Here is a 55,873-nt window from a genome sequence, read left to right as displayed (position 1 = left end):
TGGTGGTCATCGCCGACCAGACCAAGCTGGTCGAGGCGCTTGGGCGCTTCCCGCTGCCGATCGAGGTCAATCCGTTCGGCCTCAAGGCCACCGAAATCGCCATCGCCAAGGCGGCGGCAAAACTCGGCCTTTCCGGCCCGCTGGTGCTGCGAAAGACAGGCGGGAAGACCTTCGTAACCGACGGTGGACATTTCATTATCGATGCATCTTTTGGCCGCATTCCCGATACAAGAGCGCTTTCTGATGCCCTGCACGCCATCCCCGGCGTCGTGGAGCATGGCCTCTTTCTCGGCCTGGCCACCGTTGCCGTCATCGCCGGCACAGACGGTGTCAAGACCGTCCATCCGACCCGCTAAACAGGAGTTCTATTCATCATGATTTTGACAAACCGGCTTCGCGGCTTCTCCGTCATGGTGGCGGCTTCGGCATTTGCGGCGATCGCGTTCTCGGCACAGGCCCAGGAGATCGGCGAATCCCATCTCAAGGCGGCTCATGCCGCGATTTCGGCGATCCACGCCACGGACTCCTTCGATTCGATCCTGCCGCAGGCGGCCGCAGCGCTGAAGCAGCAGCTGATCCAGCAGAACCCGGACATGCAGGAACTGATCACCCAGACGGTGGACGAGAACACGCTGGCGCTGGCGTCGCGCCGCGCCGACCTCGAAAAGGAATCGGCGCTTGCCTATGCCAAGGCCTTCTCCGAGCAGAACCTCAACGACATCGCCACCTTCTACAATTCCGAGGCCGGCAAGAAGCTGATCGAGAGCGGTCCGATCGCCTCGCGCGAATTGGTCAAGGCCGCCGAGATCTGGCAGAACGGCATTGCCCGCGATCTCGCCGAACAGGTTGGCGAAAAGCTCAAGGCCGTTGCCGGCACCAAGGCTCCGGCAGCCGAAGGCGCGGCGCCGGAAACGCCGAAGCCGTAATCTTCCGCGACCAACGGTCACGATCCAGAAGCCCGGCAGTCGCCGGGCTTTTCTTTTGGTGCCGCTGCCACTACCTGTGACGCACCCAATCGCGGCGACCGGCCGGCAATCGGAAACGGTTGCTGCGACCGGAATGCGCTGCTTCAAACGACATCGGAGCGGCTGCGCTCCGACCGCTGGAAGGACCACCATGGCTCAGTACGACTACGACCTCTTCGTCATCGGTGGCGGCTCCGGCGGGGTGCGTGCAGCACGGGTTGCGGCGGCACTTGGAAAACGTGTCGCGCTGGCCGAGGAGTTCCGCTTCGGCGGTACCTGCGTCATCCGCGGCTGCGTGCCCAAGAAGCTCTATGTCTATGCCTCGCAGTTTCCCGAGCATTTCGAGGATGCCGCAGGTTATGGCTGGACAGTGGGCGAAGCAAAGTTCGATTGGGCAACGCTTGTCGCCAACAAGGAGCGTGAGATTTCTCGGCTCGAGGCGATCTACAAGCGCAATGTCGAAGGCTCCGGCGGCGAGACGATCCATTCGCGCGCCGTGCTCGTCGACAGCCATACCATCAGGATTGAGGCGGAAAATCGTACCGTTACCGCCGATCAGATTCTGATTGCCACGGGCGGACGGGCGGCCGCGCATCCGGCGCTTCCCGGTCATGAGCACTGCATCTATTCGAACGAGGTTTTCGATCTTGCAGAATTGCCCAAGGCGATCCTGATCGAGGGCGGCGGCTACATCGCCGTTGAATTCGCCAACATCTTCCACGGCCTCGGCGTCGAGACGACGCTGGTCTATCGCGGCAAGGAAATCCTCAGCCGCTTCGACATGGACCTGCGGCGCACGTTGCACGACACGATGGTTGCCAAGGGCATTCGCATCCTGTGCCCGGCGGTCTCGGAAGAGGTGGTCAAGCGGGCCGACGGGCGTCTCGACGCGCGTCTCAACACCGGCGAGGTGCTGACCGTCGATCAGGTCATGCTGGCCATCGGCCGCACGCCCAACACCGAAAACCTCGGCCTTGAAGCCGCGGGCGTCGTCATGGACAGGCAGGGCGCCATCGTCGTCGACCGTTTCTCGCGCACCAACGTGCAGAACGTCTGGGCTGTCGGCGACGTCACCAATCGCGTCCAGCTTACGCCTGTCGCGATCCACGAGGCGATGTGCTTCATCGAGACGGCGTTCAAGAACAACCCGACCGAGCCTGATCACGATTGCGTGGCAACGGCGGTGTTTTCGCAGCCCGAGATCGGCACCGTCGGTCTCTCCGAGGACGAGGCGGCCAAGCGGTTCAAGCACCTCGAAATCTACCGCACCAGCTTCCGGCCGATGCGCCATACGCTGTCTGGCAGGCAGGAAAAGATGCTGATGAAGCTGGTCGTCGATGGCGACACGCGCCTTGTGCTGGGCGCCCACGTGCTGGGCCCCGATGCCGGCGAGATGGCGCAGCTGCTCGGCATCACGCTGAAGGCGGGTCTCACCAAGGACAATTTCGACCGCACCATGGCTGTGCATCCGACCGCGGCGGAAGAACTTGTGACCATGTACAAGCCTACCTATCTCGTGAAGGAGGGTGTTCGCATCGACGGTTGATTGTACGTTCAGGCGACGTGCAATCCTGGGTTCGGGCGTACACCTAATACGGGGTAGTATAGCGGCTCCTCATCGTGTAAGGAGCCGCGTTCCCGTATTGGCGGGTCATAGCGCGGGTGAGGTGCCCGCTGGCAAAACTTTTAGGTGCGAACATGACGAAATGGTCACCGAATTCCTGGAGAAGCATGCCGATCCAGCAGGTCCCGGCTTATCCGGATGCTGCGGCGCTCACGGAAACGGAAGCTCGTCTCGCCACCTTTCCCCCCTTGGTTTTTGCGGGTGAAGCGCGAAAACTGAAGAAGCAGCTCGCCGCCGTCGCCAATGGCGAAGCCTTCCTGCTCCAGGGCGGCGATTGCGCCGAGAGCTTCGCCGAACATGGCGCGGACAACATCCGCGACTTTTTCCGCGTCTTCCTGCAGATGTCGGTCGTGCTGACCTTCGCCGGCGCGCAGCCGGTGGTGAAGGTCGGCCGCATTGCCGGCCAGTTCGCCAAGCCGCGCTCGTCCGACAACGAGACCAAGGGCGACGTCACGCTGCCGAGCTATCGCGGCGACATCATCAACGGCCCGGCATTCGACGAAAAGTCGCGTGTGCCCGATCCGGCGCGCCAGGAAATGGCCTACCGTCAGTCGGCGGCGACGCTGAACCTGCTGCGCGCTTTCGCGCAGGGCGGCTATGCCAGCCTCGAGAATGTTCAGCGCTGGATGCTCGGCTTCGTGTCGAACAGCCCGCAGGGCGAGCGTTACGAGGCCCTGGCCAATCGCATCACCGAGACGATGGACTTCATGCGTGCCGTCGGCATCACGTCGGAGACCAACTACGCGCTGCGCGAGACCGACTTCTACACCAGCCATGAGGCGCTGCTGCTCGGTTACGAGCAGGCGCTGACCCGCGTCGATTCGACCTCGGGCGACTGGTACGCGACGTCGGGCCACATGATCTGGATCGGTGACCGCACGCGCCAGGTCGATCACGCCCACGTCGAATACTGCCGTGGCGTGAAGAACCCGCTCGGGCTCAAGTGCGGCCCGTCGATCGCGCCCGACAACCTGCTCAAGCTGATCGACGTGCTGAACCCGGAGAACGAGGCTGGCCGCCTGACCCTGATCGCGCGCTTCGGCCACGACAAGGTCGGCGACCACCTGCCGAAGCTGATCCGCGCCGTCGAGAAGGAAGGCCGCAAGGTCGTCTGGTCATGCGATCCGATGCATGGCAACACGATCACCGCCGCCGGCTACAAGACGCGTCCGTTCGACCGCATCCTGAGCGAAGTGCAGAGCTTCTTCGACATCCACCGCTCCGAGGGTACTCACCCGGGCGGCATTCATGTCGAGATGACCGGCAACAACGTGACCGAATGCACAGGTGGCGCCCGCGCCATCACCGCCGAAGAGCTGCAGGATCGCTACCACACGCATTGCGATCCGCGCCTCAATGCCGACCAGGCGATCGAACTCGCCTTCCTGGTGTCGGAACTGCTCAGGAAGAGCGCGCCGGCCGCCGAGAAGAAGGCAGTCAACGCCTGATCCGCAGTAGGCAAGTTCAAGTCAAAGGCGCCGGTTTCGACCGGCGCCTTTTTCATGTCCTGATCCAGCGCATGTCTTGAAGGCGAGGATCGCCGGCAAAGCTGGTGCGGTCGAAGCCGATGCGGATCTCGGGGAATTCGCAGATGGCCTGGACCCCGGAAGGGCCAAGGCGGATACGCCAGGTCTGCCGCTCGACGGGCGCAGGCTTGGCAAAGACCGTGCAGGATAGAAGCGCCAGGTTGGCACCGCCCCGGGGATCGCGCACCGAGCGATAGCGGATCGCCTGCAAATTGGCCTCGCGCGCGTCGTCGGTCACCTGCTGGCAGGCAGCGTAGTCGGTCGGATGCATCCAGCTTGCAGCATCCTCCGACAATGGCGGCGCGGTCAGGTCGATGGCGCGGGTCGTCTTGAAGGCAGCGGCGAAGGCCGTGTATTCGGCCGCGTCGCTGGGCCAGGGCGTGTCGGGAGATTCGGAAAAGAACAGCAGCCGGTAGAAAGCCATCTCGGCGACGGCGGTCTGCACTTTCTCGGCGGCGTAGTAGACGCCAAGCGATTTGCCGGCGCGGCGGAAGCGCGAACCGGTTGGATAGTTCGAGCCGTAGCGGAACGGCGTCGCCAGCAGATAGTGCAGCTTGCGGCATTCGACCGGCACGACCGGCTTGGTTGCCTCGACCAATTCCTCCAGCAATGCCTGCTCGTCGAGGTCGTCGACGAGCTTCAGGGTGGACACGCGATGCTGGGCCTCGACCAGCCGCCAGCAACGGCCTTCGAGCGCACGCGCCTCAGACGAGAGCGCGGCGGGCGTCCAGGTAGGCAATGACATCGACGAGCCCGGAAATGGTGACGATCTTCTCGATTGGCGTGGCGCCGAGCGCTGTGTTGTCGTTGCGCAGCCAGGACCGGGCGACCGACTCGTCGCCGCCGACTATGGCGTCGAGCGAGCGGAACAGGCGGACGAACAACACGGCGAGCTCGAATGGCTTGCTGCCGGCTTCCAGGGCGAATTCCTGCTTGCGCATCCTGGATACCGTGGCTTCGGAGACGCCGATGACGGAGGCGAGGGCCTTGGCGGTGATGCCGAGCATGTCGGCGGCGCGCAGGGTCGCCTTGGTGATGACGGTGCCCTGGCTGGCTGCTGGTGTTGGATCGAGGTGGTTCCGCATCGGTCTTTCCATTTCTATGGAAAATATAGTCCATACAAATTCATATGGAAAGAGGTTCTGCCGAAACGCCGTCGCCGATCAGTCCTTCTTGTAGAGCATCCAGTTCTTGCCCTGGCGCTCCGCAATCGTCGAATAGCGGGTGACGCGATTGCGGCCGATGAGCTTGGAACGGTAAAGCGCGCGGTCCGCCTTGGCGTAGAGGTCTTCGGGGCTTTCGGCGTCGGATGCCATGCAGACGCCCATTGAAACCGTCACCTGGCCGTAGTTCACGCCGGGCTGGATATCCTTGAGTTGTGTCTGCGCAACCAGCAGGCGAACCCGATCGGCGATCTCGAAGGTGGCTTCCTCGGTGGTGCCTTCGACGATCAGCGCAAACTCCTCGCCGCCGGTGCGGGCGACGAACATGTCGCGATGGACGCTCGACTGGAAGATGTCAGCGATGATCCGCAGGATTTTGTCGCCGACGGGATGGCCGTGCCGGTCATTGATGTCCTTGAACCGGTCGATGTCGGCCAAGATCAGGGCGCTGAACAGGATTCCCTTGTTGTCGTTGTAGATCCTGGCGATCCTTCGGTCGAAGGCGCGCCGATTCCAGATGTGGGTCAGCGGGTCGGTGTCGGCGAGCTTCTTGTACTCTTCGAGCTTCGACTTAACGCTTTCGAGTTCGCTCGACTTATCGCCGAGCGTGCTCGCCACCTGCTTGCCGTGATCGATGGTCGAGGCAGTGGCCACCGCCATGACGCCGACGATCTTCTGCAGCAGTTCCTGTGACATTGCCGTGCGGCTGTTCAGGCCGCTCGACGTTTCGTCGAGCACCTTGCCGTAGCGCTCCAGATGGCTGCGCTCGTTGCGCAGCAGGCTGGCAACGCCCTCGAGTTCGCGTGCCAGGATCTCGCGTGCCTGTTCGACGATGCCCTGGCCGTGGTTCACGGCAAAGAACTTCTGGCCGACAAGGTCCAGCTGGTCCTGGGTCGGGCGATTGCCGAGCGCGATGACTTCGAGGCTGAGCGCCGGGTTGGTGCCGGTCAGCGCCTCATAGAAGATCTCGTAGTTGCGCGGCAGTCCGATGACTCCCATCTGGGCCATCGTCGCCACGACAGTGCTCGCAATATCATTGCCTCGGTCTGTCGGGGCGGCTGCAGAATGCATGTATGTCCCGTTTCAGTTGGCCAAACGATCGCTTCCATGCCGGCAAAATTCTGGCGGGCGACCGGTCGGGAGCGAGCGGCGAGATGAGAGTGCTTTGCAACGACGCAGGTCCCCTCTGCGCTCATCACTTGTATCGACGTCTAATTTAGGCTGGCTAAGGTTTCCTTAATTTGCAGCGATGTCGCGTTCATTTTTCTACCACAGGGTGTATTTTCCTGGGCCCTGACGTCGCCGAGGCTCCGGCAGCGTGCCGGATGTGGCAAACTCTTGCGCATCGCATCTCGCGCAGGCTCAGTCTGGGCGTGGCCATGGAGGAAAAAATGGACGAGTCGAACAAAGGGTCGTGCCTGTGCGGGGCCGTACGGCTCACTGTAACCGGACCGCTGCGCGGCGTAGTTTATTGCCATTGCACGCAATGCCGGAAGCAGAGCGGGCATTTTTATGCAGCGACCAGCGTTGCCGATGGCGAACTGGAGATCGAGGGCAGCGAGCATATCACCTGGTATGCGGCCTCGGATTTTGCACGTCGTGGCTTTTGCAGCCGGTGTGGCTCGCTGCTGTTCTGGAAGGCGCACAGCGAGCCGGACATCTCGATCATGGCGGGCTTGTTCGACGATCCTGACGCGCTTGCCGGTTCCTGCCACATCTTCGTCGGCCAGAAGCCCGGCCACTACGAGATCAATGACGGCCTGCCGCAATATGAGCGGTCGTCTCCGGGTGTCGCAGTGGCGGAAGACTGAACGACAGACGCGAAGCGTTCACGTTCGGTGAACGCTTCGTCGCTTGGCACCGGTCTGCTCGAAACGACCCGCAGGGCGTATATTCAGGGCAAGGAGAAAGAAAATGACTTCGTTGCCCACACTTTTCATCTCGCATGGCGGTCCCGACATCGTTTTGGCCGACACGCCGGCGCGCCATTACCTCGAAACGGTCTCGGAGTTGATGCCGAAACCGAAGGCGATCGTCGTCGTTTCCGCCCATTTCGAGACCGACGGTGTGGCGGTGGTGACCGATCCCAAGCCTGGCATGATCTATGACTTCGGCGGCTTTGCCCCGGAACTCTACAAGATGGTTTACCCAGCCCCGGGCGAACCGGCGCTCGCGACGAAAGTTTTCGGCATGCTCGAGGCAGCCGGGCTCAATCCTCACACCTATGAGAAGCGCGGCTATGACCACGGCACCTGGACGCCGATGAAGCTTGCCTTCCCGGATGCCAACATACCGATCGTGCAGGTATCGATCGATCCGAACCGCGACGCAGCGTGGCACTATTCCATCGGCAAGGCGCTGGCGCCGTTGCGCGACGAGGGCGTCCTTTTGATCGGTTCGGGTCACGTCACCCACAATCTGCGCGCCTATTTCTCGACGTTGAGGCACGGCGCGGAGGCTGACCCGGTTCTGGCCGGCAAGGTGTACGCCTTCACCGAATGGTTCGCCGGCAAGCTGGTTTCGGGTGACACCGATGCGATCCTCCACTGGAAGGACGAGGCACCGTATCCGTCGGAGAACCACCCGACCGACGAGCATCTGATGCCGATCTTCTTTGCCTATGGGGCGGCAGGCGAGGGTGCAAAAGGGCGCCGCGTGCACGATTCGGTCGACCACGGCTTCTTTGCCAACGATTCCTATCTGTTCGACTGATCGCCGAGCAGCTAAATGATGCCCCTTCGATTGAGCTGAAAGGGCATTTCATGGATCGGCTGGTCAAGGCTTTCCAGAATTCGGTGCGGGCGTTCTCGCGGTTGATCCGCACCGAAGCGGCGTTCCAGCAGGAGATCATGCTGCTGGTCGCTGCACTCCCGATCGGCTGGTTCCTGGCCGAGACCTGGAGCGGCTATGCGCTGCTGATCGGCTCGATCCTCTTCCTCGTCACCGTCGAAGTTCTCAACACCGGCATCGAGGCGGCATGCGATGCTGTGAGCCGTGAGTTCAACATCGACATCCAACTCGCCAAGGACTGCGGCTCGCTTGCCGTGCTGATCTCGATCGTGATCGTGCTCGGCGTCTGGGGCTTCGCCATCGCCGAGCGCCTCCTCGGCCTTTCGATCTGACGGAGCCGTACCTACATGTCGGTCACCAAAGGAGACCGACATGGCTGATCAAGCCGATATCCACCATCTCGAATCCAGGGCAGGCCTGCCCGAGGATCTGCGCTGGCTGGTCGACAAATACCCGCGCGAGGACTGGTTCGACCATGACAACGTTCATGGCATGGCGTCGATGTGGCTGCAGCGGCATGACATGTTCCGCGAACTGGGCGCCATGCTCACCACGGGCATCGGCGACTATCGCGAGGGCCGCATGGATGCGCAGCAGTTCGCCCGCTGGTTTGCGCCGCGCCTCAACCACTTCCTCGGCAATCTCGACGGGCACCACAATGTCGAGGACCACCACTACTTTCCTGTCTTCGCCAACGCCGAAACGCGGCTAAGGCCAGGATTCGAGATCCTCGATGCCGACCATCACCTGATCCATGAGGCGCTGGAACGCAATGCCGAGACGGCAAGCGCCTTTCTCCGTGCGCTCAAGGAAAGCGAAGACAGCCAGCGCTTCGCCGCCGACGCCTATGCCGACGAGAACGCGCGGCTGGTGGCGATGCTGACCAGGCATCTCGACGACGAGGAAGACCTGATCATCCCGCTGATCCTGGATCGCGGCGACCGCGAACTCATCGGCTGAAGCTACTCGCGCGGCTCTTTCTTCACGACATGACGGGCGAGAAGCCAGCCTGCGACGGCCACCACCACGCCGATGCCGAGCCCGATCAGCAGGCGCTGATGTCCTTTCAGCGCGTCGCCGACAATGTGCTCGGCACCGAGGCCGAAAACGTAGCCAAGACTGACGAACAGCGCCGCCCAGGCCAGCGCGGACAATGCATTCAACGCAAGGAAGGCGACAACGGGAATGCGCGAAAGCCCGGCGGCGATGCCGCCCGCCAGGCGCATGCCGTAGATATAGCGGTTGGCCAGAACGAACAGATACGGATGCGACTGCACCATCCGGTAAGCGTGGCTGAATCCCGGCCGGCGCCGCAGCAAGCGCACCCATTTGTGGTTCGAAAACCGGCGGCCCAGCACGAAGAACAGCGTGTCGCCGAGAAAGGCGCCGGACGCCGCCGTGGCAAAGGCCTGCCAGGGTGCAAACACCTGCTGATGGGCAAAGAAACCGCCGAGGATAGCCACGCTTTCGCCTTCGGCCATGCAGCCGACGAACACCGCCAAAAGCCCGAAGCGCTCGACGAGGCTGTGGATCGTGTCGATCATTGGGCCGGAGACTGCCCGGCGGCGGGAGGGGCGATGCGGCCGACCTGCTCGGCGAGCTCGCGGAGCTGTTGGCGCAGCAGGATGATCTCCTGGAAGCGGATTTCGTCGAGCTTCTCGTGTAGTGCCATGATCTCGATCTCGGCCTTGAGGTTCACCGCATAGTCATGTGCGGCATCGATGCGGTCGCGCTCGGCCTGCCGGTTCTGCGACATCATGATGATCGGCGCCTGCACTGCCGCGAGCATCGACAAGATGAGGTTGAGGAAGATGAATGGATAGGGATCGAAAGATTCGCGGCCAAGCATCCAGGCGTTGAGCCCGGTCCATGCTACGAGGAAAGCCAGGAAGGTGAGGATGAAGCTCCAGGAGCCGCCGATACGGGCTATCGCATCGGCAAGGCGGTCGCCGGTGCCTTCCTGTCGTTCCACGCTTTCGTTGACGTTGCGCGAGACTGCCTTCCTGTCGATCGCGCTTTGCAGCACCTTGTGCTCGACCTCGCTCAGGTTCTCGGATTTCCGGGCCAGCCAGCGGCCTGCAAGGTCAGCTACGGTCTTGTTCATGTTCCGCTCCGCACTGGTGAAGGCGCTGCTTGGCAGCGGCAAATCCATATAAGAAGATATTCGCGTGCGGCGCCAGAATGCGGGCGAGGAGGGACCAGGATGGATTTTGCGAAGATCAGGGCGCGGGCTGCCGACCGCAAGGGCGGCGAGGCGGTGCTGAAGTCGCTGCTCGGACCGGTGTCCGGTAATGCAGCACTTGCCAAGGTCAGCGACGACCGCATCCTCTCCACCATGGCCGAGCGGGTCTTTGCGGCCGGTTTTGTCTGGCGGGTCATCGAGCAGAAGTGGCCGGGCTTCGAGGAAGCCTTTCTGGGGTTCGAGCCGAAGCGGCTGTTGTTCCAGCCCGACGATTTCTGGCACGACCTGGCATCGGACAAGCGCATCGTGCGCAATCCGCAGAAAATCCGGTCGGTGCGCGACAATGCCGCCTTCGTCGAGCACGTATCGAAGGAGCATGGCGGCTTCGGCAAATTCTTGGCCGACTGGCCGGCCGACGACCAGGTCGGGCTCACCGCCTATCTCGGCAAGCACGGCAGCCGCCTTGGTGGCAACACCGGGCAGTACCTGCTGCGCTGGCTCGGCTGGGACACCTTCATCCTGTCGCAGGACATGATCCTGGCGTTGCGCGATGCCGGGCTCGACATCGGCGAAGCGGCCACGTCGAAGAAGGACCTCGCCAAGGTGCAGGCACAGATCAACGAATGGGCGGTGGCGACCGGGCTGCCGCGAGCGCATATCTCGCGCATCCTGTCGATGTCGATCGGCGTCAACCACCCGGCCGACGAACTCCGCGCCTACATGGGCGAATGATGGTCCAATCGATCGCCATTGCCCCCCACAAAGACGCAGGCTAAACCGCTGGCATGACGAAAAAATCCATCCCCGATATCCTCCGTGTTGCTGTCGCCCAGTTGAACCCGACTGTCGGCGACATCCAGGGCAATCTTGCCAAGGCGCGTGAGGCAAGGGCGGATGCGGCACGCCAGGGTGCCGACCTCGTGCTGTTCACCGAACTGTTCCTGGCCGGCTATCCGCCGGAAGATCTCGTGCTCAAGCCGGCCTTCCTGGCAGCGTGCGAGCGGGCAGCAGAGGATTTTGCCAAGGACACCGCCGACAACGGCCCCGGCGTCATCATCGGGGTGCCGCTCAAGCGCAAGAGCGGCGTGCACAATGCGATCATCGTCGCCGATGGCGGCAAGGTCATTGCCGAACGCTTCAAGGTCGACCTGCCCAACTACGGCGAATTCGACGAGAAGCGCGTCTTCCAGGCCGGTCCCGACATGCCCGGGCCGGTCAATTTCCGCGGCGTGCGCCTCGGCATCCCGATCTGCGAGGATATCTGGGGCGAACTCGGCGTCTGCGAGACACTGGCCGAGAGCGGTGCCGAAATCCTGCTGGTTCCGAACGGCTCGCCCTACTATCGCGCCAAGATGGATGTGCGCCACCAGGTGGCGATCCGCCAGGTGATCGAGAGCGGCCTGCCGCTGCTCTATGCCAACCAGCTTGGCGGGCAGGACGAGCTGGTGTTCGACGGCGCCTCGTTTGCGATCAATGCCGACCATTCGCTGGCGTTCCAGATGAGCCAGTTCGAGGAAACGGTGGCGATGACGCTGTGGCGGCGCGGCGACGAAGGCTGGGCCTGCGTCGAGGGGCCGATGTCGAAGATACCCGAGCGGGAAGAGGCCGATTATCGCGCCTGCATGCTGGGCCTGCGCGATTACGTCAACAAGAATGGCTTCAAGAACGTCGTGCTCGGCCTGTCGGGCGGCATCGATTCGGCGATCTGCGCGGCGCTCGCCGTCGATGCGCTGGGCGAGGAGCGGCTGCGGGCGATCATGATGCCTTACCGCTACACCTCGTCCGACTCGCTGAAAGATGCCGAGGACTGCGCCCGCGCGCTCGGCTGCCGCTATGACATCGTGCCGATCCACGAGCCTGTCGATGGGTTTTCGCATGCGTTGACGCAGCTGTTCGAAGGCACCAAGGAAGGCATCACCGAGGAAAACCTGCAGTCGCGCGCCCGCGGCACGATCCTGATGGCCGTGTCCAACAAGTTCGGCTCGATGGTGGTGACGACGGGCAACAAGAGCGAGATGTCGGTCGGTTATGCCACGCTCTACGGCGACATGAATGGCGGCTTCAATCCGATCAAGGACCTCTACAAGATGCAGGTCTATGCGCTGTCGCGCTGGCGCAATACCCAGGTACCGCCCGGCGCACTCGGCCCCTCGGGCGAGGTGATCCCCAAGAACATCATCGACAAGGCGCCTTCCGCCGAACTGCGTCCCAACCAGACCGACCAGGATTCGTTGCCGCCATATCCTGATCTCGACGACATCCTGGAGTGCCTGGTCGAGAACGAGATGGGGGTCGACGAGATCGTGGCGCGCGGCCATGACCGCGACACCGTCCACCGCATCGAGCACCTGCTTTACATCGCCGAATACAAGCGGCGGCAGGCGGCGCCGGGCGTGAAGATCACCAAGAAAAACTTTGGCCGCGACCGGCGCTACCCGATTACAAATCGATTCAGGGATCGCGGATAAAAGCCTGAAATCAATAGCATATCATGCGGCGGGTTTCCGCCGGAAGGAATGACCCATGGCTGTGGTCGAGATCAGCTTTGACCTGTCGCGCATCGATTTCGGCAAGACGTCGGAAGTCATCAAGGCGAGCTATTGGGGCGCGGAGCGAAGCGACGAGATCAACCGGCGCGCCTTCGACAACTCACTCTGCGTGGGCGCCTATCTCGACCGGCGGCAGGTCGGTTTCGCCAGGGTGGTCACCGACAATGCCTGCTTCGCCTATGTCTGCGATGTGATCGTCTGGCCCGAACATCGTGGCCTCGGAATCGGCACGGGCCTCGTGCAGGCGCTGCTCGACCATCCGGACCTTGCCAGCGTGACCGGCTGGAGCCTGCGCACCAGCGACGCGCATGGCCTCTACAACAAGTTTGGCTTCGAGGTTTCGAACGACGGCATGTACATGCGCCTGGCGCGGCAGCCAGCCGCTCACGCATAGACCGGGCCGGTGTCTTACATCGCCTTCGTCCGAGACAATCCGCGCTGGCTTGCCGGCGGGTTCCTGCTCACCTTCTTCTCGACCTTCGGCATGACATCGTTCGTCGCTTTGTCGGCCGGCGACATCCGCCGCGACTATGGTCTGTCGCATGGCGAGTTCGGCACGATCTACATGTTTGCGACACTGGCCAGCGCCTTGAGCCTGCCGTATCTCGGCCAGATCGTCGACCGCCGCAGCGTGCGCAACGTGGCGCTGTTCATCGTGCCGATGCTGGCGCTGGCAAGCGCCTCGATGGCGCTGTCGCAGCACCTCGCGCTGTTATTCGTGACGATCTATCTGCTGCGCCTGTTCGGCCAGGGCATGATGGTGCATGCCGCCTACACAGCGACCGCGCGCTGGTTTTCGGCGCAAAGGGGGCGCGCGCTTTCGACCGTCATCCTCGGCCACAATGCCGGCGACGGCATCCTGCCGATGGCATTCGTGCTGATCTCCGCCGCGGTCGGCTGGCGCAACAGCTGGCTGCTGTCGGCAGCCGTGCTGGCGTTTGTCGCGGTGCCGGCAATTGCCGTTCTGGTGGCCAGGGACCGGAAGCCGCGCCCGTCGGACCCTGCGGCTCGCCGGGTCGATGCGCGCGACTGGACGCGGGCCGAGGTCGTCCGCGATCCGATCTTCTATGTCTTGCTGCTAGGCGTGATGGCGCCGGGCCTGATCGTGACGACCCTGTTTTTCCACCAGGTCTATCTGGTGGAGTTGCGAGGCTGGTCGCTCGAGGTCTTCGCCTCGTCCTACCTGGTGACCGCGCTGGTCAATGCCGCCTTCACGCTGGTGGTCGGCCAACTCATCGACCGCTTTTCCGGCTTGTCGCTGCTGCCTTTCGTGTTGCTGCCGCTGGGGCTCGCCTGCCTGTTGCTGGGCCTCGTCGACGCGCAGTGGAGTGCCTTCGGCTTCATGGCGCTGCTCGGCGTCTCGAACGGTTTGTCGACGATGCTGTTCGGCGCCGTCTGGCCCGAAGTCTACGGCTTGAAGCACCTTGGCTCGATCAGGGCACTGATCGTGGCCGCCGGGGTACTCGCCTCTGCAATCGGACCGGGCCTGACCGGGTTCCTGATCGATGGCGGCGTGAGTTATCCCGGCCAGATTTTGGCAATGGGCTTCTACTGCTTTGCCGTTTCATTCATCCTGCTGCTGGCGTCGCGCCGGGTACGAGCGCGGAGCCATGTCGAGGCTGCGCCTGTCGCAGCCTGAGCGAGGCCGGTCACTTTCCGGAAATGCCTTCGACGGTTTCGCGCCGGTCGTAGACGTGGTCGACGATGCCCCAGTTCCTGGCTTCCTCCGCCGTGAAGAAGAAGTCGCGGTCGAGAACGCGTGAAACCTCCTCTTCGGTTCGTCCACAGTGCTCGGCATAGAGGCGCGTCATGCGGCGCTTGAGCTTGAGGATGTCCTCGGCATGGCGCTCGATGTCGGAAGCCTGGCCGCGGAAGCCGCCGGAGGGCTGGTGCAGGATCACGCTGGCATTGGGCAGGGCAATGCGCCGGCCAGGCTCGCCGGCCATCAGCAGGAACGAGCCCATCGAGCCCGCCGTGCCCATGCACAGGGTCGAGACAGGGCAGCGGATGAACTGCATGGTGTCGTAGATGGCGAAGCCGCTGGTCACCACGCCGCCGGGCGAGTTGATGTAGAACGAGATTTCGCGATTGGGGTTTTCCGACTCGAGGAACAGCAGCTGCGCGCAGATCAGCGACGCCGAATTGTCGTCGACCTCGCCGTTGAGGAAGACGATCCGCTCGCGCAGCAGCCGCGAGAAGATGTCGAAGGAGCGTTCGCCGCGGGGCGACTGTTCGACGACCATGGGGACGAGTTGCATCGTGTCGCGCATGCGCGAGTTCCTTCCATCGTTGGGAGTGGTTTGGGTTAGGCGGCGCGCGCCATGATCGGCGGGCTGTTCGAGTTGGCCGCGCCACCGATCCGTCGGCCGCTTTCGGCGCTGTGGGTCAGGCGGAACCATGTGCCGCCGCCCGGCTGCGCTTCGAGGTCGAAGGTCACGAAACTCTCCGGCTCGCTCGCCGAGGCGTCGTTCCAGGCATAGCGAACACGTGAAAAGGGCAGGGCCTCGACGATCCGGTAGGCAGGTCCGCTCGTATCTGCGGACACCTCGTCCGCTGCGGGCACGTCGAGCCAGGCCGAGATCAGTTCAGGCACGGTCAGCGCACGCCAGACCTTCTCCGGGTCTGCCTCAAGTTCGCATTCGACGACGATCGCCTCGCTCCGGTCGTCGGTTTCGGCCATGTCCGTCATTGGTCCATCTCCTTGAGCAAGGTCTTCAGTCGCTCGACGCGGTCCGGCCAGAAGGCACGATAGCGGGCCAGCCAGTCGAACAGCGGCTTCAGCCCGTCGGGGTTGACGCTGTAGTTGGTGTGCCGGCCGGCCCGTTCTTCACTGATCAGCCCGGCGCCGCGCAGCACCGCGATATGCTGCGAGACGGCGGGCTGCGAGATTTCGAGGCCTTCGCGCAGTTCGGTCGCGTTCTTCCCGCCGGACAGCAGCCTGTCGAACACGGCACGTCGCGTCGGGTCGGAAAGGGCGCGGAATACGTCAGATTCGTTCATGGATTTCAGATAAGCATACACTTATCTATTGCGCAAGCGGTACTCGTCGGCATGCTTGTTCTGGCACAATTGGCTTCGGTCCAGACCGGGACTTGGCGAAGCAAAGTTGCTCGGTTATAAGCAACTCCTTCGCGGCCACTAACAGGGAGGTCTGAATGCCAGAATATGACATGTCCTCCCGAGGTTCGAACCGAGGCCATTGACCTCGCGAACCGCCTTCGGTGTCTTTTGTTCCCGACGCCGCCGTACCGCGACTTCCTGATTCCATAAGAATTATTCGTCGCGCCCTTGAACATCTTTTTTCTCTGAGGATGGCGTCGGTTTCGACGCCTCGATGACATCATGGCTCGTTTTCGTATCGACCTGCGCGGCGGCGCCTTCCGCAGCGTTCTGGGATTCACTTTCAGGCACTGGAAGCACCAGCCGGTGCGGCTCGTCGTCATTTCGGCGGCCGTTCTCGTCTCGACCATGGCCGACGTGATGACGCCGCTCTACTCGGGTCGGCTGATCGACGCCGTCGCCAGTGGCGCTGCGACCGATGAGGTGGCGTGGAACGCTGCCCTGGCGGCGTTCTTCACGCTGCTGGCGCTGGCGACCGGTTCGCTGGTGTTCCGTCACATCGCGTTTGCCGGCATCATCGAGCTGACGCTCAAGATGATGTCCGACATTGCCCAAGACGCGTTCCATCGCGTCCAGCGCTTTTCGACCGACTGGCATGCCAACAGCTTCGCCGGTTCGACGGTGCGCAAGGTGACGCGCGGCATGTGGGCGCTCGACCTGCTCAACGACACGCTGCTGGTGGCGCTGTTGCCGTCGATCGTGATGCTGGTGGGCTCGACACTCCTGCTGGGCTGGCACTGGCCGATGATGGGCCTGATCATTGCAGCGGGCTCGCTCATCTTCATCGCGCAGACGGTGGTGATGTCGCTCGGCTTCGTCGCGCCGGCGGCAAGCCTTGCCAACCGCTGGGACACGCGGCTGGGTGGTTCGCTCGCCGATGCCGTCAGCTGCAACTCCGTGGTCAAGGCGTTCGGCGCCGAAGAGCGTGAGGAAGGCCGGCTTGCCAAGGTGATCGCCAAGTGGCGCCACCGCACGGCGAGAACCTGGATGCGCGGGACGATCAACGGCACGTCGCAGAACGTCACCCTGGTTCTGCTGCGCGCCGCGATCATCGGCTTTGCGTTGACGCTCTGGGCGGGCGGACAGGCGAGCGCGGGCGATATCGCCTTCGTGCTGACGTCGTTCTTCCTGCTGCAGGGCTATCTGCGCGATGTTGGCATGCACATCCGCAACCTGCAGCGCTCGGTCAACGACATGGAGGAACTGGTCGACATCCAGGGCCAGCCGCTCGGCGTCGCCGACCGGCCGGGCGCCAAGCCGATCCAGATCCGCGATGGCGGCATCGAGTTCGACAATGTGACCTTCCACTATGGCACTCACGCGTTGCCGCTCTACCGGGATTTCTCCGTGTCGATCAGGCCGGGCGAGCGTGTCGGCCTTGTCGGTCACTCGGGTTCGGGCAAGACGACATTCGTCAAGCTAATCCAGCGGCTGTACGACGTCGGCGGCGGCCGGATCACCATCGATGGGCAGGATATCGCCAGGACGACGCAGTCGTCGCTGCGTTCGCAGGTGGCGATCGTCCAGCAGGAGCCGATCCTGTTCCACCGGTCGCTTGCCGAGAACATCGCCTATGCCCGCCCGGGCGCGACGCAGGCCGAGATCGAACACGCGGCGAAACTCGCCAGCGCGCATGATTTCATCCAGCGCCTGCCCAAGGGCTACGGCACGCTTGTCGGTGAACGCGGCGTCAAGCTGTCGGGCGGCGAACGCCAGCGCGTGGCCATCGCGCGGGCATTCCTGGCCGATGCGCCGATCCTGATCCTCGACGAGGCGACTTCCAGCCTCGATTCGGAATCGGAGGTGCTGATCCAGGAGGCCATGGAGCGGTTGATGGTCGGACGCACGACACTGGTCATCGCGCACCGGCTGTCGACGGTGCGGGCGCTCGACCGGCTGCTCGTCTTCGATCGGGGCGAGATCGTCGAAGAGGGCCGGCACGAGGCACTGGTCCGCCTCGACGGCGGTATTTACCGCCGGCTGTTCGAGCGCCAGGCACTGGAGCTTACGAAAGGTCTGGTCTGATCTTGAAAGGGCCGCGAGTGATCGCGGCCCTTACTTCGTCTCATAGGCGGAAGTAGTCCTATTGGTCGGCTTCCATTTGAAGCAAGCTTGCATTATTTCTGGAAAGGAGGTGCGGGGGCGCCGTCTTGTCAACGCAAAAGCCTTCCGCTACGCCCCGATCATGACAGTTACAGTTCGCTTCGCACCTTCACCCACCGGACGCATCCACATCGGCAATGCGCGCACGGCCCTGTTCAACTGGCTGTTTGCGCTCAAGCACAAGGGGCGTTTCGTCCAGCGCTTCGACGACACCGATGTCGAGCGCTCGCGCCAGGAATTCGCCGATTCGATCCTCTACGACCTGCACTGGCTCGGCATCTTCCCCGACCAGACCGAATACCAGTCGCGCCGCTTTGCCAGCTATGACGCGGCCGTCGACAGGCTCAAGGCGGCCGGTGTGCTCTATCCCTGCTACGAAACGACGGAAGAGCTCGACTTGCGCCGCAAGGTGCGCCGTACCCGCGGCCTGCCGCCGGTCTACGGGCGCGAGGCGCTGAAGCTCACCGATGCCGAACGCGCGTCCTACGAACATGACGGGCGCAAGCCGCACTGGCGCTTCCTGCTGCCCAATTTCACGTCGGACCCGTTCGAGACCGAGCGCACCGAAATCCACTGGAACGATGTCGTGCGTGGGGAGGAGACCGTCGATCTGGCCTCCCTGTCCGATCCGGTTCTTGTGCGCGAGGACGGAACCTATCTCTACACGCTGCCGTCGGTGGTCGACGACATCGAGATGGGGATCACCCACGTCATCCGCGGCGACGATCACGTCACCAACACCGGCGTCCAGATTGCGATCTTCCGCGCGCTCGGTGCCGAACCGCCGGCATTCGGCCACCACAACCTGCTGACCACGGCGTCGGGCGAGGGGCTGTCCAAGCGCACCGGTGCGCTGTCGATCGAAAGCCTGCGCGACAGCGGCATCGAGCCGTTGTCGGTCGCTTCGCTTGCCGTGCTTGTCGGGACATCGGAGAATGTCAGGGCGGTGCCGAGCCTTGCCGAACTGGCCGAGAAATTCGATCCGGCGGCGACTTCGAAGTCGGCGTCGAAATTCGATCCCGACGAGCTCATCGTGCTCAATCGCTCGCTCCTGCACCACACGTCCTTCGACGAAGTGCGTGACCGCCTGATGGTGCTCGGCGTCAGTGGCCCGCATGCGGAGGCGTTCTGGATGGCCGTGCGCGGCAATCTCGACCGGCTTTCGGACGCGGTTTCGTGGTGGAAGATCCTGCGCGAGGGGCCGCAGGCGGCGACCGAGATCGCCGACGAGGATCGCGAGTTCCTCGGCCAGGCCTTCGATCTTCTGCCCGACGAGCCATGGGACGGCAATGTCTGGAAGGACTGGACGGCCAAGGTGAAAAAGGCGACCGGCCGCAAGGGCAAGGCGCTGTTCATGCCGCTGCGGCTCGCCCTTACCGGGCTGGAGTCGGGCCCGGAGCTCGCAGATCTGTTGCCGCTCGTGGGTCGGGAAGGAACGCTGGCCCGACGGCCCTGACCTTTCGGTCCGGGTCGGGTGCTGCCTTGGGGACGACCGGCATCGGCGCCTCGTCCTCCTGGGCCGGGCTGGCTGCCTCGCGCACGGCACGTCCTTCGCCGCCGACAATGGAAAAATTGCTGTTCTGGCTGATGTTGCAGCCGCAGGCCGGCACGCGTGGCAAATCCACCCGCTTGTAGCGGTAGGCGGTCGGCAGGTTGCCGTAGGGTTGGCCGGAGCGGGCGGAAACCATGCTTTCCTGCGGCTGACCGCCATTGAGGTGATAGAACAGCTCGATGTCCGTGCCTGGGCAACTCGCTGCGCAGTTCTTCTCGTCGCGCTGGAAATCCGAGACGTCGGCAGCATTCGACATCGGAAAGAAATAGCCGTCGCAGGTCCGCACGCAGAGCGTGCGGTATTCGCCCGTTCCCTGTTGCTGGTCGCGGCCGATCACGATGCGCTGCGGGTAGCGCTCGTCGGCATCGAGGGTTTCGGAACTGCCGCCGCGAATGATCGTGACCCCGGCCTGGTTCTCGGCTGGCTCAGCGCTGAAGGACTCGTCGTCCTCTTCCTCAGGCTGATCGTAGCAACCAGCCCGTTCGAGTGCGTCGAGGATACGGATCCGTTCGGCGCGGGCATTCCGGTTGGGGCGCATCGCCGGCCTGCTTTCCAATTGGCCGAGATTGTCCTCCATCCTGGCGATCCGGGCATTGAGGTCGGCGCAGGCGGCAACCATGCCGGGCGCAATGGCCCGGCCGCAGCCGAGGTCGGCCGCCCTGATACGGGCCAGGTCGATCTGGTCGCGCTGGGTGTTTGCGGCAGCGGTGAATTCGTCCGGCTGGACGAAGCTGCCGCGTGGCTGTGCGGGCAAGCCGGCCAGTTCCGCCTCGAGTTGAAGGCATTGCGGCGAGGCGGCCAGGGCGGTTGATGCGACGTACACCGACAGGACGGCGGCCAGCGCATGCGCCGGCCACCTCATCGTCCTTGTCGTTGTGCCGCGCCCGAACATGCCGCTCCCTGGCAGGATCGACTCAACCTAGTACCAGCGAGGTTAACCGTTTGTTTGGTAACGGCGAACCTTCAGCTGGCGGTATGAGCCCGCTGCGAGGCCTCGACCACCGCGAGCGCCGTCATGTTGACGATGCCGCGCGACGTGACCGATGGCGTCAGGATGTGGGCCGGCTGGGCCGTGCCGAGCAGGATCGGCCCGACATGCAGCGCGTCCATCATGGTCTTGACCGTCGTCAACGCGATGTTTGCGGCGTCGAGATTGGGGAAGACAAGAAGGTTGGCTTCACCCTTCAGCGTCGAGTGCGGATAGACGCGCTGGCGCAACACTTCCGACAGTGCGGAATCGCCGTGCATTTCACCGTCGCTGGCGAGCTCGGGCGCTATGCGCTTCAGGATCGCGGCTGCCTGCCGCATCTTCTGCGCGCTTTGCGAATCGCGCGAGCCGAAATTCGAATGCGACAGCAGGGCGGCCTTCGGCTCGATGCCGAAGCGTCGGATCTCGTCGGCCGCGAGCATTGTCATCTCGGCGATCTCTTCGGCGCTCGGGTCGACCGTCACATAGGTGTCGGTGAAAAACAGGACGCCGCGCTGCGAGATCAGCATCGAAAGCGCCGACAGGTCACGATCCTTGACGCCGTCGCGGGCGCCGACGATCAGCGTGACATTGCGCAGATGGCGCTCGAAGCGGCCTTCCAGCCCGCAGATCATGGCGTCGGCGTCGCCACGCTTCAGCGCAATGGATGCAATGACCGTATTGTTGGTCCGCACCATGGTGCGTGCCGCCTCCGGCGTGATGCCCTGGCGGCCACCGAGATCGATCAGGTGGTCGACATAGTGGCGATAGCGCGGATCGTCCTCGGGATTGATGACCTCGAAGTCGACGCCGGGACGAATGCGCAGGCCGTAGCGCTTGAGGCGGACCTCGATGACATGCGGACGGCCGATCAGGATCGGCTTGGCAAGGCCTTCCTCCAGCACCACCTGGGCAGCGCGGAGCACGCGCTCGTCCTCGCCGTCGGCGTAGATGACGCGATTGGCCGTCGCCTGCTTGGCATTGGAGAAGATCGGCTTCATCACCAGGCCGGAACGGAAGACGAAGCGGCTGAGCTTTTCGACATAGGCGGTGAAGTCGGTGATCGGGCGGGTGGCGACGCCGGTCTCGCAGGCGGCCTGGGCGACGGCAGGCGCGATGCGCAGGATCAGCCGGGGGTCGAAAGGCGACGGGATCAGGAAGTCGGGGCCGAAGGTCGGCGTCTCGCCCGAATAGGCGCGGGCAGCGACATCCGACGGCTCCTCGCGGGCAAGGGCGGCGATCGCGCGCACCGCAGCCATCTTCATCTCCTCATTGATCGCGCTGGCGCCGCAGTCGAGCGCGCCGCGGAAGATGTAAGGGAAGCACAGCACGTTGTTGACCTGGTTCGGGAAGTCCGAACGGCCGGTGCAGATCATGGCGTCCGGCCGAGCGGCCCGTGCCTCCTCGGGCATGATCTCGGGTTTGGGATTGGCGAGCGCGAGGATCAGCGGCTTTTCGGCCATCTGGGTGAGCAGTTCCGGCTTCAGAACGCCGGCGGCGGACAGGCCGAGAAACACGTCGGCACCGCCGATGACATCGGCCAGCACGCGGGCATTGGTGTCCTTGACGTAAGGGTCCTTCCAGCGGTCCATCTCCTCGGTGCGGCCCTTGTGGGCGACGCCGAAGCGGTCGGTGACCCAGATGTTTTCGACCAGGGCGCCGAGCGACACCAGCAGGTTGAGGCAGGCAAGCGCTGCGGCACCTGCACCCGAGGTGACGATCTTGACATCCTCGATCTTCTTGCCGGCGAGTTCCAGTCCGTTGAGCACCGCGGCTGCGACGATGATCGCGGTGCCGTGCTGGTCGTCGTGGAAGACGGGAATGCGCATCTTCGCCTTCAGGCGTTCCTCGACGTCGAAGCACTCGGGTGCCTTGATGTCCTCGAGGTTGATGCCGCCGAAGGTCGGCTCGAGTGCCGAGATGGTGTTGACCATCTGGTCGATCTCGGGGGCATCGATCTCGATGTCGAAGACGTCGATGCCGGCAAATTTCTTGAACAGGACGGCCTTGCCCTCCATCACCGGCTTGGATGCCAGCGGGCCGATATTGCCAAGGCCGAGCACGGCCGTGCCGTTGGAGATGACGGCCACCAGGTTGGCGCGGCCGGTGTAGTCGGCGGCGGTTTCGGGGTCTTCCTTGATGGCGATGCAGGGGGCGGCGACGCCGGGCGAATAAGCGAGTGCCAGGTCGCGCTGGTTGCCCAGTGGCTTGGTAGCCTGGATTTCCAGCTTTCCCGGGACGGGGTGCTTGTGGAAAAAGAGCGCTGCCTGATCGAGATCGGAGAGCGCTTCCTTCTTCTTGTTGTCCCCGGCCATCTCTAACTCCTTTAGAATCCGCATCAAAGGCCGTTCTTAGCACGACGGCCGCATATTTCGAGGTGTCAATGCCAAAACGGCGTTGAAGCACTTTCAAGCGCCGGAACGGAAATCATTCCAGCGGCTTGGCGCCAGATGTTGAGATGCTGAGTCAGCCTCTCGAGGGTCAGAACGAACTGACATACAGTCCGCCGTCGACGGGAATGTTCTGCCCGGTCATGTATCCGGCGTGAACCGAGCAGAGGAAGGCGCAAATCTGGCCGAATTCTTCCGGCGTTCCAAGCCTGCCGGCCGGCACTTCGGCGCTTAGCCGGGCGCGTCGGGCCGCCCCCTGGGCCGGATCCTCGATGCTGCCCGGCTCGTGGGGGCCGCGTAGGCGGTCGGTGTCGAGCTTGCCCGGCAGCATGTTGTTGATGGTGACGTTGCGGTTGGCGACGGTGCGCGCCACGCCCGCCAGGAATGCCGTGAGCCCGGCGCGCGCGCCCGACGAAAGGTCGAGGCCCGGAATCGGCGTGTAGACCGACAGCGACGTGATGTTGACGATGCGGCCGAAGCCGCGTTCGGCCATGCCGTCGATCACCGCTTTGATCAGTTCGATCGGGGTGACCATGTTGTTGGTCACGCCTTCGAGGATCTTTGCCCGGTCGAGCTCGCGAAAATCGCGATAGGGCGGGCCGCCATTGTTGTTGACCAGAATATCGGGAGACGGGCAGGCGGCGAGAAGCGCCTTCTGCACCTGGGGATCGGAGACGTCGCCGGCGATTTCGGTGACGGCCACGCCGAAGCGCTGGCGGATTTCCGTCGCCGTGCGGCTGAGCGCGCCGGCATCGCGGCCGTTGAGGAAAAGTTCGCATCCCGCTTCGGCCAATGCGATGGCGCAACCCTTGCCCAGTCCGCGGCTTGACGCGCAGACGATTGCCTTTTTGCCCCGGATGCCGAGATCCATGATGTGCGTCTCCTGTCGGTGATGGCCCACCCTAGGTCCAAGGCGCGGCCGCCGCAATCGTCATACGCCTGTTGCATGAATCTGGGCATAGCCACCGCGACAGCAACGGGTGAAATGCCATGTCCGGCACCAGCACACGCAGTTTCCGAACGCTCTTCATCTCCGATGTCCATCTGGGCTCGAAGGGTGCCAAGGCCGACTTTCTGATCGATTTCCTGCGCCATCACGAGGCGGAGGCTATCTATCTCGTCGGCGACATCATCGATGGCTGGCGCTTGCGCCGCTCCTGGCATTGGCCGCAGACCCACAACGACGTCGTCCAGAAGCTGCTGCGCCAGGCCCGCAAGGGTACTGCCATCACCTACATCGCCGGCAATCACGACGAGTTCGCCCGCATGTTCCAGGGCGTGCATTTCGGCGGCATCGTCGTCGCCGACCGTGCCATCCACGAAGCGGCCGACGGCAAGCGTTTCCTGGTCATCCATGGCGATCAGTTCGACGCCGTGGTGCAGAATGCCCGCTGGCTCGCCTATCTCGGCGACTTCGCCTACGACGCGGCGATGGCGACGAACCGGATCGTGGCGCGTTTCCGCCGCACCTTCGGCATGCCCTACTGGTCGTTCTCGTCCTGGGCCAAGGTCAAGGTCAAGAAGGCGGTGAACTTCATCGGCGCCTTCCAGGACGTTTTGACCGAAGAGGCCAGGCGTTCCGAGGTCGATGGCGTCATCTGCGGCCACATCCATCATCCGGCGATCGAGAGCTTCGAAGGCATCCAGTACATCAACACCGGCGATTGGGTGGAAAACTGCACGGCCGTGGCCGAGAATTTCGACGGTAGCTTCGTCATCCTGCGCTGGCCGCATGTGTTGGCAGGGCAATTGGTGAACGAGCCCTTCGTGCCGATGGTCGTCGACCAGCGCGTCGACAAGGCGGCCTGAACGGACAACCCGGATGTGCCGTTCAAGACATGCTTCCCGCCACAGGCGGGAAGGGCCGGGCCATGCGCCCGTCAGCGAGCCAGACAAGACGCTGCCAGTGCACGAGCGGGCGTTGCGCCTCGGCGTGCATGATCATCCTGGCGACCCGAGCGGCGACGCGGCTTGGCCGACCAGGACCGGCAGGCGTGGCCTAACCCCTCGGCGGCTTGGCGATCCGGGCCGCTTTCGCCGCCCCGACAGCCATGGTATTGGAACAGCAAATCGGTGAGGCTTGCTAGGATCGGGTCTGCACCCGGACCGCATACCTGCCATGAAACTTCCGCCTCTCACGCCAGAACAGCAGGTCAAGCCGCAGCGCTTCGAGCTGCGCATATCGCTGCTGTTCGCCGCATTGTTCGTACCGATGGGCGTGCACCTGCCGTATTTCCCGCTCTGGCTCGAAGCCAAGGGGTTCGATCCCGAACAGATCGCCATCATCCTTTCGGCACCGATGTTTCTGCGCGTCATCACCACGCCGTTGATCGCGGCGATGGCCGACCGCGCCAGGGACCGCGCCAACGTCTTCATCTTCCTTGCCGCCTCGGCGCTGTTGCTTTCGCTCGGCTATTTCCTGGAACCTGCCTATCTCATCGTGCTGGCCGTCTCGCTGGCGCTTGCGGTGGTCTGGACGCCGCACTCGCCGATCGCCGATTCGCTGGCTCTGTCTGGCGTTCGCCGCTACGGTTCCGATTATGCGGCGATGCGCATTTGGGGCTCGATCGCCTTTCTCGGCGGCAGCCTGGGCGCAGGGTTCATCCTGTCATGGACAGGCGCGGATGCGGTGCCCGTCATCATCTCGATCGGGCTTCTGGGCTGCTTCCTGATGTCGTTCATCACGCCTCGCCTGGGCAGGCCGAGACAGGCTTCGCCGTTGTCGGCGGCCGACATGCAGCAGGCGCCGAAGCTGTTCAACCGCTACTTCCTGCTGATGGCCGGTGGCACCGGGGTGATCATCGGCAGCCACGGTTTCCTCTACGGTTTCGTGTCGATCTACTGGAAGTCTCTCGGCATCGACGAAACCATTGTCGGGCTGCTGTGGAGCTGGGGGGTGGCGGCGGAAATCGTCATGTTCATGTTTTTCACCCGGCTGTTCGGTTCCAGGTCGACGGCGCTGGTGCTCGTCCTGGCTGGCGCCGGTGCGATCGTCCGCTGGATCGCGTATCCGCTGATCTGGCCCCTGGGACTGGGCGTGCCGGGCTTCTTCGCGGTGCAAAGCCTGCACGCGCTGTCGACGGCCCTGGTGCTGATCGGTGTGCAGAAGCTGATTGCCGAGTCCATCCCCGAAGAGCGCACCGGCGCCGCACAAGGCGTCGCCTATTTCACCAACGGCATGTCGATGGCGATCGTGACGCTGGTTTCGGGCCCGCTCTACGAGCGCTTCGGCGTCAACGGCTTCTTTTTCATGGCCGGTGTCGCGGCTTGCGCCATCGTCCTCGTGGTGCTGGCCTCGCGCTCAACCCCAGAGCGCGGACAGGGGCGGAGACACCATTGAGCCGTTGTAGATGAGCCCCGGCGAGCGGTCGCGGGCCAAGAGCAAGGGGCCATCGAGATCGACGAAATCGGCATCCTGGGCGAGCAGCACCGCTGGCGCCATGGCGAGCGAGGTGCCGACCATACAGCCGACCATCACCTGGAAGCCGAGCATACGGGCGCGGTCGCGCAGTTCGAGCGCCGCCGTCAGGCCGCCCGACTTGTCGAGCTTGATGTTGACGGCGTCGTAGAGGCCCTTGAGCCCGTCAAGGTCTGCGGCGCTGTGGACGCTTTCGTCGGCACAGATCGGCACCGGGTGCGGAATGCGCCCCAGGATCTGGTCGGCCCCTGCCGGCAGCGGCTGTTCGATCAGCGCGACCCGCAGCTCCGCGGCTGCAGCCAGGTTTTCGGCGACGTTGGTGTCGGTCCAGCCTTCGTTGGCGTCGAGGATGATGCGGCTGTGCGGTGCCGCTTCGGTCACCGCGCGGATGCGGGCAATATCGTTGTCGCCGCCGATCTTGACCTTGAGCAACGGACGCATGGCGTTGGCGCGCGCCTGTGCTGCCATCGCCTCGGGTTCGCCCAGGGACAGCGTGTAGGCGGTCTCGATCGCGCGAGGCGAGGTCAGGCCGAGCCTTGAGGCAACTGCGGTGTTGGTCGTCCTTGCCTCGAGGTCCCACAAGGCGCAGTCGACGGCGTTGCGGGCCGCGCCTGCAGGCATGAGAGAGAGCAGGTCCGTCCGATTGGCGCCATCTTCGACTGCACGCCGCGCCTGCTCGATTGCCTCGCGGACGCTGGCCATGGTCTCGCCGTAGCGTTTGTAGGGCACGCATTCGCCGCGTCCGGTGAAGCCTGATTCGGTGATCGTGCAGGTGATGACCTCGGCTTCGGTCTTGGAACCGCGCGAGATCGTGAACGTTCCGGCGATGGGAAAGCGCTCATCTTCGACCGAAAGGACACGCACCATGAAAATCTTCTCCGTTCAACTGCTTGGCGGGGTTGCGAAAATCGACAGGCAGCAGCCGACACGTTAAGTAGGGTGCCATGTTGACCATCGGCAAACGGGAAGCAAGCGGCGGGGCAGCCGACGGTCGAGATCACCGACCTCAGGTTGCTGTGGCGGAGCGTGGGGGCGTGCTTGCCTGCGTCTTCACCGGCATCTGGACCACGCGCACCGTAGCCCTTGTCGATGCTGAAATGCGCACGCTCGAAGCCCGCAAGGGCTTTGCGGCACTGGCGCTCGACCTGTCCGGCATCGAGAAGATGGACACTGCGGGCGCCTGGGTCATCGACAGGCTGGTCTGCGCCAATGAAAAGAGGGGCGTCGAGGTCAAGATGGAAGGCCGCAGCGAAGCGGCCAACGTCCTGCTCGGTGCCGTTGGCGAGGCCGTGCGACGCGAGGGCGATTCGGCTGCCGTGGTCCAGCCGAACATCGTCATCCGCATGCTGGAGGCAGTGGGCCGGCGTGTCTATGAGATGCGCGACGACTTCCTGTCTTCGATGAACATTCTGGGCGCGACCATCCGTGGCGCCCAGATGAAGCTCGGGCGCGGCCATGCGGTCAACCCGGCGGCCATCTTCGCCCAGATCGACCGCATGGGCGTCGGCGCGATTCCCGTGGTCTTGTTGATGTCCGGCATCGTCGGCGCCATCGTCGCCCAGCAGGGGGCGTTCCAGCTCAGCTATTTCGGGGCCGACATCTTCGTCGTCGACCTGATCGGCGTGCTGGTGCTGCGCGAACTCGGCGTGCTGATGACGGCGATCATGATCGCCGGCCGCTCGGGCAGCGCGATCACCGCGGAAATCGGCTCGATGAAGATGCGCGAGGAGGTCGACGCGCTGACGGTCATCGGCCTCAACCCGATCGGCGTGCTGGTGTTTCCGCGGCTGGTGGCGCTGGTCATTGCGCTGCCCTGCCTTTCGATCCTGGCCAATTTCGCCGCCCTTGGCGGCGGCATGGCCACGGCCTGGTTCTACTCCGACATTCCGCCGGCGGCTTTCATCGACCGCCTGCGCGTTGCGATCGATCTCAGCACCATCTTTGCCGGGCTGATCAAGGCGCCGTTCATGGCCATCATCATCGGCACCATCGCGTCCGTCGAAGGCCTCAAGGTCGGCGGCAGCGCGGAATCGCTGGGCCGTCACGTCACCGCGTCGGTGGTCAAGGCCATCTTCGTCGTCATCATTCTCGATGGCCTGTTCGCCATGTTCTACGCAGCGATCAATTTCTGACATGGCGAGCCGGACAAAGACCATTCAATCGGAAGGCCAGAGCCTGAATGGCAAGGGCGACGTGCTGCTTTCGGTTCGAGACCTGACGGTTGCCTTCGAAGAAAAGGTCATCCTGGAAAAGCTCGATCTGGACATCAAGCGGGGCGAGATTCTCGGTTTCGTCGGCGCCTCCGGTTCCGGCAAATCGGTGCTGCTGCGCACCATCCTTGGGCTGATCCGCAAGTGCTCAGGCACGATCAAGCTTTTTGGCGTCGATCTGGAGAGCGCAAGCGAGGAAGAACGGCTCAGGATCGACATGCGGCTTGGCGTGTTGTTCCAGCACGGCGCGCTGTTTTCGGCGCTGACGGTGCTCGAGAACGTCCAGGTGCCGATGCGCGAATATCTCGACCTGCCGCGGAAGCTGATGAACGAGCTTGCGATGCTGAAGATCGAGCTGGTCGGCCTGCCGCCGGATGCGGCCGGCAAATATCCATCCGAGCTGTCCGGCGGCATGATCAAGCGCGCTGCGCTGGCGCGGGCGCTGGCGCTCGACCCCGACATCGTCTTTCTCGACGAGCCGACTTCCGGTCTCGATCCGATCGGTGCTGCCGAGTTCGACGAACTGGTCGCCAAGATGCGCGATACGATGGGCCTGACCGTCTACATGGTGACGCACGATCTCGACAGCCTGTTTTCGGTCTGCGACCGGGTCGCCGTGCTCGGCAAGAAGAAGGTGCTGGTCGAAGGCACGATCGCCGACATGCTGAAGAGCGAAGAACCATGGGTGAGGTCGTATTTCCGCGGAAAACGCGCGCGGCAACTTGATCTTGCCGCAAGGGCATAGAATGGAATGATGTGATGGAGACCAGGGCCAACTACGTCGTCGTCGGTATCTTCACGCTGTTTGCGATTCTGGCCGCGTTTGCTTTCGTCTATTGGACGGCGGCGATCGGCGAGAGAGGCGAAACAGCGACGCTGCGTGTGCGCATTCCAGGCTCGGCCTCGGGGCTGGCCAGGGGCAGCTTCGTGCTGTTCAACGGCGTCAAGGTCGGCGACGTCCGTCGCGTCTATCTCGACGTCAGCAATCCCCAGGTGGCGATCGCCGACGCGGAGATCGACAGGCTGACGCCGATCACGCAGTCGACGCAGGCCGACATCGGCCTTGCCGGCCTGACCGGACAGGCCAACATCGAGCTCAAGGGTGCCAACATCAAGGAACCGAACCTGCTCGACAAGGCCGAGGCTGACGGCACCGTTGCCGAGATCGTCGCCAATCCGTCCGCAGTCACCAACCTGCTGCAGACGGCGCAGGACATTTTCAAGCGCGCCGACACGGTGCTGAACAATCTCGAAGGCTTCACCAACGACGTCCGCGGCCCGCTGACGGCAACCGTCGGCAATGCCCAGAAATTCTCGGAATCCCTGGCACGCAATGCCGATGGCGTGGACAAGTTCCTGGCCAGCGTGAGCGCGCTTTCGGAGCAGCTATCCACCGTGTCGGGCAAGCTCGACGGCACCATCGAGGCGGCGGAAGGGCTGCTCAAATCGGTCGACCGCGACAAGGTGAAGAACATTGTCGCCAGTGTCGACACCTTCACCAAGAACCTGAGCGCGCAGAGCGACCAGATCGACGACATCGTCAAGGGCGTCAACACCACCGTCGCCTCGATCAACGACTTCGCCCAGAAGACGCAACAGACCCTGACCAAGGTCGACGGCGTGCTGGAAGGGGTGGATGCGGCGAGCGTCAAGGAGTCCCTCGACAACATCCGCAAGGCCAGCGAAAACGCCAACAAGGCGGCCGCCGACGTCGCCAAGGTGACCGAGAAGTTCGGTGACCGCGCCGACGACATCGACCAGATCGTCTCCGACGCCAAGCAACTGGCGTCGCGTCTCAACCAGGCTTCCGTCCGCGTCGACGGCGTGTTGGCCAAGGTCGACAAGCTGCTGGGCTCGGGCGAGGCGGAAGGCGTGATGTCCGATGCCAGCGAGACGCTGAAGGCGTTCAAGCAGGTCGCCGACACGCTGAATGCGCGCCTGGGCACGATCACCGACGGATTGGCACGCTTTTCGGGGCAGGGCCTGCGCGACGTCGAATCGCTCGTCCAGGACAGCCGCCGCTCGATCACCCGCATCGAGCAGGCGATCTCCGACCTGGAGCGCAATCCGCAGCGCATCATCACCGGCGGCGAGGGCACCGTGCGTGAATTCGACGGGCGGGTGCGTCGTTGACATCGTTTGCCTGCCGCACCATGAAGTTGCTTGAGGGTGGTTCGCGCAAGGTGCGAGTGAGTCGTATCCGGGGACAGCATGTGAAGTCTGCTAGATCTACATTGCTGCTTGCTGCAGTGGCGCTGACGCTGTCCGGCTGCACCTCGCTGTTCGTCAGCACGCCGCCGCCACTCGATACCTACGAATTGACTGCGCCTTCGGTGACTGGCCGCAGCGGTTCGAGCCGCCGCCAGATCCTGATCGCTGAACCTTCGGCGCTGAAGTCGCTCGATGGCCAGAGCATCGTCATCAAGCCGTCGCCCGGCTCGATCCAGTTCCTCAAGGGCGCGCAGTGGTCCGACCGGCTGCCGCGCATCCTGCAGGCGCGGCTTGCCGAGACCTTCCAGCGCGCGGGCGGCTATGTCGGCATAGGCAAGCCGGGCGAGGGGCTGGCGATCGACTACCAGGTCATCGTGGAGGTCCGCAGCTTCGAGATCAAGGTCGGCGGCAGCGCCCAGGCCGAGGTCGAGCTGTTCGTCAGGTTGCTGAACGACCGCAACGGCCAGGTTCGCGCCTCGCGCGTGTTCAACGCCACGGCGCCGGTTTCCGGCACCGGCAACGACGCCTACGTCGCTGCCCTCGACGCTGCCTTCGGCCAGGCTGCGTCCGACATCGTCCAGTGGACTGAAGGACTGATCTGACAACTCGGGCAGTCGGGTAGGCCAGCAGGGCAACGGGGGCCCGGCTGACGCGTTTCCGCCTACCTTCTCTCCCCGATCGTTGGTCCGATTGCGCGATTGCTGTTTCGTCTGCCTGTCGGCCGGAATTGGACCCCTTGCACGTTCCAGTCATCCAAGACGTGAGGCCCGGATGGCAAAAAGGGCAGCAGGTGGTACCTGCTGCCCTTTTGATTCGTGCCATGCGTCCTTTCGGACAGCCTTACTTCAGGCGTCCCGCCGCGTGGGCCAGCATGGTGTAGACCTTGCCGGTATCCGAGGTCAGGTAGGTCTTGGTCATGATGCTGTCGCGGTCGCTGCGCGAGACATCCTTGAGCAGCTTCTCGAAGTCGTCGCAGTAGCGGTCGACGGCCGTGCGGAATTCGCCGTCGGACTGATACTTGCGGCGGATCTCGTCGAAGGTCTGCTGGCCCTTCAGCGTGTAGAGCCGGCGGGTGAAGACGTCGCGCTCGCCGCGGCGATAGCGGTCCCAAAGCTCGATCGAGGCTTCGTGGTCGATGGCGCGGGCGATGTCGACCGACAGCGAGTTGAGCGATTCCACCACATGCATCGGCGAACGCTGTGCGGGCACGGCGCGCGGCTCGGGCTGGGCCGCCTGGCGGGCAGGCTGCTCCTCGCGCGAGGCACCGGTCAACAGGTCGCGCACCCATCCACCCTGCTGGCCGCGGCTGGCAGGCTCGCGGACCGGCGGCTGCGGCTGGGCTGCCGGGCGCTCGATGTCGAGCGTGCCGCGCAGGCCGGCGTTACCGCCCAACGGTGCTGCCGGCGGCTCGCGACGCTGCTCGGGCTGCGGGGCCGGGCGGCGCGGCTGCTGCGCCGGCGGCTGCGTGTTGCGCAGCGAGGCGTCGGAGACGTCCACGGTGCGGCCCGACTTGGCGACGATCGCCGACAGTTCCTTGAGCGCGTTGATCTGCTCGGAGACGGCGCGACGGATGGCCGTGGTCGATTCCTTGGCCTCCTCCGGCATGTCGAGCACGCCCTTCTTGAGCTCGGCGCGAGTGCTTTCGAGCTCGGTCTTGATCGAGCCGGCCGTGCGGCGCATGTCCTCGGTGGCGTCAGCGAAGCGCTTTGTCGCGGTTTCGACGACATCGGAGATAGCGGCGCGGATCTTCTCGGCCGATTCCATGGTCTTGCCTTCGGCGCTTTCCAGCGTCTGGCCGACCAGGCGCTCGAACGACTGCATGACGCGCTCGAGGTCTTCCGATTTCTTGACGAGACCGACGGCCAGGTCCTCCAGCGACGACTGGCGTTCGAGTGTGTGCTCGAGATTGCTCTGCGCCGAGGACAGCAGGTTGGACGCGCTCGACAGCAGGCGGCTGTGCTCGTCGAACTTGGTGGCGATGGAGGCCACTTCGCGCAGCGTGCTCGACGACAGGTCGGTCAGCCGGTTGGTGTTCGAGTCGACCAGGCGCGCGGCGCTGGCGAAGGTCTGCGCTGCCTTCTCGGTGGTGGCCGAGAAGTTCGTCGTGCTGCCGGTGAGGCGATCGTCGACGGTGGCGAGGTTCTGCGCCGCGCGTTCGATCAGTTCGCCGAGCTGCGAGCTCGACGTTGTCATCCGGCCGATGAGATCGGCCACGCTGTCGGCAAGCGTCGAGCGTGCGCCCTCGACGGCAGACAGCGTCTCGGCGGTGCGGCTGGCAAGCGCGTCGGCGAGGATTGCGTTTTCGCTGCGCAGCTTTTCGGTGGCGCGGGCGGTCGCCTCTTCCATCGAGCGGTGCAGGTCGTTGCCGCTTTCGGCGAAGCGGTCGACCAGGGGACGCGCCGTCTCGTCGAGGATCTTGGCGATCTCGTTCGAGCGTTCGGCCAGCATGGCGTTGAGTTCACGCGTGTTGGTGCCGATGGTGCGCGCGGCCTCATTGGTGCTCTGGCCGATGTGCTGGCCGACGGCGGTGAAGGTCTCGGCAATCACGTTGGCGCGGGCGACCAGCTGGGCTTCGGCCTGGGCAACCTGATCGTTGAGCTTCTGGCCCATCGACTCGGCACCATGGGCGAGGCGGTTTTCCGCGCTCGACAGGTGCTCGCCGATGCGGGTCGCGACGCCTTCGGCGCCAGCGGCCAGGCGCTCGTCGACATTGGCCAGCGTTTCCTCGATGGCGCGGGCGCGGGCATCAAGATCCGCCGCCGTGCGCTGGGCGCGGGCAACGACGCGCTGCTCGGTCTCGGTGAAGGCGTTGGCGATCAATGCCGCATGCTCGCCGATGCCCGAGGTACTCTCGGTCACGCGGGCCGCCAATTGCTGGCCGGCTTCGTCGAAGGCCTGGCCGATTTCCGAAGCGCGGCCGAGCAGCGATTGCGAGGTGAGATCGACGCGAGCGGCGATCCTGCCGTCGGCTTCGTCGAAGGCGCGGCTGATTTCGGCGGCACGGCCAAGCAGCGATTCCGCCGTCTGGTCGACGCGAGCCGCAATCCGGCTGTCGGCTTCCTCGAAGGCACGGCCGATGTCGGCGGCGCGACCGGACAGGGTGTCGGCCGTCTGCGCGGCGCGCGCCGCAAGACGCTCGTCGGCTTCCTCGAAGTTGCGGACGATTTCGCCGGCGCGGCTGCCGAGCGTCGCTGAACTGTCGGCGACGCGGGCGGCAATGCGCTCGTCGGCCGCGTCGAAGATGCGGCTGAGTTCGCCGGCACGGTCGCCGAGCGAGTCGGCGCCTTCGGCAATGCGCGCCGCGAGCTTTTCGTCGGCAGTGTCGAAGATACGGCCGAGTTCGGCGGCACGGGCAGCCAATGCATCGGCAGATTCACCGATGCGCAGGCCGAGGCGCTCGTCGGCGTTGTCGAAGTTGCGCAGGATGTCGCCGGCACGGGCCGACAGCGATTCCGCGGTCTCGATGGCGCGCGCGATCAGCGAGCGGTCGGCTGCGTCGAAGGTCTGGGCGATCTCGCCCGCCTTGGCCGACAGCGTATCGGCGGTTTCTTCGGCGCGGGCCAGCAGCGAGTTCGACGTCTCGTGTGCCCTGGCCGCGAGACGGCCGTCGGCCTCCTCGAACGCACGGGCGATGTCTTCGGCCCGGGCAAGCAGGGCATTCGACGTCTGTTCGGCCCGCTCGGCGATGACACGGTCGGCGTCGCTGAAGGCCTGGCCGGCTTGCTCGTGCAGGGCGGATGTCACTTCCATGACCTTGTCGCGCAGGGCGCCGGCGACAAAGACGGCACTCTTTTCGAGCACGCCGCGGACGTTGTCGACGCCGAGCGACAGCGCGCGTTCCATCGTTCCGGTGCGCTCTTCGATGACGCCGGTCTGGCGGCGGAAGGCTTCCTCGATCTTTTCGACATCACTGGCGATCGCGTCGGAAATGTCGACGCGGCGTGCGGCGATCTGGTCGATATGACCGGCGATAGCAAGGTCGATCTCGCGGCGGGCGTCGCCCAGCTTGCCGAGATCCGCATCGAGGGCGCGGACAAAGGTGTCGCGGCCTTCGGCGAGCTTGCCGACGTGCCCGACCACCATGCCGTCGATGTTGGTACGGCTGTCGTTCAGCAAGGCGAGGTCGGCTTCGAGCGCCCGGGTCAGGGCGTCGCGGCCAGCGGCCAGCTTGTCGACCTGGCCGGCGACGATGCTGTCGATGCTGGAGCGGCTGTCGTTCAGCATGGCAAGGTCGGCTTCGAGCGCCTTGGTCAGCGCGTCGCGGCCGGCAGCCAGCTTGTCGACCTGGCCGAGCATCATGCCGTCGATCTTGGCGAGGTCGGCTTCCAGGGCGCGGCGCAGGATGTCGCGGCCTTCGGCCAGCTTTTCGACCTGGCCGGCAACGAGGCCGTCGATGCCGGAGCGGCCTTCCGCCAGTTTGGCGAGGTCGTCTTCAAGCGCCTTGGACAGGGTGCCGCGTTCGGCGACCAGGCGCTCGGCATGGCTCGACACAAGGCCCTTGACGCTGTCGAGGTCGGCTTCGAGCGAGCGGGCCAGCATGGCGCGGTCCTCGGCCAGCTTCTCCGACTGCGAGGCGACGGTGCTGCGGATGGTGTTCAGATCCGACTCGAGCGCGCGCTTGAGGATGTCGCGGCCTTCGGCGAGCTTCTCGACCTGGCCCGCAACCAGGCCGTCGATGCCGGAGCGGCTTTCCGCCAGCTTGGCAAGATCGTCTTCCAGCGCCTTGGACAACGCGCCGCGTTCGGCGACGAGTCGTTCGGCGTGGTTGGAGACCAGGCTCTTGACGTTGTCGAGATCGGCCTCGAGCGAGCGGGACAGCAGCGAACGGTCTTCGGCGAGCTTCTCCGACTGTGCAGCGATGGTGCTGCGGATGGCGTTGAGATCGGTTTCGAGCGCACGCTTGAGGATGTCGCGGCCCTCGGCGAGCTTCTCGACCTGGCCCGCGACCAGGCCGTCGATGCCGGCGCGGCTGTCGGCCAGCTTGGCAAGGTCGGATTCCAGCGTCTTGGAGAGCAGGGTGCGCTCTTCCGCGAGCTTGTCGGCATGGCCTTCCATCAGGCCGTGGATGTTCGAGATGTCGGCTTCCAGGCTGCGCGACAGCTCGGCGCGGTCGGTCGCAATCTTCGACGCATGGCCGTCGACCAGTGCCTTGATGCCGTCGAGATCGGTTTCGAGTGCCTTGGCAAGGCCGGCACGGTCTGTGGCGATCTTCGAGGAGTGGCCGTCGACGAGCGCCTTGATGCCATCGAGGTCGCGTTCCAGGGCAGATGCCAGGATGGCGCGGCCTTCGGCGATCTTTTCGACCTGACCGGCGACCAGGCCGTCGATGCTGCTGCGGCTGTCGGCCAGCTTGGTCAGGTCGGCTTCGAGTGCACGCGTCAGGATCGAGCGGCCCTCGGCCAGCTTGCCGACATGACCGGCGACCATTTCGTCAATGTTCGTACGGGCTTGGACGAGTCTCTCGGAGTCTTCCACGAGCGCCTGGGCGAGTTGTTCGCGGCCCTGGGCCAACTGGCGGAACTGGCCGGTGAGGGTTTCGTCGATGGCCTGGCGCGACTGGTCCAGCTTGCGCATGTCGTCGTCGAGGGCGCGCGTGATCAGGCTGCGGCCTTCGGCGAGCTTCTGGACCTGGAAGCCAACGGCGGCTTCGATGCTGGCGCGGCCTTCGGCGAACTTGCTGAGATCGTCCTTGAGTGCCGCTGCCATCCGGTCGCGGGCGTCCGACAGCTTGCGGGTGTGATCTTCGACCGCCTGCTCGATGCCGACGCGGGCGTCGGAAAGGCGCTGGATGTCGCCGTCGAAGGCGCGAGACACCTGGTGACGGGCAGCCTCCATGCGGCCGGCGAAGTCGGTCGCGCGGGCTTCGAGCATGGTCGAGGTCGAGGTGATGATGTCGGCGAGGTCGGTGCCGATCTGGGTCTTGCCCTGGTCGATCATCGCCGACAGCGAATCGCGGCCCTCGACGAAGGTCGTTGCAATCTCGCGGGCACGTTCGACCAGCGTCTCGTTGATCTGGCGGGCGCGGGCTTCGAGCGCGGCATTGAGCTTGGCGGTGCCGGTGTCGAGTGCTTCGGCGCGCGTCTGGAACTCGCCGATGAGCGCCTGGCCACGTTCGGCCAGGATGCGCTCGATGCCGTGCAGGCTCGCCTCGAATTCGGAATTGATGGTCTTGGCAGCGCCGCCGAGAAGCGAAACCATGCCCGAGGTACGGTCGTCGAGCATGTCGGTCAGCGAGCGGGTAACTTCGTCCGTGCTCTGGGTCAGCTTGGCGATGCGCGTGTCGAGCAGGCTGGCGAAGGCCTCGCCCGAGGTCGACAGGCGGTCGCTGATCGAATCCATGCGGTTGTCGATCGCTTCGAACAGGCCCATGCCGCCTTCGTTGATGCGGTCGATCAGCGTGTCGCCGGAATTGGTGATCGTCATCGACAGCTTGGTCGATGCGTTGAGGATGCTGTCGCGAATGATGTCGCTAGCCGAGCCAAGCTCGTCGCGCAGCGTCTCATGCGCGCCGGCGATCGAGGCGCGTACGCGCTCGGCGTGCGATACAACGGCCTCGCGCTCGCTGCCGAGGCCGTCGACCAGCGAACGGATGCGGGCGGAGTTTTCCGAATAGGAGCGCTCGATCTGGTTGACCTCGGTGTGGACGAGCGTCTCGAGCTCGACGGCGCGGGCCAGCGTGCGCTCGATGCCTTCGCCCATGGCGGCGACTTCGCGGCGCACGGCCTGGCCGACCATCATGACACGGTCCTGTGCCATGTTTTCGGGTTCGGCGAGGCGGAAGGCCACTTCGGTCATCGACTGCGCTGCAATGCGCATTTCCTGGGCGCGGCGGATCATCGCGGCGAAGGCCCAGAACAGAGCGATGGGCACCACGGTGGCGACCAGCAGCATCAGCAGGCCCGGACGCGCGAAGATGTCGTCGATCGAGCGAATGGTCCAGATGCTCGGGCTGACGACACGGTCGGCGAGGGCCAAGGCGCCTGCGACCCAGGCGACCGAGACAAGGCCGACCATCCAGTAGATGGTGCTGGATGCACGGCGGTTGAGGCTGTGAAGCAGCGACTTGTAGTCTTTCTGGCGATCGTCATTGGCCGGCTTGAAGCCTTCGGGCTGCAGCGGGCGGGTTTCGACGGGGCGCAATTGGGTCGGCGGCTCGGCCGCGGCGCGTGCCATCGGCGCCGGTTCCGGCTTGGGCGCTGCGGGCTTCTTGTTGCCGCTTTCGCGCGCCAGTTCCTCAGCTGCCTGGGAAATCTGAGCTTCGAGATCGTCCATCGATGCGGCCATGTCGAGGCCGCCGTCATCGGCGCCGCTCAGGTCGAGATCGAGCGCCTGCTCGAGCTCCTTGGCTACGTCGAGATCGAGGTTTTTTGTCGGAGTGGATTTCTTCGCCATGCCTTCGCTACCCTGTACTAAAGACGCGGAATCTCTGGACTTTTTGTCCTATTTTTGACCGCGTCCGAGGCTCAATATGGACCGCCCGTATCGTAGTGACACAATCGGGTAAAGAAAACATGCATTCGCCCCGATACGTAAAAGTTTAAATATAAGGTTAACACTGGAGTGATTATTGGGCCCGACGCCATGCGCTTGCTGGGGTTGCCGGGTTAACGGGTTATCCACATGGTCGCCCTAGGTTACCAACCCATGGGCGAGTGGCGAGGCAGGGGTTGAATGGTAATGCGCGAAACCGGTTCGGTGGCCTTCGGCATGCCGGGGGGCGAATCTTCTGGCGCGTCGCATGGCCGTCCAATCGACTTCGAACACCTGTCGCGGCAGACCATCGGCGACCGCGATGTCGAGCGCGAAGTGCTCGACATGTTCGTCCACCAGGCGCTTTCCGTCCGCGATGCCATCGTACCGGCTGACCTGGCCGAACGCCTCAGGCTGTGCCATGCCCTCAAGGGCGCAGCGCGGGGCGTCGGCGCTTTTCCGATCGCCGATTGTGTCGCCGAACTGGAGGAGCGTCCGGACGACGCCAGGCTGCTCAAACGCCTTGCCGGCCTGATCGACGAACTGCGCGACTTCCTCGCCGCCATCAGCCGCTAGGGCTTCCATCTCGATCCCGACATGAGGCGGCGCGTACGCGCCGCAGTTGACTTGCACGGTGGAGTGATTATCTGCCGGGTGACCTTTCTTAGGAACGAGCATGACCAAGCTTACCTACATCGCCCATGACGGCACCCGTTTCGAAGTCGAGGCCGAAAACGGCTCGACGGTGATGGAAAACGCCATCCGCAATGCGGTACCCGGCATCGAGGCCGAATGTGGCGGCGCCTGCGCCTGCGCGACCTGTCATGTCTATGTCGACGAAGCGTGGACCGCGCTCGTCGGCGAGCCCGAAGCGATGGAAGAAGACATGCTCGACTTCGCCTACGAGGTGCAGCCGAATTCGCGCCTGTCGTGCCAGATCAAGGTCCGGAACGAACTCGATGGCCTGATCGTCACCGTGCCCGAGCGCCAGGGCTGAGCCTTCCCATCTGCGCCTCGCTTGGCATGGCCGTGCATCTCATGCACATTCCTTATATGTGCGTGCGTGAGCGGCGAGGGTGGCTTTGAGCGACATTACCCATACCGACGTCCTGATCATCGGTGCCGGCCCGGTCGGCCTGTTTGCCGTGTTCGAGCTCGGTCTGTTCGACATGCGCTGCCATCTGATCGACATCCTCGACCGGCCGGGCGGGCAATGCGCCGAGCTTTATCCGGAAAAGCCGATCTACGACATTCCGGGCTATCCGGTCGTCGGAGCGCAGGAGCTGGTCGACAAGCTGCTGCAGCAGATCGCCCCGTTCAAGCCGGGCTTCAGCTTCAATCGCATGGTGACGGCGCTGGAGCGTCTGGAAGGCGGTGGCTTTCGCGTCACGACCGACGAGAACGAGGTGTTCGAAGCCAAGGTGGTGGTGATCGCTGCCGGTGGCGGTTCGTTCCAGCCCAAGCGGCCGCCAATCCCCGGCATCGAAGCCTATGAAGGATCAAGCGTCAGCTATTCGGTCCGGCGCATGGAAGAGTTCCGTGGCCACGACGTCGTCGTGGTAGGTGGCGGGGACTCGGCGCTTGACTGGAGCCTCAATCTCCAGCCCATCGCAAGGCGGGTTACCCTTGTCCACCGTCGGCCGGAATTCCGTGCGGCGCCCGACAACGTCAACAAGATGCATGCGCTCCAGCAAGCTGGCGCGCTCGACCTGGTGATCGGCCAGGTGTCGGCGCTTTCGGGCGAGGACGGTGCTCTCAGGTCGATCGCAGTCAAGGGACCGGACAGCGAAGTTGAGGTTGCCTGCACGCGTCTGTTGCCGTTCTTCGGCTTGACGATGAAGCTCGGGCCGGTGGCCGAATGGGGCCTCGATCTCCACGAAAACCAGATCCCGGTCGACACCGAGAAGTTCGAGACCTCGGTGCCGGGCATCTTCGCCATCGGCGACATCAACTGGTATCCCGGCAAGCTGAAGCTGATCCTGTCGGGGTTTCACGAGGCAGCGCTGATGGCCCAGGCGGCCAAGCACGTCATCAGCCCCAAGGAACGGATCGTGTTCCAGTACACGACCTCGTCGACGAGCCTGCACAAGAAACTCGGTGTTGCCGACTAGCGGCGAGGTCCGCCCTCAGCCCTTGATCTTGCCGGCGTCGATGCGCTCCAGGCGGTAACGCAGCAGCCTGATGATGCGGCTTTCGAAATTGATGCCCTCGATGCGATCGAACTCTTCCTGCGCGCGGTCGTGCGCGCCGAGGATACGATCGCTGGTCGCCTTGGCCTTGGCGGCGGCGATGGCGCAGGTCTTCTGCCTGCCAATAGCCTTCAGCGCCTGCTCCAACTCGCGGGCGTGGTTCTTGGCGATTACCACATGGCTTTCTTCGTGGCGCTTGATGTCGGATGACAGCGTGTTCCAGATCAGCTTGACGTCCTGTGCCGCCTTGCCGTTCTGGCGCCAGCGCGGCAGGATCACCTTGGCCTTGACGCTGACCTGCGCCGAGACGATGGCGCAGCCGCCCTTGACCTCGGCGTAGCCGATCCGGCTGGTGAACTCCATCTGCGTCGCGCCGGGATGCCTGCCACCGGTGCTCTTGACCTCGGGCCCGCGCGTCATCAGCTGCTGTTCGATCTCGTCGAGCGTTTTGCCGGTGATGGTGAAATAGCTGTAGGATTTCGACACAGTTGCCGCCTGAACGGGTAGGCAAATGCCTCCAGTGAGCAGGGCGGCGAGGAAGAGTTGCTTCATTAGTTGCCTCTTGGCCTACCTTGCGTTAGGGGCGTTGGCGGCGCAACGGAAATCGGTGCCGCAAGAAGTGGCCGCACGGCGAGTTGATGCTGCAAGCGTTGATATTTCGTGACGCGGTCTGTGCTCTGGAGTTCTTTTGTGGCGACGGCATGACCGGCAAACGATGGCAACTGGCGCATGGGCGCCATGTCGATCTCGGCGACAGGGCGCTTGTCATGGGCATCCTCAACGTCACGCCTGACAGTTTTTCCGATGGCGGCGCGTTCGACGCGCCTGAGCTGGCGCTTGAACAGGCCATGCGGATGGTTGCCGAAGGCGCAGCCATCGTCGACGTCGGCGGTGAATCGACGCGGCCCGGTGCCGCACCGGTTTCGGCAGCGGAAGAACAGGACCGTGTCCTTCCGATCATCTCCCAGCTCGCCCGTTCAGGCGACGTGCTGGTTTCGGTCGATACCTATCGCGAGGAGACGGCGCGCCTCGCCGTGGCCGCCGGTGCCCATATCGTCAACGACGTGTGGGGCGTGCAGCGCGAGCCCGGCATCGCAAGGGTCGCCGCCGAGACCGGGGCAGGGCTGGTCATCATGCATACCGGCCGCGACCGCGCCAAGCTGGGCGACGTGATCGACGATCAGTTTGCCTTCCTGCGCCGCTCGCTGGAGATCGCGCGCGCGGCCGGCGTTCGCGACGAGCAGGTCATGCTCGATCCCGGCTTCGGCTTTGCAAAGGACGAAAACGAGAACCTTGAGCTGATGGCACGCTTCTCGGAGCTTTCCGAACTAGGCTATCCGCTGCTCGCCGGCACGTCGCGCAAGCGTTTCGTCGGCCATATCATCGGACGCGAGGCTGCCGACCGCGATGCGGGCACGGCGGCGACGAGCGTCATTCTCCGCATGAAGGGCGCGCAGATATTCCGCGTCCATAATGTCGCAATCAACGTGGACGCGCTGGCATTCGCGGATGCTATGCTAGCGCGCCAGACCAACCTGCCGGGACACTGACTTCGATGTACCTCATCCGAATGAAAAACTGCGCTTTCTTTGCGCGGCACGGTCTGTTCGACGAAGAAGAGACGCTTGGCCAGCGCTTCTATGTCGATGCCGAATTGACCGTAGACCCGACGCGTCCGTTGGGGGACGATTCGATGGAGAGCACCGTCGACTACGGCGTTGCCTTCCAGGTCATCGAATCGATCATCACCGGCGAGCGGCGCTTCCTCATCGAAGCGCTGGCGCAGGAATGCGGCAGGGCGCTGGCCGAGCGTTTCCCGCAGATCAAGAAGGCGGAGATCACCGTTCGCAAGCCGAATGCGCCGGTGCCTGGTGTCCTGGACTATGTAGAGGTGACCGTTGTCTGGCCAGGCTGAGGAGCGGGCGTTTCTCAGTCTCGGCGGCAATCTTGGCGACCCGGCGAAATCGATGGCTGCGGCGCTGCACATGCTGGATGCCAGCGGCCAGACGCGTGTCGTGACGGTTTCGTCGCTCCACCGCACGCCGCCCTGGGGCAAGGTCGACCAACCGGATTTTCTCAACGTCACCGCCGAGGTTGCGACGTCGCTTTCGCCGCTCGAACTCCTGGAGCTTTGTCTGGAGGTGGAGCGCAGGCTCAAGCGGGTGCGCGTCGAGCGGTGGGGGCCACGGCTGATCGACATCGACGTGCTTTTGCACGGGGAAAGCAATGTCAGCGACGTCGGGCTGGAAATTCCGCACCCGCGCATGCTCGACCGGGCCTTCGTCATGGTGCCGCTCGCGGAAATCGCGCCGGACCTCGTGCTGGCTGGAAAGTCGTCGGCCGAGTGGGCGACGGCGCTCGACAGCGCCGGTATCGAAAGGCTCGATTCCGGCCGCGACTGGTGGCGCAATCTGGGTGACTAGCCGGCCCGGCTAGAGGCCAAGGGCCGCGGCGATCTTCGGCGCGGCTTCGGTCCAATCTTCTGCCACCACGATGCCGTCCGGCATGGGCGGCATCAGCAGGCGCATTTCGCGATAGGACATCAGGTTGAACAGATGCGCGTCGGAGACGGCGTCGCGTACCGAAACCAGATTGTACGGAATGTCGTCGACGAAGGCGACCGGGCGAGGGCTTTCGCCTCTCAGTTGCCTGAGGGCCGGTCCCTTTGCCGCTTCGGTGGTCAGCAGCGGATAGGGAAAGCCGAGCGCGTCGAGATGCAGCCGCCTGACGTCGCGATGCCTGTGTGGCATCGCCGTCAGCATGACCACTTCGGCGCTGCCGGCGAGGGTTGCCACGGCGTCTGCCGCCCCCTGGGCTGCGGTCTGCCATTCGCGCTGAGCAAGGAAAAAGCCGTCGAGCAGCCCTGATACCGCTTCCTGGTCGACCGCGATTTGGGTTTTCCGGTCGACGATGTTGCCGGTCAGCTTGAACGACTTGGCCAGGAACACCAGCCCCTGCGCGTCGAGGAAGCGCATGAAGGGGACCATGAATTCCAGCAGCACTTCGTCGACGTCGAGCACGAGCAGCGGGCGGGTGTCGCGGGCAAGTTCGGCGATCTGGCGCGCCGTCTCAGGATCTTCGCTCATGCCGAACGTTCGTGGTCGTCATTGCCCAAGGGCAGGGCGCGGGCGGCGATGCCGACTTCGCCTGGCGCTATGCCTGCTTCTTGCGAAAACCGCAGCAGCGTCGGCTCGTGGGCGAGGATGAATTGCAGCACGCCTGCCAGGAAGCCCGGCTCCTGGGCCGCAAGCCGAACATGTTGCGCCTCGATGCCGGTAATGGCGAGAAACCGCGGCAGAAGCTCGGGATCGGATGCGACGAAAGCCAGCGCCTGGACTGCCAGCGCCTCGGCGTGATCCTGATTTGCTTGGCTCTTCTGCATCGACATTCCCGCTCGTTCCGGCCTGCCAAGGGAGTAGCTGCAAGCGTGCCTTGCGGCAACCGTTAATGCTGTACCGGCCGGTCCGTGACTTGGCAGGGGCGTTTTACGTTTCGTAATGTTCTTGAGTTAACGTCGGATTCGGGGTTGGTGTGCGCATCCGGCGCGCATGATGATTGCCGCCGACATCTGGTGCGCAATCGGGGCGGAAAATTCGATGGCTAAGAAGGTGATGATCGTCGAGGACAACGAGCTCAATATGAAGCTCTTTCGCGACCTCATCGAGGCAAGCGGATACGAGACCGTGCGTACGCGCAACGGCCTCGAGGCGCTTGATCTTGCCCGCAAGCATCGGCCGGACCTGATCCTGATGGATATCCAGCTGCCCGAGGTTTCGGGCCTGGAGGTCACCAAGTGGCTGAAGGAGGACGACGACCTCCACAGCATCCCGGTCATCGCCGTTACCGCCTTTGCCATGAAGGGCGATGAGGAGCGGATCAGGCAGGGTGGCTGCGAAGCCTACATCTCCAAGCCGATCTCGGTGCCGCGTTTCATCGAGACGATCAAATCCTACCTGGGCGACGCCTGATGCGCTCGCCGGGTTCGCACGAGGCACTGGCATGACCGCGCGCATCCTTGTCGTCGACGACATCCCGGCCAATGTGAAGCTGCTCGAAGTCAGGCTGCTGGCCGAATATTTCGAAGTGCTGACCGCCTATAACGGGCCCGATGCCATCGCCGCCTGCGAGGCCGGCAAGGTCGATGTCGTGCTGCTCGACATCATGATGCCCGGCATGGACGGCTTCGAGGTCTGCCGCCGGCTGAAGGCCAATCCCGCGACCGCCCACATCCCCGTCGTCATGGTCACGGCCCTCGACCACGTCACCGATCGCGTGCGCGGGCTCGAGGTGGGCGCCGACGACTTCCTCACCAAGCCGGTCAACGACCTGCAGTTGGTCACGCGCGTGAAGAGCCTGGTGCGCCTCAAGGTGTTGACCGACGAGTTGCGCTTGCGCGCCTCGACGACACACAGCATCGGCCTGGACGAGCTGCTGTCGCGATCCGAGCTGCTGCAGGAAACCATTCCAAAGGTGCTGCTGATCGACGAGCAGACGTCTTCAGCCGCCCATATCTGCGCGCTGCTGGACGGGGCGGCAGAGGTGCAGGTCGCCGCCGACCCGCAGTCGGGGCTCTTCAATGCCGCCGAAGGCAGCTATGAATGCGTCATCGTGTCGACCGGGTTTTCTGATTTCGATCCGTTGCGCCTGTGCTCGCAGTTGCGGTCGCTCGACCGCACCAGGTCGCTGCCGATCGTGCTCCTGGTCCGGAAGGAAGAGGATGACCGCATCATTCGCGGGCTCGAGCTGGGCATCAACGACTATCTGGTGCGGCCGCTCGATCGCGAGGAACTGATTGCACGGCTGCGCACGCAGGTGCGCCGCAAGCGCTACAACGACGAATTGAGGCAGAGCGTCAGCCAGACCATCGAGATGGCCGTGACGGACGGGCTGACAGGCCTGCACAACCGCCGCTATCTCGACAGCCACCTGCCGCGACTGTTCGACCGTGCGGTCGCGCGGCACAGGCCGCTTTCGCTGATGATCACCGACCTCGACCGCTTCAAGCGGATCAACGACACCTTTGGTCACGATGGTGGCGACGAAGTGCTGCGCGAGTTCGCGCGACGCGTGAAGAAGAGCGTTCGCGGCATTGATCTCGCTTGCCGATTCGGCGGCGAGGAGTTCGTCGTGGTGATGCCCGACACCGATGGCGCGCTGGCCGAGATGGTTGCCGAGCGCATCCGCGCCGAGGTGGCGCAGACGCCTTTTGCCATCAGTGGAGCGGGCAAGAGCGTGTCGGTCACGGTCAGCGTCGGTGTGTCCTCGCTGCTGGCCAAGGGCGACACGGTTGCCGGCCTGATGAAACGCGCAGACCTTGCTCTCTATGATGCCAAGACCCGCGGCCGCAACCGCGTGGTCGCGCGTGCGGCGTGATGCCGGCAAGGGTCAGGCAGTCAAGCGCATTAAGCTCAACCGTTTACCTTAACCCAAGCGATTCGCGAGCCGTGGTTAAGAAAGTGTTGATTTTCAAGTAATCTTGCGCGACTGTGGAGTTGAGAAGAAGGACGGGCGTCGGCACGAGGAGCACAGGCCGCAAGCCCAAATGATACCCCATGATGCTCAGGTCCGCCGCATCTCCTGGGTCCGTGGGGTCGGCCGGCCGGCACTGGCACATAGTGGCCTCCTCGTACCGCTGCCAGCAGCCGACCGGCCCCCTAATCTCCCTTTTGGAAACGCTTCTGTTTTCCTATCAGCCATGCCGGCCTAAGCTGTCCCGTGCAATCGGACTGGTGTGTGGTCGATGCGTATTGTTGCGGCTCTTCTGTTCATGACCTTGGCGACGGCGGCGTCCGCGCGGGAATGCGTGGTGATGCTCCACGGCCTGGCACGCACCGACGCATCCCTGATGCTGATGGAAGAGACCTTGGCCTCGTTCGACTATGCCGTCGTCAATGATGCCTATCCCTCGACGGATGCACCGATCGACCGGCTCATCTCCTATGTCGATGCATCGGTGGCGAAGTGCGGCGAAGCGAGCCGGGTCAACTTCGTCACGCACTCCATGGGCGGCATCCTGGTGCGGGCCTGGCTGATGCAGGACCGGCCAGCCAACCTCGGTCGCGTCGTCATGCTCGCGCCACCCAACCATGGCTCCGAGCTGGTGGACACGCTGGGCGGTCTCAAGCTGTTCGAGATGGTCAACGGCCCGGCCGGGGGGCAGCTGGGCACGGGACCGGACAGCGTTCCCAATGAACTCGGGCCTGCCCGGTTCGAACTCGGTATCATTGCCGGCGACCGGTCTCTTAACCCGCTGCTGTCCAGCGTGTTCAAGGGCCCCAACGATGGCAAGGTCTCGGTCGAAAGCACAAGGCTGGAGGGCATGAAGGACCACATCGTCCTACCCGCGACGCACACCTTCATGATGAACAACCCGCTGGTGATCGCCCAGACGCTGAATTTTCTGCGCGAAGGTCGCTTCGATCATCAATTGACGCTTGGCGAACTGATGCGGCGGGTTTTCAAGAACTGATCCGTGCGGGTGTGTGCGTGGGACCGTCCAGAGGTGGCGCCGGCGACAGCGGCTACCAGAACGAAAAACGCCGCCCATTGGGCGGCGTTTCGGAATTCCGTGCGAAAACCAGATTACTTGATCTTGGTTTCCTTGAATTCAACGTGCTTCTTGGCAACCGGGTCGTACTTGCGGAACGACAGTTTCTCCGTCTTCGTGCGGCTGTTCTTGCTCGTCACGTAGAAGAAACCGGTGTCGGCGGTCGACAGAAGCTTGATCTTGATGTTTGCAGCCTTGGCCATGATTCTCGTCCGTTAATTGTCTGGAGTTGCACCCGCCTCAGGACGGGAAAACAACCCGGACGCGGAAAACCTGGCGGGACACATAAAGATCGTGCCTGGAAAGTCAAGCCTCGGAGCGTGAAAGGCCGGATTTCGCGGCAATTCGGCCCAGGCCGATGAGCATGTATCCGCCGAAGAACAGGGCCAGCGCCCAGCCGAATCCGTTTGGCCCGAAGATGTCCATGAAGATGCCGATCACCTGCGGGCCGAGAATCATGCCGAAGCCGTAGCAGAAGATGAAGGCGGCGTTGGCCGAGGCGAGGTCGTGGCCCGAAAGCTGCGCGCCGAGATGGGCGAGGCCGATGGTGTAGAGGGCGGCCACCACGCCGCCCCAGACGAACAGCAGGCCCGCCATGACGTGCCAGTTGCCGGCGAGGACGGGCATCGCCAGGGTGCCTATAAGGCCGGTGGCAGCGCAGATCAGCAGCAGCCAGCGCCGGTCGCCGATGCGGTCGCTGATCATGCCGAACGGGATCTGGAGCATGACATTGCCGAGGCCGATCATGGTCAGCAGCAGTGCTGCGTCGGCCTCGGAATAGCCGATCCGCTGGCCATAGACCGGAAACAAGGCAAAGCCGCCAGTCTCGACCGCACCGAACACGAGCACGGCCGCCGTCGCGGTCGGAACCATCCAGATATAGCGGAAGAAGCCGCTCTTGCCGCCTTCGGAGACGATGGTGGGGCTCTCGCTGCGTGCCAGAAGGACCGGGATCGCGGCGATCATGACAAGGCAGAAGGTGATGCCGAACGGCATCAGGCCCGTGCTGCCGATCTGGGAGAACAGCCACGGTCCGGCGGCGAAGCCGAGCGACAGCACGGTGGCGTAGATGCCAAGCACCAGGCCGCGCCGGTGCGGCGGCGCGCAGGTGCTGATCCAGAATTCCGACAGGATGAACAGAACCGTCAGGGCGAAATGCAGCACCGCCCGCAGCGGAAACCACATCCAGAATGGCGCGAAATAGAACCCGACGAAGGCCAGCGCGCCGGCAACGATCATGGCGAACATCGTCCAGACGACGCCGAAACGCATGGCGATCGGCGTCGTCAGCGGTGCCGCGCAGATCGATGCAATGCCGGCCACCGCCGTGTTGAGCCCGATCATCGAGGGGGAATAGCCGCGCGATTCGAGGATGACGCTGAGCAGCGGTATGCCCAGGCCTATGGCAATGCCGACGACGCTGATCGAGGCGATCGCAGCTGAAATCGAGCGCCAGTGCACGCGTTCGACGGTTTCGGCTTCCTGGATGGTCTCGTGCATATGTTGAGGCCTAAAGGATATCGCGCCGAAAGCGTTGGTTGAACATGCGGTAGAACGGCACGTCGCCGCCGGGCTTGAGCGTGGGGTCGACTTCCAGCCGTTGCCGGAGGTCGCCGAGAACGGATTTCGTGATGGCCGGAATGTCGGCCTCCACCGCGTCGGCCAGCGGCAGCCAGACAAGTTCCTCGAGCTCGTTGGTCGGTCCGCCATCGGGCAATTCGACGGCGACGTCGCTGCGCCAGGCCGAGAGGAAGCGCGTGTCGAAGCGGCGAACGCGCCCCGGAGGGGTTATGGCGCGCGCAATGAAGCGCAGGGAGGCAAGGCTGGGCTCCACGCCATGCGTGGCAAAACCCTGCCAGTCGGCCTTGGTGGTCTGGAACGTCCCTTGCCGGCCGATCAGCAGGCCTGCTTCCTCGTAGGTCTCGCGAACCGCCGACAGGGCGATGGCGCGGGCACGGGCGATGCTGACCCCACCCGTGCCAGCGCGCAGCTTTATCTCTTCGTCCGGATGGAGTTCGTCGGCAACCTTGATGCGGCTGTCGGCCGGGTCGGTGCGGCCGCCGGGAAAGACGAATTTTCCCGGCATGAAGGCATGCTTCATGTGGCGCCGGCCCATCAGCACCAGCACATCGTCGCCGTTGCGGTCGAGCAGGATCAGGGTCGCAGCGTCGCGCGGACGCAAGGGGGCGGCGTTCTTCACCAGTTCCCTGGCTTCGAGCCTGTCGAGTTCTGTCTTGCTGATGCCATCCATCGCGGCTGTCCTAACGGAATGTCGGGGTGGAAGGAAGCGCTTGGATGCGACTTGGCATTGCGCCAGCGTCCGGTCAGGCCTCTGGAGGCGCGTCGGCAGCGTCTTCTTCGCCGCCGAAGCCGTGCATGTAGAGCGCCCATTGCATGCCAACCACGCCACCCTTCATCGGCCGCAGCAGCGCGAGGGCCGATACGATCGTCAGGGGCACCCAGATCAGGAGATGCTGCCACAGTTCGAGCGTGACCTTGGCCTCGACGGCCATGAAGGCGCCGACGACGATATGGCCGACGATGACCACGACGAGATAAGCGGGCAGGTCGTCGGCGCGGTGATGGAAAATCTCTTCGCGGCAGACGCTGCAGCGGTCGACGGTCTTGACGAAGGAAGCAAACAGCTTGCCTTCGCCGCAGTTCGGGCACCGGCAGAGCAGGCCGCGCTTGATCGCCGGCCAGACGGGCCGCGCCTCGCGGGGGACCAGCTGGTGGTCGTCACCGAATACCTGTTCTTCCATCGTCATCTCCTGCCGCGCGGACCTCGCCGCGGTTGGGAGGCACGGGCACGCGTTCTTTGCCCCTTGGTCTTGTGGAACGACCTTTTCGAACCGGGCAGGGGCTTCGGTTCGGTCAGCATTTCGAAGCGCATGGCGCCGGCCAGCGGGGCGATCTCGACCAGGCGTACTTCGACGCGGTCGGCGAGTTGATAGCCCTTGCCGCTGCGCTCGCCGAAGAGGGCGCGGGCGGCTTCGTCGAAGTGGTAATAATCGTCACCCAAGGATGACACGGGGATGAAACCATCGGCGCCATATTGCGGCAATTGGACAAATAGTCCCGCATTGACCACGCCGGAGATGCGGGCCTCGAAAGTCTCGTCGAGACGTTCGGACAGGAAGCCGGCAACCAGCCGGTCCACGGTCTCCCGCTCGGCCGCCATGGCGCGCCGCTCGGTCTGGGAAATGAGGCCGGCGATCTCCTCCAGGCGTGCTTCTTCCGCCGGCGTCAGGCCGCCGGCTCCGAGGCCGAGCGAGCCGATCAGGGCGCGGTGGACGATGAGGTCGGCATAGCGGCGGATCGGCGAGGTGAAATGCGCGTAGCGGCGCAGGTTGAGGCCGAAATGCCCGATGTTGTCGGGATTGTATTCGGCCTGGCTCTGCGAGCGCAGCACCACCTCGTTGACCAGTTGCTCGTTGTCCTCGCCACGCACGCGCTCGAGGATGCCGTTGAACTGGGCAGGCCGCATCTCGGCGCCACGGGCCAACGACAGGCCGATCGTCTGCAGGAACTCGCGCAGCGATTCCTGCTTGGCGAGCGAGGGGCCGTCATGGATGCGGTAGACGAGCTTCTGCTTCTTGTTCTCCAGGGTCTCGGCCGCGGCGACGTTGGCCTGGATCATGAATTCCTCGATCAGCTTGTGGGCGTCGAGGCGGTCGGGGACGATGACGCGGTCGACCGTGCCATCGGGCTTGAGCAGGATCTTCCGTTCGGGGAGGTCGAGTTCGAGCGGCTGGCGGCTGTCGCGGCCGCGCTTGAGCACGTCGTAGGCCGCCCAAAGCGGCTTGAGTATGGTCTCCAGGATCGGCCCGGTCTTGTCGTCGGGCACGCCGTCGATGGCGGCCTGCGCCTGCGGATAGGCGAGGCGGGCCGACGACCGCATCATGATGCGGTGGAAGGAGTGCCTGATCTTGCGGCCTTCGGCTGAAAACGTCATGCGCACGGCAAGTGCCGGCCGGTCGACGCCTTCGCGAAGCGAGCACAGGTCGTTGGAGATGCGTTCGGGCAGCATCGGCACGACGCGGTCGGGGAAATAGACCGAATTGCCGCGCTTCAGCGCCTCGTGGTCGAGAGCGGTGCCCGGGCGGACATAGGCCGCGACGTCGGCGATAGCGACGGTGGCGATGAAGCCGCCGGGGTTCTTTTCATCCGTGTCCGGTTCGGCATAGACGGCGTCGTCATGGTCCTTGGCGTCCGCCGGGTCGATGGTCACCAGCGGCAGTTCGCGCCAGTCCTCGCGCTTGCCGTCGAGCGTCGCCGGCTTGACCGCCTCGGCCTCGGCGATGACCTCGGCGGGGAAAATGTGCGGAATCTCGTGCGCATGGATGGCGATCATCGAGACCGCCTTCTCATTGGTCAGTGAGCCCAGCACCGAGACCACCTTGGCGCGCGGCAGGCCGTAGCGGCTGGCGCGTTCCGGGACGACTTCGACAAGGTCGCCGTCCTTGGCGCCGTTCTGGGAGTCCTTGTCGACCACCAGTTCGGGCTGGCGGCGCTCGACCGGCTCGATGCGGAAGGTGCCGTCCTTGAGAACGCGGAAGATGCCGAGCGCGGTGTCGCTGCGCTTTTCGAACACCTTCATGATGCGGGCTGTATAGGCGGGTTCGTTGTCGTCGCCGAGATGTCCCTCGATCGGGAAGGTCTTGGCCAGCACGCGGTCGCCGACGCCGGGCGTCGGACCGTTGCCGGTGCGCGATGTCTTGACGGCCACGATGGGGCCGTCCGGTTGCTCGGAAGCGCGCGCCAGAAGCGTGCCTTCGGCATCGCGGCCGAAGATGTCGAGCACCGCAACATGCGGCAGCGCACCGACGCGGCTCATTCGCTTGCGGCTCTTTTCCAGCAGGCCCTCATCCTGCAATTCGCGCAGCAGGTGCTTCAGCCAGATGCGGTCGTCGTTCTTGAGCGCGAACGCCTTGGCGATGTCGCGCTTTCCGCTGCGGTCGGGATTCTCCGCGATGTAGCGCAAAATCTCGTCCCGCGATGGGCGATAGACATCCTTGCCGCGGACCTCGTCGCTTGCGGCGCGTCTGGTGCCGGCATTTCGTCCGGAAATCTTTCGCGCCAAAGTCGGTCAGTCCTTCTTCTTGGCCTTGCTGGCGGCCGGCTTCTTGGCCTTGGCGGCGGCAGGTTTCTTGGCTGCACTGCGCGCCGGCTTCTTGCCGCCTCCGCCTTTCGCTTCCTTTTCGGCGATCAGCGCAAGCGCATCCTCGACGGTGACGGTGGCGGGATCCTTGCCCTTCGGCAAGGTAGCATTGACCTTGCCGAAATTGACATAGGGACCATACTTGCCGTCGCGCACGGTGATGTTGCCGCCGCCGGCGGGATGTTCGCCGAGATCCTTGAGTGCGGCCGGCGTGCTGCCGCGTCCGCCCTTGCCCTTGGCCTGCTTCTCCGCAAGCACGGTGACGGCGCGGTTGAGGCCGATCGAGAACACGTCCTCGATGCTTTCGAGGTTGGCGTAGGTGCCGTCGTGCAGCACGAACGGGCCATAGCGGCCGAGGCCGGCGGAGATCATCTTGCCGGATTCCGGGTGCTGGCCGACATCGCGGGGCAGCGCCAGCAGGGCCAGGGCCTTTTCATGGTCGATGGATGCCGCCGGCCAGCCCTTGGGCAGGCTGGAGCGCTTGGCTTCCTTGCCGTCGCCGCGCTGGATGTAGGGGCCGAAGCGGCCGCTGCGCAGGGTGATCTCCTCATTGGTGTAGGGATCTGCGCCCAGCACCTTGGTGCCATCTTCGAGGCCGCCGTTCTCGCCATTGCCGTTCGGCCCGTCGAGCTGGCGGGTAAAGCCGCATTCGGGATAGTTCGAACAGCCGACGAAGGCGCCGTACTTGCCAAGCTTGAGCGACAGGTTGCCGGTGCCGCATTTCGGGCAGATGCGCGGGTTCGAGCCGTCCTCACGCTCGGGGAAGACGAGCGGAGCGAGTTCCTCGTTCAGCGCATCGAGCACTTCGGTGACGCGCAGTTCCTTGATGTCGTCGACGGCGCCGGAAAAGTCCTTCCAGAAATCGCGCAGCACGTCGCGCCAGGCGAGCTTGCCGTCGGAAACCTCGTCGAGCTTTTCCTCCAGCGAGGCGGTGAAGTCATACTCCACATAGTGCTCGAAGAAGCTTTCCATGAAGGCGGTGACGAGCCGACCCTTCGGTTCCGGGATGAGCTTCCTGTTCTCGATCTTCACGTAGTCGCGCTCTTCGAGCGTCTTCAGCGTCGCGACATAGGTCGAGGGACGGCCAATGCCGAGCTCTTCCATCTTCTTGATGAAACTCGCCTCGGAATAGCGGGGCGGAGGCTCGGTGGTGTGGTGGCTGGCGTTGACGGATTCGCGCTTGAGCGCCTCGTCGGCACGGATCTCGGGCAGGCGACGGCTTTCCTCGTCCTCCGAATCCTCGTCCTTCTGCTCGGTATAGGCGGCGATGAAGCCATCGAACCGGGTGACCGAACCAACCGCGCGCAGGCCGGCGGTCCTGGCGCCATTGCGTGCCTCGATCTCGACGGTGGTGCGCTCGATCTCGGCCGGCTGCATCTGGCTGGCAATCGCCCGCTTCCAGATGATCTCGTAGAGACGGGCCTGGTCGGCATCGAGGAACTTACGCATTTCGGCCGGCGTGCGCGAAAAATCGGTCGGCCGGATGGCCTCGTGCGCTTCCTGCGCGTTCTTGGCCTTGGTCGTGTACTGGCGCGGCTTCTCGGGCAGATACCTTGCACCGAACTCCTTGGCGATCGCGGCGCGTGCAGCCTCGATCGCCTCGGGCGCCATCTGCACGCCGTCGGTACGCATATAGGTGATCAGGCCGGCCGTCTCGCCGCCGATCTCCATGCCTTCGTAGAGGCGCTGGGCCACCTGCATGGTGCGGCTTGCGGAAAAGCCGAGGCTCGAGGATGCCGCCTGCTGCAAGGTCGAGGTGGTGAAGGGTGGGCCAGGATTGCGCCTTGTCGGCTTGGCTTCCACCGACAGCGCCTTGAAGCTTGCGCCCTCCAGCATCGCCTTGATGTCGTCGGCCATCGCCTGAGAGGAGATGTCGAGCTTCTGCAGCTTCTTGCCGTCGTAGACGGTGAGCCTGGCCTCGAAATTCTCGGCGCGCGGCGTGCCGAGAATGGCTGCGATCTGCCAGTATTCCTCGCGCACGAAACGCTCGATCTCGGCCTCGCGGTCGCAGACGAAGCGCAGCGCCACCGACTGGACGCGGCCGGCCGAACGGGCGCCCGGCAGCTTGCGCCAAAGGACCGGAGAAAGCGTGAAGCCGACGAGATAGTCGAGCGCCCTGCGCGCCAGATAGGCGTCCACCAGCGGCGGATCGATCTCGCGCGGATTGGCGATCGCCTCGAGCACGGCCTGCTTGGTGATCGAGTTGAAGGCGACGCGCTTGATCGTCTTGTCCTTGAGGACGCGCTTCTGCTTCAGGACTTCGAGCACGTGCCAGGCTATGGCTTCTCCTTCGCGATCCGGATCGGTTGCGAGGATCAGGCCATCGGCTTCCTTGACCGCCTTGGCGATTTCGGTGAGCCGCTTGGCCGACGCTGTATCGACCGACCAGGACATGGCGAAGTCGTCGTCCGGCTTGACCGAGCCATCCTTGGCCGGCAGATCGCGGACGTGGCCGAACGAGGCCAGAACCTTGTAGTTCCGTCCCAGGTACTTGTTGATGCTTTTCACCTTGTTCGGTGACTCGACGACAACGACGTCCATATGTGGCTGAGTATCCAGTGAAGCGCCAAAACAACGACTACGGCGCGTGGCGAAGATTTTTCAATTCGCACGTCACATGGCCGCCCTTTTCAGTCTGGTCAAGGGGACGGGGACAAAAACGCCGGCTGACGCCGGCAATACAACCCAAGGTATATTAATTGGCGCTATTGCAATTGTTAGTAGATTTGCTACGCTTCTGCCATTGCCGGTCGGGCCTGTTTCTCAAATGGAAATCGGCGCCGAATCCTGTGCTCGCCACTGGCGGCAAGACAAAGGGAAAGCCAAGCATATGCACAAGCCGCCGCCAACACGAAGGCGAGCCGAAACGCTGGACTATATCCAGTCGATGCTGGGGCAACTGCGCGTCATGGCGGAGGCCGAGCGTTGCGGCATGCTCGCCTACCTGATCGAGATGGCCTATGTCGAGGCTGGAGACGCGAGGCGCGTCGACCGGCCGTCAGGTCTCGGGATCAACAAGCGAAACACGTCCGCCTGAGTGCCGTTCGAGCCGGCCGGCAAGGTCCAATTCCAGCAGGATCATGAAGATTTGCGCCGGGTGAAGCCCGGTGTGGCGGATCAGTTCGTCGACTTCGACCGGCACCGGACCCAGCGCTTCGATCACCCGGGCGCGGTCGCCGTCGGCTGGCGGTGGCGTGGCGCCGAAATCAGGGGGCTCCTCCGCGCCGACGTGCACGTAAGGCTGGCCTCCGATTAGCGGCGCCAGGGCCTGCAGAATGTCGTCGACCTCGGTCACCAGCGTCGCGCCGTCCTTGAGCAGGCCATTGGTGCCCGCGGCGCGCGGGTCGAGCGGCGAGCCGGGCACGGCAAAGACCAGCCGTCCCATGTCGCCGGCCAGCCGTGCGCTGATCAGCGACCCCGAGCGCTTGGCCGCCTCCACCACCACAAGTCCGAGGGCGAGGCCCGCGACGATGCGGTTGCGGCGCGGAAAGTCCTGCGCACGGGGTTCCCAGCCGAACGGCATTTCCGACACGACCGCACCGCGCTCGGCGATCTCGTCGCAAAGACCGATGTTCTCGGCCGGGTAGGGGCGGTCGATTCCGCCGGCCAGCACACCGACCGTTCCGGTATCTATGCTGCCCTGATGTGCCGCCGTGTCGATGCCGCGCGCCAGGCCTGAAATCACCGCATAGCCGTTGCGGCCGAGTTCCGCTGCCAGTGTCCGCGCCATCTTGAT

The 55,873-nt window shown here is 64.2% G+C and carries 53 protein-coding genes (2 of these 53 cut by a window edge); 30 read left to right on the top strand and 23 right to left on the bottom strand.

Annotated elements, in window-relative coordinates; genetic code table 11:
• From rpiA to ASC75_RS15675, 4 genes are all read left to right on the top strand, one after another.
• Nucleotides 1-356 carry the 3' portion of a ribose-5-phosphate isomerase RpiA gene (gene rpiA / locus ASC75_RS15690; RefSeq protein ID WP_055977288.1) on the top strand. 343 nt of this gene lie to the left of the window's left edge, so only the last 356 of its 699 coding nucleotides appear in the window; the start codon falls outside the window, past its left edge; it ends in the stop codon at nt 354-356.
• Nucleotides 357-374: 18 nt separating this feature from the next.
• Nucleotides 375-926 (top strand): DUF2059 domain-containing protein, encoded by a 552-nt coding sequence (locus ASC75_RS15685; protein ID WP_055977285.1) that lies wholly within the window; start codon nt 375-377, stop codon nt 924-926.
• A 190-nt stretch (nt 927-1,116) separates the two neighbouring features.
• Nucleotides 1,117-2,511, top strand: a complete 1,395-nt coding sequence (gene gor / locus ASC75_RS15680) for a glutathione-disulfide reductase (RefSeq protein WP_055977282.1) — start codon at nt 1,117-1,119, stop codon at nt 2,509-2,511.
• A 152-nt stretch (nt 2,512-2,663) separates the two neighbouring features.
• Nucleotides 2,664-4,037: a 3-deoxy-7-phosphoheptulonate synthase class II gene (locus ASC75_RS15675; RefSeq protein WP_055977280.1), complete on the top strand. Its 1,374-nt coding sequence runs from the start codon at nt 2,664-2,666 to the stop codon at nt 4,035-4,037.
• A 52-nt stretch (nt 4,038-4,089) separates the two neighbouring features.
• On the opposite strand, the gene ASC75_RS15670 is transcribed toward ASC75_RS15675, so the two are convergent.
• From ASC75_RS15670 to ASC75_RS15660, 3 genes are all read right to left on the bottom strand, one after another.
• A complete protein-coding gene (locus ASC75_RS15670; protein WP_055977277.1) occupies nt 4,090-4,860 on the bottom strand; it encodes an RES family NAD+ phosphorylase in 771 nt (256 codons plus the stop codon).
• A complete protein-coding gene (locus tag ASC75_RS15665; protein WP_055977717.1) occupies nt 4,820-5,200 on the bottom strand; it encodes an MbcA/ParS/Xre antitoxin family protein in 381 nt (126 codons plus the stop codon). The genes ASC75_RS15670 and ASC75_RS15665 overlap by 41 nt, the downstream gene beginning before the upstream one ends.
• Nucleotides 5,201-5,278: 78 nt before the next feature.
• The gene (locus tag ASC75_RS15660; protein WP_055977275.1) at nt 5,279-6,349 is read right to left on the bottom strand and encodes a GGDEF domain-containing protein; all 1,071 of its coding nucleotides are present in this window, start codon (nt 6,347-6,349) and stop codon (nt 5,279-5,281) included.
• 320 nt (nt 6,350-6,669) lie between these two features.
• Here ASC75_RS15660 and ASC75_RS15655 point away from each other — a divergent pair, with 320 nt between their 5' ends.
• The 4 genes from ASC75_RS15655 to ASC75_RS15640 all read left to right on the top strand — a co-directional run bounded on the left by ASC75_RS15655 (nt 6,670) and on the right by ASC75_RS15640 (nt 9,028).
• Nucleotides 6,670-7,089: a GFA family protein gene (locus ASC75_RS15655; protein ID WP_055977713.1), complete on the top strand. Its 420-nt coding sequence runs from the start codon at nt 6,670-6,672 to the stop codon at nt 7,087-7,089.
• Nucleotides 7,090-7,192: 103 nt separating this feature from the next.
• The gene (locus ASC75_RS15650; protein WP_055977272.1) at nt 7,193-7,990 is read left to right on the top strand and encodes a class III extradiol ring-cleavage dioxygenase; all 798 of its coding nucleotides are present in this window, start codon (nt 7,193-7,195) and stop codon (nt 7,988-7,990) included.
• Between the two features lie 50 nt (nt 7,991-8,040).
• Nucleotides 8,041-8,400, top strand: a complete 360-nt coding sequence (locus tag ASC75_RS15645; RefSeq protein WP_055977268.1) for a diacylglycerol kinase — start codon at nt 8,041-8,043, stop codon at nt 8,398-8,400.
• A gap of 40 nt (nt 8,401-8,440) precedes the next feature.
• The gene (locus tag ASC75_RS15640; RefSeq protein WP_055977265.1) at nt 8,441-9,028 is read left to right on the top strand and encodes a hemerythrin domain-containing protein; all 588 of its coding nucleotides are present in this window, start codon (nt 8,441-8,443) and stop codon (nt 9,026-9,028) included.
• 2 nt (nt 9,029-9,030) lie between these two features.
• Here ASC75_RS15640 and ASC75_RS15635 read toward each other — a convergent pair whose 3' ends face one another.
• The gene (locus ASC75_RS15635; RefSeq protein WP_055977261.1) at nt 9,031-9,612 is read right to left on the bottom strand and encodes a DedA family protein; all 582 of its coding nucleotides are present in this window, start codon (nt 9,610-9,612) and stop codon (nt 9,031-9,033) included.
• A complete protein-coding gene (locus ASC75_RS15630) occupies nt 9,609-10,172 on the bottom strand; it encodes a DUF1003 domain-containing protein (protein WP_055977710.1) in 564 nt (187 codons plus the stop codon). The genes ASC75_RS15635 and ASC75_RS15630 overlap by 4 nt, the downstream gene beginning before the upstream one ends.
• A 99-nt stretch (nt 10,173-10,271) precedes the next feature.
• On the opposite strand from ASC75_RS15630, the gene ASC75_RS15625 reads away from it, so the two are divergent.
• The 4 genes from ASC75_RS15625 to ASC75_RS15610 are packed head-to-tail and all read left to right on the top strand — an operon-like array spanning nt 10,272 to nt 14,438.
• Nucleotides 10,272-10,982 carry a DNA-3-methyladenine glycosylase I gene (locus ASC75_RS15625; protein ID WP_055977258.1) on the top strand — a complete coding sequence of 237 codons (711 nt, stop codon included), beginning with the start codon at nt 10,272-10,274 and terminating at the stop codon, nt 10,980-10,982.
• 53 nt (nt 10,983-11,035) lie between these two features.
• Nucleotides 11,036-12,718 carry an NAD+ synthase gene (locus tag ASC75_RS15620; RefSeq protein ID WP_055977255.1) on the top strand — a complete coding sequence of 561 codons (1,683 nt, stop codon included), beginning with the start codon at nt 11,036-11,038 and terminating at the stop codon, nt 12,716-12,718.
• A gap of 55 nt (nt 12,719-12,773) precedes the next feature.
• Nucleotides 12,774-13,193, top strand: a complete 420-nt coding sequence (locus tag ASC75_RS15615) for a GNAT family N-acetyltransferase (RefSeq protein WP_055977251.1) — start codon at nt 12,774-12,776, stop codon at nt 13,191-13,193.
• A 9-nt stretch (nt 13,194-13,202) separates the two neighbouring features.
• A complete protein-coding gene (locus tag ASC75_RS15610) occupies nt 13,203-14,438 on the top strand; it encodes an MFS transporter (protein WP_055977248.1) in 1,236 nt (411 codons plus the stop codon).
• Between the two features lie 10 nt (nt 14,439-14,448).
• On the opposite strand, the gene ASC75_RS15605 is transcribed toward ASC75_RS15610, so the two are convergent.
• The 3 genes from ASC75_RS15605 to ASC75_RS15595 are packed head-to-tail and all read right to left on the bottom strand — an operon-like array spanning nt 14,449 to nt 15,799.
• Nucleotides 14,449-15,069, bottom strand: coding sequence for an ATP-dependent Clp protease proteolytic subunit (locus tag ASC75_RS15605; RefSeq protein WP_055977245.1), 621 nt, complete (start codon nt 15,067-15,069; stop codon nt 14,449-14,451).
• A 35-nt stretch (nt 15,070-15,104) separates the two neighbouring features.
• A complete protein-coding gene (locus ASC75_RS15600; RefSeq protein WP_055977242.1) occupies nt 15,105-15,488 on the bottom strand; it encodes an SRPBCC domain-containing protein in 384 nt (127 codons plus the stop codon).
• On the bottom strand, nt 15,485-15,799 hold the full coding sequence (locus ASC75_RS15595; RefSeq protein WP_055977237.1) for a metalloregulator ArsR/SmtB family transcription factor: 315 nt from the start codon (nt 15,797-15,799) through the stop codon (nt 15,485-15,487). Before ASC75_RS15595 ends, ASC75_RS15600 begins: the two co-directional genes overlap by 4 nt.
• A 342-nt stretch (nt 15,800-16,141) precedes the next feature.
• On the opposite strand from ASC75_RS15595, the gene ASC75_RS15590 reads away from it, so the two are divergent.
• Together ASC75_RS15590 and gltX are read left to right on the top strand one after the other, a co-directional pair.
• A complete protein-coding gene (locus ASC75_RS15590) occupies nt 16,142-17,944 on the top strand; it encodes an ABC transporter ATP-binding protein (RefSeq protein WP_055977231.1) in 1,803 nt (600 codons plus the stop codon).
• Nucleotides 17,945-18,104: 160 nt separating this feature from the next.
• Nucleotides 18,105-19,478 (top strand): glutamate--tRNA ligase, encoded by a 1,374-nt coding sequence (gene gltX / locus ASC75_RS15585; RefSeq protein ID WP_055977228.1) that lies wholly within the window; start codon nt 18,105-18,107, stop codon nt 19,476-19,478.
• Here gltX and ASC75_RS15580 read toward each other — a convergent pair.
• The 3 genes from ASC75_RS15580 to ASC75_RS15570 all read right to left on the bottom strand — a co-directional run bounded on the left by ASC75_RS15580 (nt 19,396) and on the right by ASC75_RS15570 (nt 23,802).
• The gene (locus tag ASC75_RS15580; protein ID WP_055977226.1) at nt 19,396-20,436 is read right to left on the bottom strand and encodes a DUF2865 domain-containing protein; all 1,041 of its coding nucleotides are present in this window, start codon (nt 20,434-20,436) and stop codon (nt 19,396-19,398) included. The two genes, gltX and ASC75_RS15580, sit on opposite strands and share 83 nt — an antisense overlap.
• Before the next feature lie 101 nt (nt 20,437-20,537).
• Nucleotides 20,538-22,856, bottom strand: a complete 2,319-nt coding sequence (locus ASC75_RS15575) for an NADP-dependent malic enzyme (protein ID WP_055977221.1) — start codon at nt 22,854-22,856, stop codon at nt 20,538-20,540.
• 166 nt (nt 22,857-23,022) lie between these two features.
• Nucleotides 23,023-23,802: an SDR family oxidoreductase gene (locus tag ASC75_RS15570; RefSeq protein WP_055977218.1), complete on the bottom strand. Its 780-nt coding sequence runs from the start codon at nt 23,800-23,802 to the stop codon at nt 23,023-23,025.
• Nucleotides 23,803-23,921: 119 nt separating this feature from the next.
• Between ASC75_RS15570 and ASC75_RS15565 the strand changes: the two genes are divergently transcribed.
• Together ASC75_RS15565 and ASC75_RS15560 are read left to right on the top strand one after the other, a co-directional pair.
• Entirely contained in the window at nt 23,922-24,740 is an 819-nt protein-coding gene (locus tag ASC75_RS15565; RefSeq protein ID WP_055977215.1) for a UDP-2,3-diacylglucosamine diphosphatase, read from the top strand.
• Between the two features lie 310 nt (nt 24,741-25,050).
• Nucleotides 25,051-26,271 carry an MFS transporter gene (locus tag ASC75_RS15560; protein ID WP_055977212.1) on the top strand — a complete coding sequence of 407 codons (1,221 nt, stop codon included), beginning with the start codon at nt 25,051-25,053 and terminating at the stop codon, nt 26,269-26,271.
• Here ASC75_RS15560 and dgcA read toward each other — a convergent pair.
• Nucleotides 26,233-27,216: an N-acetyl-D-Glu racemase DgcA gene (gene dgcA, locus ASC75_RS15555; protein ID WP_055977208.1), complete on the bottom strand. Its 984-nt coding sequence runs from the start codon at nt 27,214-27,216 to the stop codon at nt 26,233-26,235. The genes ASC75_RS15560 and dgcA overlap by 39 nt on opposite strands.
• Nucleotides 27,217-27,293: 77 nt before the next feature.
• Between dgcA and ASC75_RS15550 the strand changes: the two genes are divergently transcribed.
• The 4 genes from ASC75_RS15550 (at nt 27,294) to ASC75_RS15535 (ending at nt 31,372) form a co-directional block, all read left to right on the top strand.
• Nucleotides 27,294-28,481, top strand: coding sequence for an ABC transporter permease (locus tag ASC75_RS15550; protein ID WP_055977205.1), 1,188 nt, complete (start codon nt 27,294-27,296; stop codon nt 28,479-28,481).
• A gap of 1 nt (nt 28,482) precedes the next feature.
• Complete coding sequence (locus ASC75_RS15545; RefSeq protein WP_055977202.1) at nt 28,483-29,304, top strand: ABC transporter ATP-binding protein; 822 nt, start codon at nt 28,483-28,485, stop codon at nt 29,302-29,304.
• Nucleotides 29,305-29,318: 14 nt separating this feature from the next.
• Nucleotides 29,319-30,692 carry an MlaD family protein gene (locus ASC75_RS15540; RefSeq protein ID WP_055977199.1) on the top strand — a complete coding sequence of 458 codons (1,374 nt, stop codon included), beginning with the start codon at nt 29,319-29,321 and terminating at the stop codon, nt 30,690-30,692.
• Between the two features lie 80 nt (nt 30,693-30,772).
• Nucleotides 30,773-31,372, top strand: coding sequence for an ABC-type transport auxiliary lipoprotein family protein (locus tag ASC75_RS15535; protein ID WP_244487849.1), 600 nt, complete (start codon nt 30,773-30,775; stop codon nt 31,370-31,372).
• Between the two features lie 238 nt (nt 31,373-31,610).
• Here ASC75_RS15535 and ASC75_RS15530 read toward each other — a convergent pair whose 3' ends face one another.
• Nucleotides 31,611-38,162, bottom strand: coding sequence for a kinesin (locus ASC75_RS15530; RefSeq protein ID WP_055977195.1), 6,552 nt, complete (start codon nt 38,160-38,162; stop codon nt 31,611-31,613).
• 279 nt (nt 38,163-38,441) lie between these two features.
• Here ASC75_RS15530 and ASC75_RS15525 point away from each other — a divergent pair, with 279 nt between their 5' ends.
• The 3 genes from ASC75_RS15525 to ASC75_RS15515 all read left to right on the top strand — a co-directional run bounded on the left by ASC75_RS15525 (nt 38,442) and on the right by ASC75_RS15515 (nt 40,351).
• The gene (locus ASC75_RS15525; RefSeq protein ID WP_156381275.1) at nt 38,442-38,816 is read left to right on the top strand and encodes an Hpt domain-containing protein; all 375 of its coding nucleotides are present in this window, start codon (nt 38,442-38,444) and stop codon (nt 38,814-38,816) included.
• A 100-nt stretch (nt 38,817-38,916) separates the two neighbouring features.
• A complete protein-coding gene (locus ASC75_RS15520) occupies nt 38,917-39,237 on the top strand; it encodes a 2Fe-2S iron-sulfur cluster-binding protein (RefSeq protein ID WP_055977193.1) in 321 nt (106 codons plus the stop codon).
• A gap of 85 nt (nt 39,238-39,322) precedes the next feature.
• Nucleotides 39,323-40,351 (top strand): NAD(P)/FAD-dependent oxidoreductase, encoded by a 1,029-nt coding sequence (locus ASC75_RS15515; RefSeq protein WP_055977191.1) that lies wholly within the window; start codon nt 39,323-39,325, stop codon nt 40,349-40,351.
• Between the two features lie 15 nt (nt 40,352-40,366).
• Here ASC75_RS15515 and ASC75_RS15510 read toward each other — a convergent pair whose 3' ends face one another.
• Nucleotides 40,367-40,981, bottom strand: coding sequence for a DUF922 domain-containing protein (locus ASC75_RS15510; RefSeq protein ID WP_055977181.1), 615 nt, complete (start codon nt 40,979-40,981; stop codon nt 40,367-40,369).
• Nucleotides 40,982-41,130: 149 nt separating this feature from the next.
• Here ASC75_RS15510 and folP point away from each other — a divergent pair, with 149 nt between their 5' ends.
• From folP to folK, 3 genes are read left to right on the top strand one after another with little or no spacing between them, the layout of a single operon-like run.
• Nucleotides 41,131-41,979 carry a dihydropteroate synthase gene (gene folP, locus ASC75_RS15505; RefSeq protein WP_055977179.1) on the top strand — a complete coding sequence of 283 codons (849 nt, stop codon included), beginning with the start codon at nt 41,131-41,133 and terminating at the stop codon, nt 41,977-41,979.
• Between the two features lie 5 nt (nt 41,980-41,984).
• Nucleotides 41,985-42,344, top strand: coding sequence for a dihydroneopterin aldolase (folB, locus tag ASC75_RS15500; protein ID WP_055977176.1), 360 nt, complete (start codon nt 41,985-41,987; stop codon nt 42,342-42,344).
• A gap of 52 nt (nt 42,345-42,396) precedes the next feature.
• Nucleotides 42,397-42,852 carry a 2-amino-4-hydroxy-6-hydroxymethyldihydropteridine diphosphokinase gene (gene folK / locus ASC75_RS15495; RefSeq protein WP_244487855.1) on the top strand — a complete coding sequence of 152 codons (456 nt, stop codon included), beginning with the start codon at nt 42,397-42,399 and terminating at the stop codon, nt 42,850-42,852.
• A gap of 9 nt (nt 42,853-42,861) precedes the next feature.
• Here folK and ASC75_RS15490 read toward each other — a convergent pair whose 3' ends face one another.
• Both ASC75_RS15490 and ASC75_RS15485 read right to left on the bottom strand, forming a co-directional pair.
• Entirely contained in the window at nt 42,862-43,515 is a 654-nt protein-coding gene (locus ASC75_RS15490; protein ID WP_055977170.1) for a hypothetical protein, read from the bottom strand.
• Nucleotides 43,512-43,811, bottom strand: coding sequence for a DUF3572 domain-containing protein (locus ASC75_RS15485; protein WP_055977707.1), 300 nt, complete (start codon nt 43,809-43,811; stop codon nt 43,512-43,514). Before ASC75_RS15485 ends, ASC75_RS15490 begins: the two co-directional genes overlap by 4 nt.
• A gap of 214 nt (nt 43,812-44,025) precedes the next feature.
• Between ASC75_RS15485 and ASC75_RS15480 the strand changes: the two genes are divergently transcribed.
• From ASC75_RS15480 to ASC75_RS15470, 3 genes are all read left to right on the top strand, one after another.
• Complete coding sequence (locus ASC75_RS15480; RefSeq protein ID WP_055977704.1) at nt 44,026-44,397, top strand: response regulator; 372 nt, start codon at nt 44,026-44,028, stop codon at nt 44,395-44,397.
• Nucleotides 44,398-44,428: 31 nt separating this feature from the next.
• Nucleotides 44,429-45,802, top strand: a complete 1,374-nt coding sequence (locus ASC75_RS15475) for a PleD family two-component system response regulator (protein WP_055977163.1) — start codon at nt 44,429-44,431, stop codon at nt 45,800-45,802.
• A 367-nt stretch (nt 45,803-46,169) separates the two neighbouring features.
• Entirely contained in the window at nt 46,170-46,898 is a 729-nt protein-coding gene (locus ASC75_RS15470) for an acetyltransferase (protein ID WP_055977159.1), read from the top strand.
• 113 nt (nt 46,899-47,011) lie between these two features.
• Here the strand turns inward: ASC75_RS15470 and rpmG are convergent, their stop codons facing one another.
• From rpmG to topA, 6 genes are all read right to left on the bottom strand, one after another.
• The gene (gene rpmG / locus ASC75_RS15465) at nt 47,012-47,179 is read right to left on the bottom strand and encodes a 50S ribosomal protein L33 (protein ID WP_019173400.1); all 168 of its coding nucleotides are present in this window, start codon (nt 47,177-47,179) and stop codon (nt 47,012-47,014) included.
• A gap of 103 nt (nt 47,180-47,282) precedes the next feature.
• On the bottom strand, nt 47,283-48,476 hold the full coding sequence (locus ASC75_RS15460) for an MFS transporter (protein ID WP_055977156.1): 1,194 nt from the start codon (nt 48,474-48,476) through the stop codon (nt 47,283-47,285).
• A gap of 10 nt (nt 48,477-48,486) precedes the next feature.
• Nucleotides 48,487-49,227 carry an NUDIX hydrolase gene (locus ASC75_RS15455; protein ID WP_055977154.1) on the bottom strand — a complete coding sequence of 247 codons (741 nt, stop codon included), beginning with the start codon at nt 49,225-49,227 and terminating at the stop codon, nt 48,487-48,489.
• Between the two features lie 73 nt (nt 49,228-49,300).
• Nucleotides 49,301-49,738, bottom strand: coding sequence for a DUF983 domain-containing protein (locus ASC75_RS15450; protein ID WP_055977148.1), 438 nt, complete (start codon nt 49,736-49,738; stop codon nt 49,301-49,303).
• 2 nt (nt 49,739-49,740) lie between these two features.
• Nucleotides 49,741-52,059, bottom strand: coding sequence for a ribonuclease R (rnr, locus tag ASC75_RS15445; RefSeq protein ID WP_055977145.1), 2,319 nt, complete (start codon nt 52,057-52,059; stop codon nt 49,741-49,743).
• Between the two features lie 6 nt (nt 52,060-52,065).
• Nucleotides 52,066-54,678: a type I DNA topoisomerase gene (gene topA / locus ASC75_RS15440; RefSeq protein ID WP_055977142.1), complete on the bottom strand. Its 2,613-nt coding sequence runs from the start codon at nt 54,676-54,678 to the stop codon at nt 52,066-52,068.
• Between the two features lie 46 nt (nt 54,679-54,724).
• Here topA and ASC75_RS26955 point away from each other — a divergent pair, with 46 nt between their 5' ends.
• A complete protein-coding gene (locus ASC75_RS26955) occupies nt 54,725-55,174 on the top strand; it encodes a hypothetical protein (protein ID WP_348271292.1) in 450 nt (149 codons plus the stop codon).
• Here the strand turns inward: ASC75_RS26955 and dprA are convergent.
• Nucleotides 55,136-55,873, bottom strand: partial view of a DNA-processing protein DprA gene (dprA, locus tag ASC75_RS15435; RefSeq protein ID WP_055977139.1) — the 3' portion only. It continues 396 nt past the right edge of the window; only the last 738 of its 1,134 coding nucleotides appear in the window; the start codon falls outside the window, past its right edge; its stop codon occupies nt 55,136-55,138. The genes ASC75_RS26955 and dprA overlap by 39 nt on opposite strands.

It is taken from the genome of Aminobacter sp. DSM 101952 (genome assembly GCF_001424795.1).
GTDB classification, from domain to species: Bacteria; Pseudomonadota; Alphaproteobacteria; order Rhizobiales; family Rhizobiaceae; genus Aminobacter; species Aminobacter aganoensis.
This window is presented reverse-complemented; position numbering and strand designations above follow the sequence as displayed.

Coding starts and splice junctions, on each gene's coding strand:
- ASC75_RS15675 (WP_055977280.1), top strand. CDS start 2,664: ATGACGAAATGGTCACCGAATTCCTGGAGAAGCATGCCGATCCAGCAG.
- ASC75_RS15640 (WP_055977265.1), top strand. CDS start 8,441: ATGGCTGATCAAGCCGATATCCACCATCTCGAATCCAGGGCAGGCCTG.
- ASC75_RS15655 (WP_055977713.1), top strand. CDS start 6,670: ATGGACGAGTCGAACAAAGGGTCGTGCCTGTGCGGGGCCGTACGGCTC.
- ASC75_RS15630 (WP_055977710.1), bottom strand. CDS start 10,172: ATGAACAAGACCGTAGCTGACCTTGCAGGCCGCTGGCTGGCCCGGAAA.
- ASC75_RS15450 (WP_055977148.1), bottom strand. CDS start 49,738: ATGGAAGAACAGGTATTCGGTGACGACCACCAGCTGGTCCCCCGCGAG.
- ASC75_RS15635 (WP_055977261.1), bottom strand. CDS start 9,612: ATGATCGACACGATCCACAGCCTCGTCGAGCGCTTCGGGCTTTTGGCG.
- ASC75_RS15520 (WP_055977193.1), top strand. CDS start 38,917: ATGACCAAGCTTACCTACATCGCCCATGACGGCACCCGTTTCGAAGTC.
- ASC75_RS15660 (WP_055977275.1), bottom strand. CDS start 6,349: ATGCATTCTGCAGCCGCCCCGACAGACCGAGGCAATGATATTGCGAGC.
- ASC75_RS15650 (WP_055977272.1), top strand. CDS start 7,193: ATGACTTCGTTGCCCACACTTTTCATCTCGCATGGCGGTCCCGACATC.
- ASC75_RS15455 (WP_055977154.1), bottom strand. CDS start 49,227: ATGGATGGCATCAGCAAGACAGAACTCGACAGGCTCGAAGCCAGGGAA.
- ASC75_RS15665 (WP_055977717.1), bottom strand. CDS start 5,200: ATGCGGAACCACCTCGATCCAACACCAGCAGCCAGCCAGGGCACCGTC.
- ASC75_RS15550 (WP_055977205.1), top strand. CDS start 27,294: ATGTTGACCATCGGCAAACGGGAAGCAAGCGGCGGGGCAGCCGACGGT.
- ASC75_RS15645 (WP_055977268.1), top strand. CDS start 8,041: ATGGATCGGCTGGTCAAGGCTTTCCAGAATTCGGTGCGGGCGTTCTCG.
- folP (WP_055977179.1), top strand. CDS start 41,131: ATGACCGGCAAACGATGGCAACTGGCGCATGGGCGCCATGTCGATCTC.
- ASC75_RS15620 (WP_055977255.1), top strand. CDS start 11,036: ATGACGAAAAAATCCATCCCCGATATCCTCCGTGTTGCTGTCGCCCAG.
- ASC75_RS15615 (WP_055977251.1), top strand. CDS start 12,774: ATGGCTGTGGTCGAGATCAGCTTTGACCTGTCGCGCATCGATTTCGGC.
- ASC75_RS15685 (WP_055977285.1), top strand. CDS start 375: ATGATTTTGACAAACCGGCTTCGCGGCTTCTCCGTCATGGTGGCGGCT.
- ASC75_RS15510 (WP_055977181.1), bottom strand. CDS start 40,981: ATGAAGCAACTCTTCCTCGCCGCCCTGCTCACTGGAGGCATTTGCCTA.
- ASC75_RS15565 (WP_055977215.1), top strand. CDS start 23,922: ATGTCCGGCACCAGCACACGCAGTTTCCGAACGCTCTTCATCTCCGAT.
- ASC75_RS15625 (WP_055977258.1), top strand. CDS start 10,272: ATGGATTTTGCGAAGATCAGGGCGCGGGCTGCCGACCGCAAGGGCGGC.
- ASC75_RS15580 (WP_055977226.1), bottom strand. CDS start 20,436: ATGAGGTGGCCGGCGCATGCGCTGGCCGCCGTCCTGTCGGTGTACGTC.
- ASC75_RS15575 (WP_055977221.1), bottom strand. CDS start 22,856: ATGGCCGGGGACAACAAGAAGAAGGAAGCGCTCTCCGATCTCGATCAG.
- ASC75_RS15540 (WP_055977199.1), top strand. CDS start 29,319: ATGGAGACCAGGGCCAACTACGTCGTCGTCGGTATCTTCACGCTGTTT.
- ASC75_RS15485 (WP_055977707.1), bottom strand. CDS start 43,811: ATGCAGAAGAGCCAAGCAAATCAGGATCACGCCGAGGCGCTGGCAGTC.
- ASC75_RS15475 (WP_055977163.1), top strand. CDS start 44,429: ATGACCGCGCGCATCCTTGTCGTCGACGACATCCCGGCCAATGTGAAG.
- ASC75_RS15460 (WP_055977156.1), bottom strand. CDS start 48,476: ATGCACGAGACCATCCAGGAAGCCGAAACCGTCGAACGCGTGCACTGG.
- ASC75_RS15560 (WP_055977212.1), top strand. CDS start 25,051: ATGAAACTTCCGCCTCTCACGCCAGAACAGCAGGTCAAGCCGCAGCGC.
- ASC75_RS15470 (WP_055977159.1), top strand. CDS start 46,170: ATGCGTATTGTTGCGGCTCTTCTGTTCATGACCTTGGCGACGGCGGCG.
- ASC75_RS15570 (WP_055977218.1), bottom strand. CDS start 23,802: ATGGATCTCGGCATCCGGGGCAAAAAGGCAATCGTCTGCGCGTCAAGC.
- ASC75_RS15490 (WP_055977170.1), bottom strand. CDS start 43,515: ATGAGCGAAGATCCTGAGACGGCGCGCCAGATCGCCGAACTTGCCCGC.
- gltX (WP_055977228.1), top strand. CDS start 18,105: ATGACAGTTACAGTTCGCTTCGCACCTTCACCCACCGGACGCATCCAC.
- ASC75_RS15525 (WP_156381275.1), top strand. CDS start 38,442: ATGGTAATGCGCGAAACCGGTTCGGTGGCCTTCGGCATGCCGGGGGGC.
- ASC75_RS15480 (WP_055977704.1), top strand. CDS start 44,026: ATGGCTAAGAAGGTGATGATCGTCGAGGACAACGAGCTCAATATGAAG.
- ASC75_RS15595 (WP_055977237.1), bottom strand. CDS start 15,799: ATGAACGAATCTGACGTATTCCGCGCCCTTTCCGACCCGACGCGACGT.
- ASC75_RS15600 (WP_055977242.1), bottom strand. CDS start 15,488: ATGACGGACATGGCCGAAACCGACGACCGGAGCGAGGCGATCGTCGTC.
- ASC75_RS15590 (WP_055977231.1), top strand. CDS start 16,142: ATGGCTCGTTTTCGTATCGACCTGCGCGGCGGCGCCTTCCGCAGCGTT.
- ASC75_RS15545 (WP_055977202.1), top strand. CDS start 28,483: ATGGCGAGCCGGACAAAGACCATTCAATCGGAAGGCCAGAGCCTGAAT.
- gor (WP_055977282.1), top strand. CDS start 1,117: ATGGCTCAGTACGACTACGACCTCTTCGTCATCGGTGGCGGCTCCGGC.
- dgcA (WP_055977208.1), bottom strand. CDS start 27,216: ATGGTGCGTGTCCTTTCGGTCGAAGATGAGCGCTTTCCCATCGCCGGA.
- rpmG (WP_019173400.1), bottom strand. CDS start 47,179: ATGGCCAAGGCTGCAAACATCAAGATCAAGCTTCTGTCGACCGCCGAC.
- ASC75_RS15530 (WP_055977195.1), bottom strand. CDS start 38,162: ATGGCGAAGAAATCCACTCCGACAAAAAACCTCGATCTCGACGTAGCC.
- folK (WP_244487855.1), top strand. CDS start 42,397: ATGGCTGCGGCGCTGCACATGCTGGATGCCAGCGGCCAGACGCGTGTC.
- ASC75_RS15670 (WP_055977277.1), bottom strand. CDS start 4,860: ATGTCATTGCCTACCTGGACGCCCGCCGCGCTCTCGTCTGAGGCGCGT.
- folB (WP_055977176.1), top strand. CDS start 41,985: ATGTACCTCATCCGAATGAAAAACTGCGCTTTCTTTGCGCGGCACGGT.
- topA (WP_055977142.1), bottom strand. CDS start 54,678: ATGGACGTCGTTGTCGTCGAGTCACCGAACAAGGTGAAAAGCATCAAC.
- ASC75_RS15605 (WP_055977245.1), bottom strand. CDS start 15,069: ATGCGCGACACGATGCAACTCGTCCCCATGGTCGTCGAACAGTCGCCC.